The organism is Paraburkholderia eburnea (genome assembly GCF_002917095.1).
GTDB lineage: Bacteria > Pseudomonadota > Gammaproteobacteria > Burkholderiales > Burkholderiaceae > Paraburkholderia > Paraburkholderia eburnea.
Genome location: NZ_PQGA01000009.1, coordinates 1 through 57,671 on the forward strand (window position 1 = coordinate 1; position 57,671 = coordinate 57,671).

Sequence of the window (57,671 nt, forward strand, 5' to 3'; positions counted from 1 at the left end):
TTGTAGGCGCCGCGCAGCTTGAACGAGAACACGGGCTGGTTGTCCTCGCGCTTGAGCAGGACCGTGTTGCGCAGGCGGGCGGAGAGATTCGGTGCGCGCTCGAGTTCGGTCTCGCGGGCGGCGTCGTAGACGCGGGCGGTGAGAGTCAGGCGGAGATAGTCGGTCTGCTGCGCTTTTTTTGTTTCAGCGCGCGTTTCGGCTCCTGCGGTACGGCTCGTTTGGACCTGCATGACGGCTCCTGTGCTGTCTCTTTTTTGAGCCCAGGAAGCGGAGACAAAAAACCCGCCTCGTGGGGCGGGTTGTTGTCGTTTCTACCAGACGTACGCTAACCCACCATTCGATGAATGGTGATAATAATCAGCGTAATCGGGCAGTAACGGGTGTTCATTCCTACAAGGATGGCGTAGCTGACGGGAATTGTCAATTCGCTGTATTTCAACCTAATTGTTCTTATAACTACAAATTACATTTTGAATAGTACGATTTTGGTGGCTTTAGTGATCACTGCGTCGCACACTCGCCTGAACACCGTGGAAACCTGCTCGCAAACGAGTGCATGCGTGAAACATTCTAGGTTAGAGCACTCAAACCATTGATTAATATAGATTTTTGCTGAATACCTTTCAGATTATCTATGTTTCACGGTTTCGACCCCAGCGCCCCCTCTGCACACTGTTTCGCGCAGTTTGACACCAAAAACTAAGGGCAGGCGCTCCTAAAAGCCCTGCCCTCTTCGCTTCTAAAAACTGTCCTGCGCTTTAGTTGGCCACCGTCGTTTCCATTTCGGCCGCCCACTCGTCGATCACGGCTTTCATTCGCTCGGCCAGACGCTGCTGATCCGCCGCCGCAATGCCCTTGAGGTTCAATTCGGCACGGCCATCACCGAATAGCTTGAGTTCACCCAGTGCAATGCCATCCGGACGATTGAACTGCACGCGCGACTGATAGTGCGTGCGGCGCGGGCCGATACGACGGGCACCCGCCTCAGCCGACGCAGCGGCCTCGAGCTTGCGCACGCTCGCCTTCCCTTCGATCACCTGTTCGAGCCAATGCTCGGCGACGGTCGCGCCAGCTCGATCGAAGATCAGCTTGATGTTATAGGCGTGACCGAGACCGACTTCCTTGCGATTCTGCGCCATGCGCTGCAAAAGATAGGGCGGCAGCGACGTCAGAGAAATCACCTTGCTGATGTGCTTCGGATCTTCGCTGACTGCCACGCCCAACTCGACCTGATCGACGTACACGCCATCGTCCAGGAGCTTCTTCCACGCGAGCGCGTCATCGAAAACGGTCTGCTCCTCGCGTTCCTTGTTCGCGTGATACGCGCGCAGATAGAGGTTCTGATTATCGAGACCGTCGCGGACATCGGCGTCAATGTATTTGTCGCCGCGCGAGCGCGCCGCACGAATACGGCGCTCGCCGTCGACAATCACCAGTTTGCCGGGAAACTCCGCAAGCCGCGTCACGAGAATCGGCGTGATCTGGCCTTGTTTGTCGAAGCTGTCGGCGAGTTCGTCGATCGTTTCCGCGCTGTAGAACGCGCGCGGGTTGTACGGATTCGAGACAACGTCTTCAACGGGAATCCGCGCGACGGTATGCGTCGTTGCGTTGACCGGCGCATCGGACGCGATTGCAGCGGCGGCCGTCTGGGCTATTGATGCAACTGGCGCAACGTCAGCAAGCGTCACCACCGCTGCATCGCGCTGCGCGATGCCGACAATATCGCCATCGGCCAGACGCTCCTCTGCCGACGCGCGTTCGACGGCCATCCCCGCGCGAACCTTGCTGGTGAAATTCAGCTTAGTTGCCATCAACGACCTCTTCTTCCTGAACGAGCGCAATGATTTCGTTATAAACCGCGGCGATTTCGTCCTTGGCCACCTTCACGCCACGCACACCTTTCACGTCGAAAACAGTCCGGCCAAGCGCCGCTGCCTGACGATAAAGCTCGCGTTGCTTGACCGTTGACGCGAGCACGCGGACATTGCTTTCCGCCAGGATCGCACTCATTTGCGAGTGCAGGAGCGTCTTCGAATTCGATTTATTCAGCAAAATTGCGAATTTACCGGCAGGATTCGCGACACGCGTACGCTCGACTAACTCCATCATCCCTTCGCTACTCCAGATATCGATGGGCGAAGCGTCGGTTGGGATGACGGTTGCATCGGCAACGGCGAGAACGCGAGCAGTCGTCAGGTCATTGATGTTCGGCGGGCAATCAACGATCACGACGTCGTAGTCGTTCGCCAATGCGGCAATTTCAGGGCCGATCATTTTTTCGAGCTTGTTGATGCTGCCTACGCGAAACGGAAGGGGGGTTTCCGGCCCAGCCGCCGCACACCAGCTCATGCACGATTGCTGGCCGTCCGCATCAGCAACATAGACTTTGTAGCCTTCAGACTGAAACGCACCAGCCAGATTCATGCTGGTGGTCGTCTTGCCTACCCCGCCCTTTTGGTTCGCTACCGCGATGACCAGTCCCATTCGTTTCTCCATGCAATATTCAACGGTGGAGACATCTTCACGCGCACTCTCCACGTGGAGACTCTCCAATGAGTCAACTGGCAGTCTAGCGACAACTTAAAGTAAATTCTAGCTTTAGCTCTGAAATCGTTGCTGGTTGACCACCAAATAGCCATCTGGACGAGGCGGGGCTATGGCGTGAAGGTCACGAAACCGATGTTTTTGCGAGCTACGCGGACTCTTCACGTGGAAAGTTGGTTCACGTCCTTGCTAGCTAGACCTGCGCGTCATTCCCCACTCGATGATACCGATCGCATCAATGAAGATCGTGGTGGTGAAAATTTCGCTTTAGATGCGAATACCTGCTGCTTCAGCCATCTCTGATGACGGTAGAAGCTCACACTCAGCACTTCCAGTCTCCACGTGGAGAAAGCGTCATGTGGCAGCGCATCGTGACTTATGGTCGTTGGTGGTCACTGTCCAGTGGCAGGCAAGAAATATTTCAGCAAAAAAATCGACGGAGAATGTGGGTCAACCATTCTCCACGTGGAGACTGCGAGACATTAATTGCGCGGGGCAGCGTGGCTAAACGGCAGGGCAACGAAACTCGAACTACCGCTCAAAGATCATGCAGCGCAGGACAATTGACGAAACCCTACGCGAGATGCCGCGCCTGATCCTCAACTGCCCAAACACTGGCCGCAAAGCACACATCCAATTAGCTCAAAGCCAGACCCTGCCAATCTCCACGTGGAGATCCGCATCTGGCATCAAAAAACAAGAGGGAAACCCTAGCGCCGTGACTCACATTCAGTCGAGCCAGGAAATCGAAATCGGGAATGCTGCCAGATCTCACCAGTCTGGCAGTATCCCGAAGTATGCAGAAGATATATGACGCGAAATTTACCTATGTTTTTATAATCGGCAAATTTCAACAGAAGGGCGACTCGCGCGTTATTCCTCGCGAGACTTGAACGCCAGTTCGACGTCGCCGCCGACTCCGAGCGCATCGCCTGCCGGCGCCTGTTGACCGCTCAGCAGGAATTCGAGCAGATCGGCGGCCGTCGGCTGACCCCAGGTGTCCAGTACGACCCAACGGAAAAAGTTCGTCGAGGCCATCTTGCTCGGCACCTTCGAGGTCGACACCTTGAGCTTGTCCATCCCGACCGTCTCGTTGTAACGCTTGATAAGCGCCGTCTGGTCGTCGTATTCGAGTTCGTTGAAGTACGAACGCGCCTCGGCGATCTTTGCCGCAATGTAGCGGTCCTGCACCTGGTCCTGACTTTCGCGCGCCTTGCCCGCGTCGGCGTTCGCACTGGCCGCCGCATTGGCGCCGGGGAGTTGATAGCCCTGCATGAGTGCCTTGCGGAAATACGCGGCCACGTTGGCTAGCGGCGCGGCATTCTTCTGCGCGACGCGCGCGGCTGTGTAGGCCACCGCCGTGCGGATTTTCTCGTCCCCGTATTGCTTGAGCAGACGGCGTGCTTCCGACACCGGAATGCTGAACTTCGCCATCTCGCCGATCAACAGGGTGTCATTGGCGCGCAGTTCCTGCGACGGGTCGGTCTCCGGCTTGCGTGTCACGCGAAACTGCAGCGCGACCACCGAGCGGCCGACCTTGTGCTCGATGAGTTCGAAGTTGTGATCCGAGATCTCGTTGACTTCCTTGATGCACGGCACGAGCACGCGACTCTTGAATTGCTTGTACAGCTTGTACGATTGCGCCGAAGTGTCCTGACCCAGAATCAGATCGCGCAGCGTCGCCAGCGGGAAGCGCGCCGTCACGCCCACCGCTTCGTAGCGCACGACGTTCTCCCATAGCGCGAGCGAGTGCGCCTTGCGGAATTGACGCGTGATCCGCATGTCGATCATCGCGTAGATTTCCGGATTCAGAAGCTCGCCGCGAATCTGTTCGGAGAACGTATAACGCAGCACGGATCGTTCGAGCTCCGCCCCCGCGAGCAGACCCGAGGCCTTCCAGATGCTGCGCTTATCCTGCGTGAGATAGTCCCAGTTGACGACCGTGCTGATGAGCGAGTTGATCGTTTCCTTGACGTATTCAGTGTTGTTGCTGTTCAGATCGACGTCCTGCGAAAGGGCGGAGATCGTGATCTCGAACGACGAGCGGCCCTGCTCGAGGGAATCCTGGCGGATTGCGTTCTTGATCAGCGAACTGAACATCTTGCGCTGCTGAAGGCTGATCGATCCGGATTTCGGCGCGATGTGAATCGCGGGAACCGCCTTTCGGAATAGATCGGGGGGCTGGCCTTGCTGAAATACGAGTGCACCTTGCTTGTCGGCGTCGCCGGCGTCGGCCTTTTTTCTTGCCATATGACCCACGTAAAAGGGAACCTGGTCGGTTGGTAACTGTATACCAAGCGAACAGGTGACTCAAGCGCGCCGAGATGTCAGTGCGCAGGCACGACACCAACAGCGGGAAAAGTTGACAGTCGGAGGCCTCGCAGCGCGTGTGAGCCACCGAAGCAGGGCGCTCATGTTTCAGCGAGGCGCTTCCACGCCAGCCCATAACCCGTGACCTTTACTCGAATCAGCTGAAAAAATCTCCCATATTGAGTGACCTTTTGGCAAAAATGTGAGCACTCACTCTCATCTTAGTTACCCACAGGTACCCAGTGATGGGATTTATCGCCAATAGGAGCGTGTGGCGAGCACGAGGGCCAATCACCCCGAAAACATCCCATGGGCAGTGACCTTCATCTGATCCCATAAGCGGGAACCTCCGAACACCTTGATTCCAAGGGTCTTTAGCGAGCGCGCCAAAAAAATCCACCATAAAGCGTGACCTTTCTGGTCCCCCATAACTCGTTACCCTGCCAACAGCGGATGTCCGTCCGATAAGTCTTTGCTTGAAGTCTCTGTGCCCAGGCTGCGCGGTTACCTCCCGAACGTATCAAGCGGATGCACCACAACCGGTTACCCACGCTATCTCCCATAAGCGGAGACCTCAAGAAGAAGAAATCGTCTCGTTTGAGCAGCAGAGAGCCCTCCAGCAACCCATATTCGGGTACCTACAAAGTTTCCCATAGACGGGAACCTCAGCCCCTTTCGGCAATTTTTCCCATACCGGGCGACCTTTTTCCCATATCCACAGTCCTGAATCCCCATCCTCGGATACCGAAATCCCATATCCACAACCCCGCGCTCCCATACCCGGTACCCAAGGCCCCATAACATGCCACCAAATCGACCGCAAACCCTTGTCCAGCAAGGCTTCCAGCCGGCTAAAGGTTTACTAAAGGTTCTAAAGCGTATTTGGTAAACACTCAAACTACGTGTCCGATGAGAGAGACCGCTCCCAAAACCGGGACCCTTTGCGTATGTAAGTGGTCACCAACATTCATGATCCCACTTCTGGTGACCTATCCGAGCTTGCTTATCCCGAAGGTTCCCACTAACGGAGACCTATCCCGAGATATTTGATAAGCCACATCAAGATTAAGCACTAACTGTATGATTTTTATAGTGTACGTGCTAGTAGGTGACGAAATATGGGACAAAGTCATGTGACTCAGGTACCCGTTTATGGGACAGCTTTCCTTGATGCGAAACCTGCTGGACGTTTCAGATACCTGGCGCCAGGTAACCTCAATTCCGTCTGAACAGCATCTATGAATGCCGGGCAGAGGGTTGTAGGTCCGTTTCCGGGTAAGCCCAGGATAGGTCACCGGCTCCCATAACGCGTTACCCAAGAAAGGTCACCGGAAATGGGAAGCCGTCACATCGCGCTTCACAAGGTACACCGCAAAGGCCCAATACGGTGACCTTGCATGGCTTCGAACCCTGGCTTCAGTTCGCCTGAACCTGAACCTGAGCCTGTACGCCGGGCTGCGCCGTCGCCGTTTGATGCGCCAGGCAATCATGCTGATAGAGCGCACCTAAACGCTGCTGGGCGGCTTCCAGGTCGGACGGATAATCGTTGTCCACCTCGTGCTCCCGGTAGCCCACCAGCGAGAGATCCTTGAGTTCCTGCATAAGCTCGCCATGCGTGACCTCATGGGCGGGCCTGACAAACGGATAGCGATGACATGCGCGCTGCGACAGATGAGGCGCAGCAAATGCGCTGATGCTCACGGCGCCGAGAAGAGGAATCAATGCGAACCTGGCCCAACGCTTCATGGTGACCTCCGATTTGTTCTGGACCGACCGGATCGGCCCGTGGATGAAATGCCGGCGTGGTTGCCGACGGAGATCGAGAATAAGCAGCCGGTCGATGCGCGAAACGCTCACCAGCATGAAAGAACTGTCATCGACGATGCCGATCGTTGCGCCCGCACTCATCTGCGCCCATCGCCTCCCCTCGCTTCGCATCAACCCAAATTGACAAACTGTCAGCGTGGCGTCAACGGACGGTAAGAACATGACCCCCTCTTCATCGCCGTGATGCCGTTTGGGCAAGTGCCGCGCTCTATCATGGCCAGGCACGCGCGCAATCATGGCGCGCCTGCGCCCAACGAGGAAAGGTCACCGAGGAAGGTCATGTCAGTCAGCGAAATCCCGACGCAACTGCGCGAGCATCCGGCGCGAGGCACGCCATGAACCTGCCCGGTTGGGTCGCGGGGCGTCTCGGGGCCTTCGTGCCGGAGGCGGCAGAGGTGGCCGAGCCACCCGCGTCGCGGGACACTGATGCGGCACGCGCGACAGCGGCCGGGCTTGGCCACGAGCGCTGGAAGACCACGACCTTCCGCTGGTTCGCGGCCTACGCGGCGGTGTTCTCGGTGTCCTTCATGGTGCTGCTCGGCTTTATCGAATATTCGGTGACCCACGCGATGCTGCGCGAGACCGACAGCGGCCTGCGCTGGCAACTGCGCTATTTCGATTCACGCGATGACGCGACGCTGGGCGCCGCCATTGCCGCACGCCTGCACCGGGAAAACCGTCAGCAGAACTTCTACGGCCTGTTCAGCGCCGATGGCCGCTGGCTGGCCGGCGACATCCACGCCTTGCCCGCGCGCCTCGCCCTGGACCCCTGGGGCCGCTCGCACAAGCACGCGAGCGGTCAAACCCTGATGCTCGACACCATCGCCGTACCCGCGCCCCGGACGGCGCTGCGCGCGATGGGCGAAATCCGCGCCGACGGCTCGCGCCTCGTCGTCGCGCGCACGCTTTCCGACGTGCGCCATGTCCACGGCGAACTGCTCAAGGCGCTGTTCGGCGGCGGTCTGCTGTGCCTGTGCGGCAGTCTCTGCGCCGGGCTGCTGCTGAGCATGCGACAGATCCGGCGCGTCGCCCAGATTCGCCGCGTAACCGCACGCATCGCCGACGGCGAACTCGGCGAACGGCTGCCCGTGGTGGGCCGCGACGAACTCGACATGCTGGCCGATCTCGTGAACCGCATGCTCGATGAAGTCGAGCACCTGATCGGCGAAGTCAAGAGCGCCTGCGACGGCATCGCGCACGATCTGCGCACACCGCTCACGCGGCTGCGCTTGCGCCTCTCGCACGCCGCCGACACCCTGCAGCGCCGCGGCGAGCCCGCCGTAGCCGGCCTGATCGAGAGCGCGCGCGATGAAGCCGACACGGTCCTCGAACGCTTTGCGGCGCTGCTGCGTATTTCGGAGATCGGCGCGATCAAGCGGCGCAGCGCGTTTGCGCAGGTGGTGCTGCCCGAAGTCGTGACCGAGCTTTGCGACCTCTACGCGCCGCTGGCGGAGGACAAGGCGATCGAGTTGCGAGTCGACCACAGCGCCGATTCAACCGGATGCCCGCCGATCCACGCCGACCGCGCGTTGCTTTTTGAAGCCTTCAGCAATCTGCTCGACAACGCCATCAAGTTCGCGCCGCCCGGCGGCGTGGTGCGCGTCGCGCTCCACGCGACACCCGCGGGCGCGCGGTTCAGCGTTACGGACAACGGCCCCGGCATCGCGCCCGCCGAGCGCCGCGCCGTGCTGGGCCGCTATTACCGCAGCGACGCGGCGCGGCACGTCCCGGGCACGGGCCTGGGGCTTGGCATCGTCGCGGCGGTGCTGCGACTGCACGACTTTCGCCTCGCAATCGGCGACGCCGCCGATATCGACAAGACCGGGGACGAAACCGGCGACGAAAGCACCAAAAAAACAATCACCACGGGCACCACCGTCACCATCGACTGCTGGCCTTCACACGCCCGGCCTACCACGCGCTATCAATGAGAGTTCTGCTGTGCTCCTCCTCCGACGCGGAGCGGAGCTATCTATACAAGGCGCTGAGCGAGAGCCTCAACAGCGTCGAGGTTGTCGACAACCTCTCCTATGCGGTCTATCTCGCCTCGCATGAGCCGTTCGACACGGTGATCCTGTGCGCAGGCGGCGCGCACGCGCACGACGGTCTCGCCGAGGCGCTCGCCTCGTTCACGCGCCTGCCCGACGCCCCCGCCGTGGTGATCGCGCTCACGCGCGCCACGCCCGCCGACTGCGCGCGCCTGCTGCGTGCGGGTGCCGATGCCTGCTTCGTGCAGCCCTGGTCGGTGCTCGAAATCCAGGAGCGCATGCTCGCGCTGCGCCGCACCGCGCTTGCCCAGGCGCGGCCCGCACTCGCACGGCTCGACCCGCTCACGCGCGACCTCGTCGAGCAGGACCGCCGCATCTCGTTGACCACACGCGAATATCTGCTGGTCGAATGTCTGCTGCGTCACGCCAATGCGCCCGTCGCGCGCGAGCAGTTGATCCGCTACGCGTGGCCCGAGAAAGGCGATGTCGAACCGTCGAGCGTCAACCTCGTGGTCTCGCGCCTGCGCCGCAAGTTCATCACGCACGGCGCGCGCACCCGGATCGAGACGATCAACCGCTATGGCTACCAGCTCGATTTGCGCGCCGACCCATCAGGACCGCTTCCGTAAGCCCTTTGCAAGTGTGTGAAGCATTTGTAAACCTAAATTTAATTTCATGACAGCTAGAGCGGCACAGCGGCCTTACGACGGTAAACTTGCTTTCCTGGTGAGGCGGCGCAAGTGACGCGCGGCGGAGTGCGAGGAAATGAGTCAGGTGCGCGTATTGACGGTGGAAGACGATGCCGTCACAGCCAATGAAATTGTCAATGAATTAACGCAGCGCGGTTTCGTCGTCGACTGGGTCGACAACGGCCGCGACGGCATGGCGCGCGCGATGAGCGACGAGTACGACGCCATCACGCTCGACCGTATGCTGCCGGGCGTCGACGGTTTGTCGATCCTGACCGCCATGCGCACGGTCGGCATCCAGACGCCGGTGCTGATGCTAAGCGCACTGGGCGACGTCGACGAGCGCGTGCGCGGCCTGCGCGCGGGCGGCGACGACTATCTCACCAAGCCCTTCGATCCGGAGGAACTGACCGCGCGCCTCGAAGTGCTGCTGCGCCGCCGTCAGGCCGCCACGGTGGCGCGCGAAACGGCGCTGCGCGTGGGGCCGCTCGAACTCGACCTCATCTCGCGCAAGGTGCGCCGCGACGGCGAGGAAGTGGCGCTCCTGCCCACCGAATACCGCGTGCTCGAATTCATGATGCGCCACGCGGGCAAGACCATCACGCGCACCATGCTGTTCGAAGCCGTGTGGGGCTACCACTTCGATCCGGGCACCAACCTGATCGACGTGCATATGGGCCGCCTGCGCAAGAAGATCGATCCGCCGGGCGTGCCGCCGCTGATCCAGACGGTGCGCGGCTCCGGCTACATTCTCGGATAAACCGCGTGTCGAGCCGTCCGCATCCGCCTTCCGCGCCCTCCGCATCCAGCGCGCCCGCGCTGCCGCGCCGCCGCTGGCACACCACCACGTTCCGCTGGCTGTGCGCCTACACCGCGCTGTTCGGCGTGGTCCTCACCCTGCTCGTGGGCTTCATCGCCTGGAGCGCCACCCGTTCGATCGAGCGCGACACCGATACGATCATGGGCTGGCAGCTCATCTACTTCGATTCGATTCCCGATGCGCAACTGCCCGACGCGATCTATCAGCGCCTCGAGCACGAACGCATGCACGTGAACTACTACGGTGTCTTTACGGCCGATGGCCGCTACGTGGCCGGCGACCTGCTCGAAGCCCCGTCGAGCATCACCTACGACCGCGTGGGCTGCACGCTCGAACACACGCTCACGCTGCGCGACCGTGTGCAGTCGCCGATCGTGCGCGCGATGGGCGAAGTGCGGCCCAATGGTATGCATCTCGTGGTCGCGCGCGACATGACCAACGTGCTGCAGATCCGCGAGTTCATGGTCCGCACGCTCGTGGTCGGCGCGGTGCTCGCCCTGCTGGCGGCGGCAGGCGGCGGTCTCGCGCTCGGCTTGCGGCAGATTCGCCGTGTGCGCGAATTCCGCCGCGTGACCCAATGCATCGCACGCGGCGACCTCGACCAGCGCCTGCCCGTGGGCGGCGACGACGAACTCGACATGCTTGCGCATCTCGTGAACCACATGCTCGACGAAGTCGAGCGCCTGATGGGCGAGGTCAAGGGCGCCTGCGACGGCATCGCGCATGACCTGCGCACGCCGCTCGTGCATCTGCACACGCTGCTCGCGCGCATCGCCGAGCGCGAGAGCCTGCGCGCCGACGCCGAAGGCGCGGACATGATGGAGCGCGCGCGCACCGAAACCGGCCAGTTGCTCGAACGCTTTCGCGCGATGCTGCGCATCTCCGAGATCGGCACCTTGCATCGGCGCGGCGGCTTCGCGACGGTCGATCTGCGCGAACTGGTCGATGAACTGGCCGAGCTTTACGAACCGCTCGCGGAAAGCCGCGAAATCGACTGGCGCGTGAAAACCGAAGCCGTGAGCGAAATTCACGGTGATCGCGCGCTGCTCTTCGAAGCCTTCAGCAACCTCATCGACAACGCGATCAAATTCGCGCCGCACGGCGGCATCGTCAGCGTGACCTTGAGCGCGACGCCGCTCGGGCCTTTGCTCGCGGTCGCCGATAACGGCCTGGGCATCGCGCCCGCCGAGCGCGCCGCCGTGCTCCAGCGCTTCTATCGCGGCGACGCCGTGCGCCATATCGTTGGCTCGGGCCTGGGATTGAGCGTCGTCGCGGCGGTGATGCGCGTGCATGACTTCACGCTGCGGATCGACGATGCCGTCGATCTCGCCTCTACCCATGCTGCAAATGCAGGCCCCGGCGCGCGCATGAGCGTGCAATGCTGGCCGCGCGCGCTCACCTGAAACAGACAAGTCACTTCATGGCGGGCACGTCGCCACACAAGAATACCGATCCCATGCGCATTCTCCTCATCTCGCCCTGCCACGCCGAAGGCGCCTGGCTGCAAAAGGCCCTGCAGGAAAGCGCCCACAGCCTGCAACGCGCGGAAGAACTGCGCGACGGCCTGTATATCGCGGGCGAAGAGTCGTTCGATGCAGTGATTGCCGTGGCGCTCGACGGCGCCATGCTGCCCGAACTGCTCACGCTCCTGCCCCGCTTCGCTCAGGCGACCAACGGTGCGACCATCATCGCGGTACTCGGCATCGAAGCGAGCGCCCAGGCGCGCTCGCAACTGCTGCGCGCTGGCGCCGACGCGTGTTTCCGCTACCCGTTCTCGTTCATCGAAATGCACGAGCGCATGCTCGCGCTGCTACGCACCGGCCCCACACCGCTCACGCTGGCGGCGCTGACTGCATCGGGTGCGCAAGGCGATGCGTGCGCGCCGCTGCTGGACGCCAGCACGCGCGAGATCGTCGAAGGCGCGCGCCGCGCGGAACTCACGCGCCGCGAATATCTACTGGTCGAATGCCTGCTGCGTCAGCCGAACATGCCCGTGCCGCGCGATCAGATGATCCGCTACGCGTGGCCCGAAAAAGACGATATCGATCCTTCGACCGTGAACCTCGTGGTGTCGCGCCTGCGCCGCAAGCTCGAACGCGAGGCGATCGAAATGCGTATCGAAACCATCAGCCGCTACGGCTATCAACTCACGCTGCCGAAGCACGCGTAACAACCTCAAACGCATCGTCCCCGCATCACCTGAACCAAAGGTAACCGCTTATGGGATTTCAGGTCACATGCGTTTCACGCTTCGTGTACCTGTCGCGAAAAAAAAGCGGCACGCATCGAGCGTGCCGCTTTCGCATGGACCACAACCGTGCGGCTTGCGCCGCGCAAGCGGCGCGACGAGCCTGCAAAACAAGGCCTTAATGCGCGTACAGCGTGGAATTCAGGTACGCGAGCTGGCCATCCTGTTCCGCCTGCACGAGTTCGTGATAGACCTCGGCACGCGTCTTTTGATGCACCGGTTGACCATAAGGCGCTACCCAATTGCCGTTGTCGAACGAGGTGGCCGTATTGTTCATGGCGACCTGGGTGGTGGTGGCCGGCAGGTTGTTCTGCGACGGCGCCGTGTTGGCGTTCTGGGCGAAAGCGGACGTGGTGACAATGGCACCTGCGAAAGCAGCGACGAGCATGAGCGACTTCATGGGAACTATCCTCCAGAGAACGTAATCGTTGGCCGCGTAGGCCAGTTGGCGAATGCGACAGATCGCATCCCGGTATTGAGAGAATAGTTAGGTCAGCCTATCGAACCCGATGCAGGACCATGAAGAAATGTTTAGACAAACGCGAGGAATCGTTGAACAAGCGCTCGCGCCAGGCTGCGCTCCGCTTAGTCCTCACGCTGATTTGAATCGGAAAACTCCATGGTTCGGCTTTGGCGGCGCGCTTCGTAGAATCGGTCGAACCCGATACCTGATACCCGATACCGATTAAAGAACCGATCCCATGAGCACACGCCGCGACTTCCTCAAACTCTCGCTGGGCGCTGCTGCCGCGGCGCTCCCCGCTCTACGTGTTTCCGGCGCGCTGGCGGCCCCCGCGCCGCGTGTGCTGCGCATCGGCAACCAGAAGGGCGCGCTGAGCCTGCTGAAGGGCCGTGGATCGCTCGAAAAGCGCCTGGCGCCGCTAGGTGTCGGCGTCACCTGGACCGAGTTCAACGCGGGCCCCGTGCAACTGGAAGCGCTCAACGTCGGCTCGATCGATTTCGGCGACGTGGGCGACGCGCCGCCCATCTTCGCACAGGCCGCCGGCGCGCCGCTCGCTTACGTGGCGGCGACGCTGCCGCGTCCGCAATCGGAAGCCGTGATCGTGCCGCGCAATTCTGCCTTGCGCGATGTGGCGGATCTCAAGGGCAAACGCGTCGCTTTCAATAAGGGCAGCAACGTGCACTTCTTTCTTGTGCAATTGCTGCGCAAACATGGTCTCGACTACGGCGATATCCATCCCGTGTTCCTGGCCCCGGCCGATGCGCGCGCGGCCTTCGAAAACGGTTCGATCGACGCGTGGGTGATCTGGGACCCGTTCTTTGCGGCGGCGCAGGCGACCCTGGGCGCGCGCGTGCTCGCCGACGCGAGCGGCGTGGACGGCAACCGTGGGTTCTACTTTTCGTCGCAGAACTACGTGCGCCAGAATCCGGATGTGATCCGCATAGTCATCGACGAAATCGTGAAGACCGATGCATGGGGCAAGGCCCATCGCGCGGACTATGCCGCAGAACTTGCGAAGCTCTGGGGCTTGCCCGCGCCGATCGTGCAGCGGGCGGTCGATCGCAACGAGTTCGGCACCGTGACGGTCACGAAGCCGATCCTCGGCGAACAGCAGAAGATCGCCGATACCTTCCTCGAACTGGGTCTCGTGCCCAAACGCGTGGACGTTCTGCAAGCGGCGGCGCCCGGTCTGGCCTGAGCGCCCCTGAGCGTTAGCCGCGCGACTTCGTCAGCGTCACCGTTTCGAAAAGCTCGTAGTTCGGCGTGGGCGTCTGGTCGGCGCCCGGCGCGTGATAGTAGTTCATCGTGATGGTGGTCTTGCCACCGTGCTCGCCCGGGTCCACGTCGAACACGGCAATCCCATAACCGGTACCCGTATCGCGCTGCGCGGACCAGATCGCATCCTCCAGCGCATCCGCGCCGGGCCGCACATAGGACCCCGCTGCAGCGTTGGGCGCCGTGTTCGGAACCGGCCGGTTGGGCTTCGTGAAGATCTGCGCCTGCGGATTGCCGTTGCCGGTATCCACGCCATAGACGTCCAGCGGCGCGCTGGTGCCTCCGCCGCCAAGAATCAGGTGGATGGTGCCGTGGCTCGTGTCGAAGGTGTTGGCGCCCGCCTGGGCGTGCGGCACGGGCTTCGGCTGCAGCGTATCGACCGGCTCGCCCGTTTTCGCATCCACGCCCGCATGATGATTGCAGCCGCGCACCGGATAGCTGCGCTCGTAATCGTGATCGTGGCCGCACACCACCAGATCCACGCCATAGCGGTCGAAGAGCGGCAGCCATGCCTCGCGGATGCCCTTGTCCGAGCCGTTGCCCGTCTTCGATGAACTGAGCGCGTCCTGATGCATCTGCACGACGATCCAGTCGATGTCGTCGTCATGCGACGCATGGTGGAGCGTCTTTTCGAGCCAGCGCGTCTGTTCGCCGTTGCTGTAGCCGCGCACGTAGAACGACGAGCCGGCAGCGACCGGCGCGTTGCCGGTGCTCGCGGCGGGCACGAGCGGCGCGGGGCCGGCGACGAAGGCGGCGGCGTCCTGATAGACCACATCGTCGGCGTCGAGCGAGACAAACAGCACATTGCTCACGCGGAAGCTGTACCAGCGGCCCGCGTAGGGCGTGCCGTTGTCGGGCAGCGTATAGCGCGCGAGATACGAGTTGAGCCCCTGCGGGCCGTTATCGAACTCGATCTCATGATTGCCGGGGCACGGCATCCACGGACGGTTCGACGCCGAGGTCTGGCTGTTGTTCGCGAAGTCGCGCCACACCTCGGTCTGATGCGCGGGGTTCAGGTTCGCGTAGCAGAGGTCGCCGTTGAGCAGGTGAAAAAGCGGCTGGAACCGCTCGACGGCTTCCACGGCGAAGCGGCTTTGCGGCGACGACAGCACCCATCCCGTGTTAGGCGTCGCGAGGTCGCCGTAGCTCGTGAAGCGGAACGCCTTGCGTGAGCGCGGCGCGGTCCTGAAGCCCGCGCTGAACGGGTTGCCAGCGTGGCTGTCGTTGTCGGCGGTGACTTCGTAGCGATAGGACGTGTCCGCGTGCAGGCCGGTGAGGCGCGCGTGATAGGTGAACACGACCACGCCCGTGAGGCCGTCCGTATAGGTGCGCTGGATCGCGTCGACGCGCTCGCGGCGGCCACGTTCCGGGCTGTAGGTCACGCGCGGATGCGTGGCGGCGGCGAGCGACGCCCACGAGACCACGACTTCGCTCGTCGGGTCCGCGCCCCAGGTGAGGTGGATCTGCTCGGGCGTGCCGTCGGGCGTCGCCGTGTCGGCTCTCGCGACGCCGCTGAGGGCCGCGGCGGCGCCTGCCGCACCCGCGAAGCCGGACGCGCCCGCGAGCTTCAGAAAGCCACGGCGGGAAACGCCGCTGGCGGTGCCGGCAAACGGTGCCTCGGGAATATTCTTCTTCGTCATGTCGAATCGCCTCGTGACTGGACAGCGCGATCGCGTGTAGGTGTGAATACGTGCCGCGCTGCAAGTATTGCAGGGTGAGTGTCGGCGAAACGATGGCTTTCCTGCATGACCTCGCGATGACATCGCGTAGTGGCCCATGCGTGTCACGGACACCAGACACGACAAGTCGTCTAGTTAACTCAAGACGATTTCGGGCGTCTGAATAGCGTTCGAATGCAGTCAATTCGAAGAAATGATTCCTTAGTCGTCGATGGAATGCACCGCGGCGGCGCATCCCTCTGATATTCCCAGGGCATTCCCTGGATCGCCCCGTTTTTATTGAAAAGCGCTTGCGTCCTGCATTTTGTTCCCGCAATCTTGTCTAGACAACACGGACGGGCCACACGGTACGCCCGCCTCATCACGGTTAGCTCGACTACAAGGAGTGGCGACATGCAGGTGAAGTGCACCAGACTGGTCAAGGCTTTGATCGGAGCCGCCTTCGGCGCGGCGCTGCTGGCGGGCGGCAACGCCAGCGCGAAGGAATGGAAAACGGTGACGATCGCGCTCGACGGCAGCTACGCGCCGTGGAACCTGACCTTGCCGGGCGGCAAGCTCGGCGGTTTCGAGCCGGAACTCGTCGCCAATCTCTGCGCCCGCGCGCAGCTCCAGTGCAATCTGGTCACGCAGGACTGGGACGGCATGATTCCGGGCCTTCAGGCCGGTAAGTTCGATGTCCTGATGGATGCGATCTCGATCACGCCCGATCGCGAGAAAATCCTCTCGTTCTCGAAGCCCTACGCGGCCACGCCCGCCACCTTCGCCGTGGCCGACACCAAAGTCCTGCCGAAGACCGCGCCGGGCGCCAGCCAGGTGAAGCTCGACAACGACGCGCGCAGCAACCTGCCCGCCATCGACGGCCTGCGCAAGGCGCTCAAGGGCAAGACCATCGGCCTGCAATCGGGCACGATCTATACGCGTTTCGTGAACGACAACTTCAAGGATGTCGCGTCGATCCGCGTCTACAAGACTTCGCCCGAGCGCGATCTCGATCTGGCCAATGGCCGCATCGACGCCTCGTTCGACGATGTCACCTACTACGCCGCCAACGCCGGCAAGCCCGATTCGAGCAGCATCGTCATGGCCGGCCCGCAGATCGCCGGTCCGGTCTGGGGCCCGGGTGAAGGCCTCGCCTTCCGCAAGCAGGACACCGACCTCAAGGCGAAGTTCGACACCGCCATCGCCGCCGCGCAGGCGGACGGCACGGTCAAGAAGCTCGCGCTCAAGTGGTTCAAGACCGACGTCACGCCTTGATGGCCGTGCATGGGAGGCCCACGCGGCTTCCCATGCAATCACGCCTTAATTCGCCTGTTTGCTTGAGGTAGTCATCATGTCAGTGATCGAAATGCTCGGCTTCGGCGCCGAGGGCTGGGGCGGCGTGCTGCTGCTCGGCGCACTCATGACGGTCGTGCTCACCATCGCGGCGCTCGCGCTGGGCGCTGTGTTCGGCGGCCTCGTCGCGGCGGCCAAGCTTTCGCGCTTTCGCGTGCTGCGCGTGCTCGGCGACTGCTACACCACGGTGTTTCGTGGCGTGCCCGAGCTGCTCGTCATCTATCTGTTCTACTTCGGCGGGTCGGCGCTCGTGACCAGCATCGGCCAGTGGTTCGGCGCGGACGGCTTCGTCGGCGTGCCGCCGTTCGCGATCGGCGCGGTCGCGGTGGGCATGATCTCCGGCGCCTATCAGGCCGAGGTCTATCGCGCGGCGGTGCTGGCCGTCTCGCGCGGCGAACTCGAAGCCGCGCGCGCGATCGGCATGCCGACGCTCACGATGGCGCGGCGCATCCTGATTCCACAGGTGCTCCGCTTCGCGTTGCCCGGCATCGGCAACGTGTGGCAGCTCAGTCTTAAGGACTCCGCACTGATTTCCGTGACGGGTCTCGCCGAGTTGCTGCGCGCAAGCCAGGTGGCTGCCGGTTCCACACATCAATATTTCCTGTTCTTCGTCGCGGGCGGTGCGCTGTATCTGGCGATGACGGGTGTGTCGAACCGCATCTTCGGCCGCGCGGAAGCGTATGTGGGCCGGTCCTTCAAGCGCAATTTCGCGCGCAATTGATTCAACCCCTACGCGAATACGCACCTAAGCGGCGGACTCCGACATGCATATCGATATCGACTTCCTGCTCGACACGCTGCGCCAGTTGATCGCAGCCGTGCCGACCACGCTCGAACTGTTCTTCGCCTCGCTCGTACTGGGCGGCCTGCTCTCGCTCGTGATCGTGGCCATGCGCGTCTCGCCGCGCTGGCTGCCCAATCGCTTCGCGCGCGCCTATATCCTGGTGTTTCGCGGCTCGCCGCTGCTGATCCAGATGTTTCTCGTCTATTACGGCCTGGGCCAGTTCGGCGTGATCCGCGAGAGCTTTTTGTGGCCCGTGCTGCGCGAACCCTACGTGTGCGCCGTGCTTTCGCTGGCGCTGTGCACGGCTGGCTACACGGCGGAAATCATTCGCGGCGGCCTGATGGCGGTGCCGGTGGGCCAGATCGAGGCAGGCTATTCGATCGGTCTTTCGGGATTTTCGCTGCTGCGTCGCGTGATCGGCCCGATTGCGCTGCGCCAATGCCTGCCCGCCTATTCGACCGAAGCCGTTTTGCTCGTGAAGTCCACGGCGCTCGCGAGTCTCGTGACGGTTTGGGAAGTCACGGGCGTGGCCCAGCAGATCATTCAGCAGACCTATCGCACTACTGAGGTTTTTGCCTGCGCCGCGCTGATCTATCTTGCGCTCAACTTCTTCATCGTTCGACTGATCGGCCTGCTGGAAAAGCGTCTGTCGCGCCACCTGGGCGCAGCGCCCAGCGCACCCGCGCGCAAGCTGACGTCGCTCGAAACCCCTCGCGCCGCATCCTGACCGGCTGTACTGATCGTCTATTTACGGAGTCACTCATGAACGCAGCCGCACCGGTCGCCTTGTCCGTCAAGAATATTCACAAGTCCTTCGGCGAGCATCACGTCCTGAAGGGCATTTCGCTCGACGCTCACAAGGGCGACGTTATTTCGATTCTCGGCGCGAGCGGCTCGGGCAAGAGCACGTTCCTGCGCTGTCTGAACCTGCTGGAAATGCCGGACGACGGCACTGTTGCGCTCGAAGGCGAAGCGCTGAAAATGAAGCGCCGCCGCGACGGCAAGCTGCAGCCCGAAGACCGCCGCCAGGTGGACCGCGTGCGCTCGCAGCTTGGCATGGTGTTTCAGAACTTCAATCTCTGGTCGCACATGACCGTGATGGAAAACCTCATCGAAGGGCCGATGCGCGTGCTCAAGCGCAGCCGCGCCGAAGCGCTGGAAGAGGGCGAAGCGCTGCTCGCCAAAGTGGGTCTCGCCGACAAGCGCGGCCACTATCCCGCGCATCTCTCGGGCGGCCAGCAGCAGCGTGTGGCGATCGCCCGCGCACTGGCGATGCATCCGAAAGTCATGCTGTTCGACGAGCCGACTTCCGCGCTCGATCCCGAACTTGTGGGCGAAGTGCTGCGCGTGATGCGCGCGCTCGCGGAAGAGGGCCGCACGATGCTGGTGGTCACGCATGAAATGGGTTTTGCGAAGCATGTATCGAATCGCGTGATGTTCCTGCATCAGGGGCTTGTCGACGCGGACGGCACGCCGCAGGAGGTGTTCGGCGAACTGAAGTCGGAGCGCTTCCGCCAGTTCGTGTCGAGCCACCAGGATCGCAACGCGCACTGAGTGAATTTCGAACGGGTCGATGAGGCCCTTCATAAAATAATCAGGTATCCAGATCATGCCCGTCATCCGTTCCGAACGCCCGCTCGCATGGCGCGATATCGCCGCCGTCGCCGCAGGCGAGCCGTTGCAACTCGCCGATGAAGCCCGCGCGCGCATCCGCGCCGCGCGCGAACTGGTTGATCAGATCGTCGTGCGCGGCATTCGCGCGTATGGCGTGAACACGGGCGTGGGCGCGCTTTGCGACGTGGTGGTTTCGCCGGCCGAACAACACGACCTCTCGCACAACATCCTCATGAGCCACGCCGTGGGCGTGGGCACGCCGCTGGGTGCGCAGGAGACGCGCGCGATCATGGCCGCCGCGATCAACAACTACGCGCACGGTCATTCTGGCGTGCGGGTGGAACTCGTCGAGCAACTGGAAGCCCTGCTCGCAGCCGATTGCCTGCCCGAAGTGCCGGCGTTCGGTTCGGTGGGCTATCTGAGCCATATGGCGCATATCGCGCTGGTCTGCGTGGGCGCGGGGCAGGTGCGCTGGCAGGGCGAACACCTGAGCGGCGCAGAAGCGCTCGAACGCCTCGGCCTGCAGCCGCTCGCGCTCCAGGCGAAGGAAGGCTTGAGCCTCGTGAACGGCACGCCCTGCGTGACAGGGCTGGCGGCGCTGGCGCTGGAGCGCGCGCAGCGTCTGCTCGACTGGGCCGACGCCGTCGCGGCGATGAGCTTCGAAAACCTCGGCGGTCAGATGGCCGCGTTCGACGCGCAATCGCTCGCGTATCGCGTCTCGCCAGGCCTCGCGCAGGTTGGGGAGCGCATGCGCGCGGCGCTCGCCGAAAGCGGGCTGCTGGCCGCCGCGCTCGGCCGCCGCACGCAGGACCCGTTGAGCATGCGCACGATCCCGCACGTGCATGGCGCGGCGCGCGACGTGCTCGCGGCTACTGCCGAAGTCGTGAACCGCGAGCTAGCCTCGGTCACTGATAACCCCATCGTCGACGGCACGCCCGACGCGCCGCAGGTGTTCTCGCAGGCGCACGCGGTGGGCGCGTCCATCGCGCTCGCCATGGACAGCCTCGCCGCCGCCGTCGCCCAGGTCGCGGCGATGGCCGAGCGCCGGCTCGACCGCCTCGTCAACCCGCTCGTGAGCGGCCTGCCTGCCTTCCTCGCGCACGCGAGCGGCACGCGCTCGGGCTTCATGATCGCGCAGTACACGGCGGCCTCGCTGGTCGCGCAGAACCGCCGCGACGCCGCGCCCGCGAGCCTCGATGGCGGCGTGACCTCGGGCCTGCAGGAAGATCACCTGTGCCACGCCACGCCCGCTGCGCTCAAGGCGCTGGCCGTGATCGAGAACAGCAGCCGCATCCTGGGCATCGAATTGCTGGCCGCCGCGCAGGCTTACGACCTGCAACCCGTCGATGCCGCGCGCGCGCCTTATACGGAGGCGCTCTATGGCCGCATCCGCGCGGTCTTGCCGACCTATCGCGATGACCGGCCGCTGGCGGGCGACATGTCGGTGGCGTTCCGCATGATCGCCGATGGCGGGCCGCCGCCGCTGCCCGGCGAACAGGCGGCGCACTCGTCCGCGGAGCGCCTTGCGTGCATGCCGCAGCCAGCGTTGCACGAGGTCGCGCCAGGCGCGGCGACTTCGGCGAACGATGCCCTGGCCGACGCGATCGGCCACTGATCCGCGCCGATCTGTTCGAAGAAGGAGCCGCAACGACGATGAACTTCGATGCTTTCACGCTTGCAACCGACGATACGCGGCAAGTGCTGGACAAACGTGCCCAGCCGCGCCGCACGGCACCGCCTTACGAGCAGATCAAACGCTACGTGCTAGCGCGTGTCGAGAACGGTACCTGGAAGCCGGGCGATGCGATTCCGTCCGAGACGGTGCTGGTGAAAGAGTTTGGCGTAGCGCGCATGACGGTGTCGCGCGCGCTGCGCGAACTCACGAACGAGGGTGTGCTTACGCGCGTGCAGGGTTCGGGCACTTTCGTCGCGCCGCGCGACTATGAATCGACCGTGCTGGAGATCCGCAATATCGCCGATGAAATCGCGGCGCGCGGCCATCGGCACACGGCGCGCGTGCTGGCGCTGCAAACGAGCGACGACGCGGCAGCGCTCGCATCGCTGGGTGTTGCCCACGGGCCGGTGTTCCACTCGCGCATCGTGCATTGCGAAGAGGGTGAGGCGATTCAGTTTGAGGACCGCTTCGTCAATCCCGCGCTGTTTCCACTTTATTTGCAGCAGGATTTCACGGTCGAGACGCCCAATCACTATATGGTGCGGCTCGCGCCGATCCAGCGCGCGGAGTTTCGCATCTACGCGCGTAAGCCCGACGCCTATGTGCGTCATCACCTGGATATCGAAATCGGCGAGCCGTGTTTGATGGTCGAGCGCCGCACGTGGGTGGGTGAAGCGGTGGCGACGTCGGTGCAGCTATGGCACGCGGCGTCGCGGTTTCATCTGGCGGGGAAGGTTTGATGTTGACCTGGTCGCTACGGCTCGAGGGCGTATGACAACAAAAAGAATGCAGACGTAGAGCCAAATAACGCTAACAATAAAATGACCGTTTTAACCCAAGGCGTGCCAGCACGGCCGACGTGCCATCCAGCAAGGGCGAAGGCGATTGATGGGCCGAGCAAATATGCGAGCAGGCCAGCGATAGCCCACCAAGGGGCAGCACAGTGGTCGATTTCATGGCAACCGGTTCTGGCAGCGAATCTCTCGCTTATGTGCAATCTAAACGTCATATGACTGCCCATCCAGCACGACGCCCACGTTGTGAATATTCCACAAAGAAAGAAGAAAAATGCGGATGCGATGCGCCTCACTTAATCTCCCAAAAGAGGATTTCCCTGGCTTTGCCTAAATTGGAATATCCCCATGCTGTTCCGGGGACATGGGCGCTTCGAACTCGGATAGCCCGACCAATGACTCCGATTAAGCCTCTGCCGCTGGAAACGGTCAGCCGGCTACCATTCCACAGATCAATGTGGCCTCCTGTTGGATTTTTCTCTGCCAGGCTTCGTGCCCAATAGTCTCTAAACATGATGATGCCCGTTCGCCCTTTGACCCTCGATTCCCAGTCCTCTCCGGTAACGTTCTGAGGCTTTGGCAGACCAGCGATTGGCCGCAGTTGCAACCACTCGCCAAATTCGTCTGCTCGTGTCGCGGTTGGCAAGCCATCGAGGTAAATCCGGCCGATACTCTTTTGACCTGCGAGAGGGTGTACCAGTTTTTCAGAGAAGGATTGCATTTTGACGCCGAGGCGGTGAAGCATTACGCTCATGCGAATCGCGCACTGATCCTCATACTCGGGATTGTCATAGGGGTTGCCAGTTGGGTAGGCATCCCATAGCTCCTGAAATGTGAGAACCTTTAGCGATACGTCCTTTACCGAATCTTTGGTTGTGTTTGTTTGAACGAATATTTTCTTGTTCGGCATTATGGCCACTCCCCGTGCGCCAAGGCTTCGTCACCCCAATAAATTGTGTAAGTTTCGGCAGTTTCGGTATGAATTCTCGGCAACTGGCCAGAAATATCTACGCGCCCGCTATATGCGTCGCTTGACGCTGCTTTGATGTGATAGGGATACCCTTCGAGCGAAGCCCAACTTGTTACGGCCCGCACCTGCTCGTCATAGGCACGATGTCCGTTTACCAGTTCTCGTCCGAACGCGTCGTAACCCATTGCGGCGAGTTCGTGAGTACCGAATTCGTGCCAGGCACTGTCCTGTGACGCACGCAATACCGGCGATGGAGCGCATTTACAGATGCAGATATCGCCGTCCAACGCTTGTTGTTTGCCCATCATAGTTGCAATTCGATGCGGTCCCTTAGAGCCGATTACGCCTTCGGACTTGCACCCGTTGCACCATACCTTCGCGCCGATGAACGTCATCGGCGTTCCGTGGTGCGTACAATTTTCGACACCTTCGATAACGACGCCACCGTTCGTGGATTTGTCTCCAACTTTGAGAATCGCGCGCCTCATGCAATTTCTCCTGTATCGGAATTTCGCTTTCCAGACATTTCACTATCTTTATGAATCGCTGAAAAAAAACCGGCTTGGCAATGCAACCGGTGACGTGCGGCGAAAATGTACCGCTAGCCTCTCAGTAAACTTTTCCTGGAACGAAGGTGGTATCAGATTTGTCTGAATTTCAGTATTCGATAAAATAGAAGTCAGAATTATTTTGAATAATAAGTTTTGAGTTATTTTATTTAAGAAGATAAACGGTATTTTTATTTATAAAAAAGAACCGGAAAAAATGGACGTTTACGTCGCCCGGGTGAACAAATGACATCACATGCCTAATGTGAAGCGACCCGGTCGCTCACGCGACCGGGTCGTCAAATCACGCCATGCCTGTTATGCCGTTCGCCACCTTCGAAAAGGGTCCTGACTGAACGGCAACAAGGCATCATGCCCGCGTTGCCTCATCAAGACGCCGTCTTCGCGTCCGGTTTTACATCGGCTTTTTCAGCAGCTTTCGCGTCGGCGTTCTCATCGAGCTGCTTCGTGCTCCAGCCTCCGCCAATCGCCTGAATCAACCCGACCGTCGCATCCAGACGTCGCGTATCCAGTTCGAGCGAAGTGATCTGCGTGGATAGTTCCGTCGTCTGCGCCGTCACCACATCCAGATAGCTCACCACGCCGTCACGGTAACGCGACATCGACAACGTCAGCGTGCGCTGAGCCGCGGTGAGCGCCTCGTCTTCACGCTGAGCCTCATCGCCCAGATGATGCAGCAGCGCCAGATTGTCCTCGACCTGTTGGAACGCGTTGAGCACGGTGGCCTTGTAATCGGCGCCGTTCTCGGCGAGCTTCGCGCGCGCGCCGTGCACCAGTGCCTCGCGGCGGCCACCGTCGAAGATCGTTTCCACGAGCGTCGGGCCGATCGACCACATTTCGTTGGGCGCGGCCAGCCACGGGCCGAACGTGTCGCTCTGGTAGCCGCCGTCGAGGCTCAGCGACAGATCCGGATAGAACGCGGCCTTCGCCACGCCGATTTCCGCGTTGGCGGCCGCGACGCGCCGCTCGGCGGCGGCGATGTCGGGACGCCGTTGCAGCAGTGTCGAAGGCAGCCCGGCGGGCAGGTTCGGCAGATGCGGGCGCAGCGTGTCGGGCGCGACGTTGAAGTCGGACGCCGGCACGCCGATCAAGGTGGCGATCGCGTGCTCGTAGAGGGCACGGCGGCCGCTCACGTCGTCGGCAGCGGCCTGCGCGGCGGCGAGCTGGTTCTGCGCGCGCGACACATCCAGATCGGAGGCGATGCCGCCGCGATGGCGGCTCTCGGTCAGCTCCAGCGCGTGACGGTAGGCTGCGATCGTATCGCCAAGCAGTTTGGACTGCTGATCGAGGCCGAGCAGGTTGAACCAGGTCGTCGCCAGCTTCGCTTGCAGGCTCAATTGCAGCGTGGCGAGATCGGCGTCGCTGGCCTCGCTCGTCGCCTGGCCGGCTTTCACCTCGTTGCGCACCTTGCCCCACAAATCGAGGTCGTAGCCGACACTCAAATCCAGCGTGTTCGAGTTGTACACGTTGGGTTGGCCCGAGCCACGCAGCGGACGCAGTGCCGATTGCCGGTCGCGCTGGACCTGCGCACCCACACCGATGGTCGGCATCAGCGCCGATTTCGCCTGCGCGGTCAGCGCGTCGGCTTCGTCGTGGCGCGCGAGTGCGGCCGCGATGTTGGGGTTGGCCTGCTGGACCTTCGGCTCAAGCTGGTCGAGCATCGGATCGTTGAAGACCTTCCACCAGCCGTCGCGCGGCAACTGGTCGGCGGGCTGTGCCATTTGCCAGCCGCCGGTCTCCTTGAAGTGCGTCGGCATGGCCGTGGCGGGCGCGTGGTAGACGGGTGCGAACGAGCACGCGCCAAGCAGCGCAGTGGTTGCGAGCGCAATCAAACGCAGACGCAAGCGCCCACATGCTAAGGAGGACAGAGGAAACCGCTTAACCATGCGCGTGCTCCGCATCGTGCGACGCGGTGGCGGCGCTGGCGGTGTTGGTCGCCTCGGTGGCCGCGAGGCGCACCACGTCGCCGTTTGCAAGCGAATCGGGCGGATTGTCGATCACGCGTTCGCCGGCTTGCAGGCCCTGGATGATCTGCACGCGCGTGCCAAGGTCGGTGCCGATCGTCACGTCACGCAGTTGTACCTTGTGATCGGCACCGGCCACCGCCACCTGCATGCCATGTGCGCGGAAGATCAGCGCGCTCGCGGGCACGAAGAGCGCGTGCGCGTCGCCGGGAATCGCGAGATGGACCTCGGTGTACTCGCCCGGGAACAGCGTGCCCTGCTTGTTGTCGACGGCGAGCTGCACCAGCATCGTGCCCGAATCGGCCGAGATCGACTGATCGGTATCGACGAGCTTCGCATCGAACGTCATGCCGGGGCGCTCCGGTACCGTGAGCGTGGCGTGCATGCCGGGCTTGATCGAGGCCGCGTCGCTCTGCGGCACGCTCACGTAGACGCGCAACTGGCTCGCGTCGGATACCGTGAAAAGCTCGGGGCCGCTGCCACTGCCCGCGTTGATGAGCGCGCCCACGTCGGTTTTGCGCGCCGTCACCACGCCGTCGAACGGCGCGGTCAGACGCTTGAACGATTCGAGCGCTTCGAGGCGGCGCACGTTCGCCCGATTCGCTTCCACCGTGGCCTGCTTGGCGATCAGGTCCGAGGTTTTTTCATCGGCGTCCTGCTGCGAGACCGAATCCTGCTTGAGCATTTCGGTCCAGCGCTTCGCCGTGGTGGCTGCGAGCTTTTCGTTGGCGACCGAGTTCTGCAAATCGGCGTTGGCCTGCTGCAATTGCTGATCGAGATCCGGCGTATCGATCAGGCCAAGCAACTGGCCGGCCTTCACATGCGTGCCGATATCGGCGTACCAGGCGTGCAGATAACCGGAAACGCGCGCATAGATCGGCGCGTCGATGTACGCGGCGAGATGGCCCGGCAGCACGAGGGTCTGCGAAGCCGGGCCCGGTTGAGGCAGCACGGTCGCGACGGTGGGCACGGCCTGGGCGTCGGTCCAGGATGTGAGTTGCTGATGCGCATGCACGCGGCTGAACAGCCCGCCGGAGACGATCCCGGCGGCGACCATCAACGCCACGGCGGCGACGGACTTCAGGTGGCGCAGCGATTGCGGCGGGGCGATGTCGACTTCAGTGGACATGGGATTCTCCCTCGAGGGCGGGTTGTTCCAGAGTGGGGATGGCGCGCGGGTCGTCATTGCCTTCGTCGTCATCGCCGTCATTGCGGTGGACGAGGCTGAACACCACGGGCACGAACAGCAGCGTCGCGAAGGTCGCGCAGATCAGGCCGCCGATCACGGCGCGGCCGAGCGGGGCGTTCTGTTCGCCGCCATCGCCCATGCCGAGCGCCATCGGCGCCATGCCGATAATCATTGCGAGTGCGGTCATGAGCACCGGACGGAAGCGCGTGAAGCCCGCTTCGAGCGCGGCGCGCAGCGCGTCGCCGGTGACGGCCAGACGCTCGCGGGCGAACGACACGACCAGAATCGCGTTGGCGGTCGCCACGCCCATGCAGAGAATCGCGCCGGTGAGCGCCGGCACGGACAGCGGCGTGTGCGTGGTGAACAGCATCCAGACGATGCCCGCGAGTGCGGCCGGCAACGCGCAGACGATCACGAAGGCGTCCGCCCACGAATGAAAGTTCACGACGATCAGCAGATAGATCAACAGCACCGCGCCTGCGAGACCGAGCAGCAGCCCCGTGAATGCGCTGTTCATGGTCTGTACCTGGCCGCGCATCGTGACGGTCGAGCCCTTCGGCACGTCCCTGGCGGTGGCGTGGATCGCCTGCTGGATCTGCGAGGCCACGGTGCCCAGATCGGCGCCTTGCGTGGTCGCGTAGATGTCGAACAGCGGCATGATGTTGTAGTGCGAGACCACGGCGTCAGCGGTGCCGCGCGTGATCGTGGCGATGCCGCCGAGAATCTGCGAGCCACCCGTCTTGCTCGTGACCGGCAGGTTCTGCAGATCGGAGAGCGTGGTCATGCGGTACTGCGGCGTCTGCGCGACGATCGGATACGACACGCCGTTCTTCGGATTGAGCCAGTAAGTGGGCGACACCTGGCTCGTGCCCGAAAGGCTCGCCACCACGGAGTTGGTCACGTCCTGTTCGGTTATGCCGAGTTCGTCCGCGCGCGAACGGTCCACGGCCACGGTCAACTGCGGATACGTCGAGGCCTGCTGGATACGCGGATCGGCTACGCCCGGCACCTTGGCGACTAGACGCAGCAGTTCGTTGGCGTACTGCTTGTTCGCTTCCATGTTCGGGCCGCTGACCTGCACGTCGATCGGCGCGGGCGCACCGAAGTTCAGGATCTGGCTGACGATGTCGGCGGGCAGGAACGAGAACGTCGTGCCGGGGAACAGACGCGGAAGTTGCGTGCGCAACTGTTTGACGTAGTCGGCGGTGGGCGCATGATTGTCGCCGAGCGAAATCATGATGTCGCCATCCTGCGGTCCGATCGTGCCGCTATTGTTGTACGTCAGGTTGATACCGCTGTTCGGCAGGCCGATGTTATCGATGATGCTCGTGAGCTGATCGGCGGGAATCGCGTGGCGCACCGTATCCTCGATATGGTCGAAGAGGTCGGCGGTTTCTTCCACACGCGTGCCGATAGGCGCGCGCACGTGAATTTCGATTTCGCCCGAATCGATGTTCGGGAAGAAGTTGCGGCCGAGGAACGGCACCAGCGCGAACGACAGCATCACGATGGCGAGAAAGCCCACGATAAAGCCCTTGCGATGCGTGAGCGCGAGGCCTAGCACGCCGCGATAGCCCGCACGGATGCGCTCGAAACGACGCTCGAAACCGCGCTGAAAGAGCACCAGCGGATTGCGCACGGGCGCGACGTGATCGTGCGCGCCGTGCGGCGCCATGACCGCGGCGAGTTCGCCCGACGCATGGCCTTGCGAAGCGTGCGGCTTGAGCAGATAGCGCGCCATCATCGGCACGAAGGTGCGCGAGAGAATGAACGAGGCGATCATCGCGAAGATCACCGATTCCGCCATCGGCACGAACAGATAGCGCGCGATGCCGTCGAGCAGCAGCATCGGCACGAACACGATACAGATACAGAGCAGCGATACCAGCGCGGGCATGACGATCTGCGCGGCGCCGTCGAGGATCGCGCTTCTCACGTCCTTGCCCTGTTCCAGATGCCAGTTGATGTTCTCGATCGTCACGGTGGCATCGTCGACGAGAATACCCACTGCCAGCGCGAGTCCCCCTAATGTCATCACGTTGAGCGTTTCGCCGCAGGCCGCGAGACCCGCGATGGCTGCGAGCACGGCGAGCGGAATCGACGCCGCAATGATGAGCGTCGAGCGCCAGCTACCGAGGAACAGCAGGATCATGGCGGAGGTCAGCGCCGCCGCGATGATGCCTTCGCGCGCCACGCCGCTCACGGCGCCCTTCACGAACACCGATTGATCGGACAGCGGCACGAGCTTGAGGCTTGGCGGCAACGATTGTTCGATCAGCGGCAGCTTGGCCTTCACGCCCGCAATGATGTCGAGCGTGGACGCCGAGCCGTTCTTGAGGATCGACATCAGCACCGCGCGGTGGCCGTCCACGCGCACGATATTGCCCTGCGGCGGATAACCGTCGCGCACGTGCGCGACGTCGCGCATGTAGATCACCGTGCCGTCCACCGTCTTGATCGGCAGATTGTTGAGCGCGTCGATCGTGAGCGGGCTGTTGTTCAGGCGCACGTTGTATTCGAATTCGCCGATCTTTTGTGTGCCTGCCGGAATGATCTGGTTCTGCTGCGCGAGCGCATCCGCCACGTCCTGCGCGGACAGCTTGCGCGCCTGCAATGCCTGCGGATTCAGGTCGATCTGCACTTCGCGGGTCTTGCCGCCGTACGGCGTGGGAATCGCCACGCCTGGCACCGACAGCAATTGCGGCCGGATGAAATTGGTTGCGTAGTCACCGAGTTTCTGCTCGTCGAGCTTGTCGCTCGTGAGCGCGAGCTGCAGCACCGGCACCGTGGATGCGTTGTAGTTGAGGATCTGCGGCGGCGTGGTGCCAGGCGGCATCTGCTTGAGCACGGTCTGCGAAACCGAGGTCACCTGCGCCGTAGCCGTGCGCACATCCACGGTCGGCTGGAAGAAGATCTTCACGATGCCGTAGCCGCGGAACGACTGCGATTCGATGTGCGCCACGTCGTTGACGGTCGTGCCGAGCGTGCGCTCGTAATAGGTGACGATACGGCCCGACATGTCGTCGGGTTGCAGACCGGCGTAATTCCACACCACGCTGATCACGGGAATGCGGATATCCGGAAAGATATCGGTTGGCGTACGTAACGCAGCGAGCGGGCCAGCGATCAGGATCAAGAGGGCCAGCACGATGAACGTGTACGGTCGGTTCAAGGCCAGCCGGACGATTTTCAGCATCAGAAGGGGCTCCGTTCAGAACATCGGCGCCGGTTCCCGTCACGTACTGGTGCGCCAAAACGGCGCGAATAAAGCGAGGAAAGTACGGGAAACTACGGAGGAACCGACGCCGGTATTGTGGCGGGCGGGGTGTAACGGCCAGCAACCAGACAGATGAAAGAAGTTTTATTTATCGACTGGTTTTTTTAACAAAAAGGACAACGAAACGCTAAATTAAAACTTTTATTCGCTATTACATTCCATTATTCAACCAAGCAGATAGCCGGAGCCGCGTATCGTGCGGATCAGTGACGGCTCGCCAGGCGTATCCACGCGATTGCGCAGCCGGCCAACATGCACGTCTACCAGGTTAGTGCCGGGATCGAATCGGCCACCCCATACACCTTCGAAAATCATCGTGCGGGTGAGCACCTGGCCCGCGTGGCGCATCATGAATTCGAGCACGCGCAATTCGGTAGGACGCAGGCGTAGCAGTTTGTCGCGGCAGGTGAGCTTGCGCTTGACCAGATCGAGTTCGATTGGGCCGACACGCAGCACCGTTTCTGCCGCAACCGGACGCGTGCGGCGGCGCACGAGCGCTTCCACGCGCGCGGACATTTCATCGATCGAGAAGGGCCGCGTGAGGTAATCGTCGCAACCGGCGCGCAGGCCTTGAATGCGTTCTTCGACGCCCGTGGTGGAACTCATGACGATCACGGGCGTTTCGATGCCCACGCCGCGCATGGTGGTGACGATGGTGAGGCCGTCGAGATCGGGCAGGCGGCGCTCAAGTGCGACCACGTCGTAGTCGCCCGCCATTACCATGGCGATGCCTTCGCGGCCGGAGCGTGCGACATCGACAGTAAAACCCGTCGAGGCGAGCATGGGGACGACGCTTTGCTCGGTTACGGCGTCGTCTTCGATGGTCAATATTCTGGGCATGGCTTTCCAGGTATCGTGACTAGATGATCACACGGCCAATCAGGCGGCAAACTGCGCTACCGCGCGTAGCGTGTGCGGCATGGCGTGCGCAGCAGGAATAGGGTGACTCTGCGAGGGATGCGAGCGGAACTGTTCGACCGCGAAGTCGATAAAGCTGCGCACTTTCATCGTGAGGTAGTTGCGGCCCGAGTACACGATCGAAACATGCTGCATGCCGCCGTTCACGTCATACGCGTTGAGCACGGGCAATAGCACGCCGCGCGCGATATCGTCGGCGACGAGCGGCAAGGGCAGCAGTGCGATGCCCATATCCGCAAGCGCCGCCGCGCGCACGGTGGCGCAGCTGCTTGCCGTGAGCGGGCCGTTGACGTTCACGCGCTGCACGCCTTCGGCATGGGCGAATTCCCAGCTGCGCGGCGCATCCGATACGGCGAGCAGATCGTGCTGGGCGAGGTCGGCGGGTGTGCGCGGCATGCCCTTGCGCGAGAGATAGGCGGGCGTGGCGACGACCAGTTCTTTCACTGACGTGAGCTTGCGGCTCACGAGCGAGGCGTTGACCTGCTGACGGTCGGTGGCGAAGCACACGTCGAAGCCGCCTTCGATCATGTCGATGTGGCTGTCGTAAGCGGTCACGTCGAAATCCACGCGCGGATTCACGCCGCGATAGGCGCCCAGCAGCGTGCTCAGCGCGCCGCTTGCAAACACCGAAGGCGCGGCGATGCGCAGCACGCCGCTCGGGTCGCGCGTGGCGCGGACGAGTTCGGACTCCACTTCGTCGAGCTTGTCGATCACGGCGCGGCAGCCGTCCAGATAGAGACGGCCCGCTTCGGTCAGTGACAGACTGCGCGTGGAGCGATTCAACAGGCGCATGTTCAGATGCGCTTCGAGCATGCCGACGCTGCGCGTGACCGCCGCAGCGGACATGCCGAGTTGCTTGCCCGCGAGGCTGAAACTGCTCAGATCGACAACGCGCGTGAAAACGCGCATGGCTTGTAGCTGGTTCATGTGGCGAGTCCGTGCCGGTAAAGGCGAGAATGCTCAGGGCGGCGCGCAGCATGCCCTGAATGGAAGGGACGAACGGGTTCAGCGCACGCGTGATAGATCACGCATGACGGCGCTTGCCCGCTCGTGCTGCGCGCGGGTCCGAATTCACGAGTTGAACAGTTGGCGCGGCGGATTATTCCGCTGCGCCGCGCGATGCCTAGTTCGGCAATGCGTGCATGGGAATGCGCGCCTCGCGCTGCGCGGCGGCTTCGTGCGCGCTCAGTGCGTCTTTCAGGCGCTGCATGCTTTCGGTGGGAATGGCGAAGCCGGCCCAGCCCAGGCCGGTATGGCGCAGAAACACCACGGCGCCGTCAAACAGCGGATTGCGTTCGGTGTACCAGCACGGATCGATTTCGAGCACGTATTGATGCGAGCGCAAAGGCTGCTCGGGCACGGCGGGGCGCATCTGCGCGCGCAGTTTGCTCAACTCTTCGATGAGGCCGTCCACGTTGGCCGTATCGAGCAGCGCGGCGTGGCCGTCGATTTTCACGCTGACCGCGTGTTCGCCATATTCATTGATGAGTTCGACCGACATCGGCTTTTGCATGGTGCATTCCTCGCAGTCCAGAAACTGGAAGGAATTATCGGTTCCGGCCCGGCGTCGGTGTTTTAAGTTGCCGCTCACTCAACATGAAAACTAATTTAAAAAACGGCGAGCGGCGGAGAGATTTTCGCCTGTGCAGAAGGTGGGATGGCGCGGTGCGCAGGCCTTAACAGCGGGGATATTCGCGCGTTAAATGACAGCCGTGTCATGTAACGCGCGGGCATGAAAATAATCCGCAATGGACTATTGCATTTACCAGCGATAATTCAACCCTGCGAATACCTGACGGCCGTAACCATACGCACAGTAATTACCGTAATAACACGACGCCACGTAAGTCTTGTTCAACAGATTCTGCGCGTTGACATAAACCTCGGCGCCTTTCAGACGCGGAATGGCGTAACCCAGGTCGTAGCGCAGCGCCGCATCGACCAGAAAGAAACTGCGCACCTGGAAGCTGTTGTCGGTGCTATAGGTCGCGCCCGTATAGCGTCCGCCGCCGCCGAACGACAGTCCCGCGAGCGGGCCGCCATGAATCGTGTAATACGCCCAGAGCGACGCCTGGTTCGACGGAATCGCGGCAAGGTGCTTGCCTTGCAGGCCGCTGTTGTCCTTCGTGTAAATCGTGTCGAGGTACGTATAGCTGGCGGAAACGTCGAGCGAACGGGTGAGACTCACCTTCGCTTCGAGTTCGACGCCGCGCGAGCGCGCTTCGCCGGCTTGCGACTGATAGTTCGGATTGTTGGCGTCGGTGGTCAGCAGGTTCTTGCGCGTGAGATCGAAGATCGCCGCTGTGAACAGTGCGTTGTAATGCTTCGGCTGATACTTGATGCCCAGTTCGTACTGGCGACCGCGCTCGGGGTCGAAGGCCTTGCCGTTGATGTCGGTGCCCGACTGCGGAACAAAGGACTCCGAATAACTGAAATACGGCACGATGCCGTTATCGAACAGATAGCTGATGCCGCCGCGCCACGTGAAGGCGTGATCGTTCTGCCATTGACGCGTGTTGTCGGTGATGCCGTTGGTGACCGTGTTGGCCCAGTCCTGGCGCACGCCCAGCGTCACGAGCATCTTCTTGTAGCGCAACTGGTCCTGCGCGTAGACGCCGTATTGATTACTGCTCGACTGGGTTCTCGTGAGCGCGGGCGCATCGACGCTCGCGCCGTACACGGGGTCGAACACGTCGATCGAGGGCGCGCTGCCGTAACCCAGCGCGTAGTGGGTGGCCATGTGCTGGTAATCGAAACCGGCGAGCACCGTATGATCGACGGGGCCGGTGGAGAAGTTGCCTTCCACCTGATTGTCGATGGCGAACGAATTCGTCTGGTCGTTCGAGACGATCGAGGCGCGGTCCAGCGTGCGGTCATCGTCTTCGAGACCGCTGCCGTAGACGCTCGCGTAGTCCTGGCTGATGTGATAGTAGCGGGCGTTCGAACGCACCTTCCACGTATTGTCCAGCGCGTGCTCGAACTGATAACCCACCGCTTCCTGGGTGCGGCTGAAGCGCTCGAAGCTGGCCTCGCCGTCGTAGAAGCTGCGGCCAATCGTGCCGAGCGGGTTAAACAGCACGCTGCCGACCGCGGGCACGCTGCCATAGGACGTGCTGGCCGGATCACGCTGATAGAGCGCGTAGAGCGTGAGCGTGGTCTTGTCGTCGGGGCGCCACGTGAACGAGGGCGCCACGGCGACGCGCTCGTTGCGCGTGCTCTCGACCTGGCCGTCTTCCTGTCGGCCGATCGCCGTGAAGCGATAGAGATAGTGCTGGTCGCCGGCGATCGGGCCGGAGAAGTCCATCGTCGCCTGTTGATGGCGATCGTTGCCGAACTCGACGCCCACTTCGTGATACGGCTGCACGGTCGGCAGCTTGCTTTCCTGATTGATGAGGCCGCCCGCGTTAGCCTGACCGTAGAGTACGGAAACCGGGCCGCGCAGCACGTCGATGCGGTCCATCAGATATGGATCGACCTGCGGCACCGAATACATGCCGTTCTGGATCTGCTTGAGGCCGTTCCAGTAGGTGTCGGCGCTGAAGCCGCGAATGTTGAGCATGTCGTAACGCGTGGCGATGCCGCCGCGCGTTTCGGTGGTGACGCCCGCTTCGTAGCGCACGGCCGCGTTGAGCGTTTGCGCGTTCTGCTCGTTCATCTGGTCGCGCGTGACCACGGAGATCGACTGCTGCGCCTCGACGATGGGCGTGCCGGTCTTGGTCCCCGTCGAGCTCCATTTGGCGACCACGCCTTCGGTCGGGCCATAAGGGCTGTCGTTCTGCGCGGCGACTTTCACGGTGGGCAGCGTGGCATCGGCGGCGGGAGTGGGGGTATCGGCAACGGCGGCGCGCGGGCGCACGAGCCAGATGCCGGTGCTGCTTTGCGCGATTTCCAGCTTCGTGCCGGCGAGCAGTTTGCCGAAGCCGTCGGCCACCGAATAGCTGCCTTGCAGACCCGCGCTCCGGAGTCCATCGACGAGGCGCGCATCGAGCTGCACCGTCACGCCGGCCTGCACCGCGAAGTCGGAGAGCGCGGTGCCGAGCGGCCCGGCTGCCACGTTATATGGCTGGCTTGCCGCGGCGGTGGCGGCGGAAGCCGATGCCTGGGCGGCAAACGCGACCGGAGCGGCGCAAAGCCCGCCTAGCGCGAGGCTGGCCGGAATGGCGCGCAACGCCAGCGCGACGGCGGCGCTGCGCGTCGTAAGCATGACAAAGCGCTGGCGGCGCTGGCGGGCGGCGGGGCGCGCAACGGGCTGAATGGCGCGGCGGGGCCGGCGTGCAGACATGGAAACTCCTGATCAGGCGGTGTGTGTTGAATCGGTTGATACGTGCTTGACACGCGAAATCAGGAAAGGGGACACGGGCGCGCGAATTTTTTTAAGTCGCGCCGTGGAGAGGGGAAATTCAGGCTGCGCTGCCCGGTTGTTCCGGTTGCGGACCCGGCACGACCGTCACCCAGTAGCGTGTGCGCCAGATCACCTGCACGGGCAGCGTCTCGGGCAGCGCGGCGAGGATGTTGTCGGTATCGGCGAGCTGGAAGGCGCCGGAGATCGGCAGATTCGCCACTGCCGGGTCGCAGCGCACGAGGCCTGGCCGGTAGCGGCTCAATTCGTCGAGGAAATCGGCCAGCCGCACGCGCTGCGCGAACAGCACGCCATGCGTCCAGTCCGCGCCGTGCGGATCGGCGCTCGCGAGCGGCGCAATGCTGTTGGCCGTGAAGCGCGTCTGCTCGCCGGCGCTGACGATGCGCGCGAGATGCGGCGCGTCGGCGGGCGTGACTTCCACCGCGCCGTGGAACACGGCCACATGCGTGCCGTTGTCATCGCCCGCGTCATGCACGTCACGCACCACGAAGCGCGTGCCGAGCGCGCGGATGCGCCCGTCGCCAGTCTGCACGATGAAGGGCCGCGCGCTCGCTTGCGGGTCGGGCGCGGTTTCCACGAGGATCTCGCCCGCGTCCAGGCGCACGCGCCGCTCGTGCGCGTCGAACGCCACATCGATCGCGCTGGCCGTGTTCAGCTCCACGCGCGTGCCATCGGCGAGGACCAGCGTGCGGCGCTCGCCTGTGCCCGTGCGCGCGTCGGCGCACCAGATGCGCCAAGGCGTCGTGCGCCACGCGAGCCAGCCGGTCGGCCCCGCGACCAGCAGCAGGCTCAGGGTCTTGAGCGCGGCGCGTCGGCGCGCCTGATCGACTGCCGCACGCGGTTTGCCGCGCTCGGCGCGCGCGAGCGCGGACATGCCCACCTTCGCGGGCAATAAGTCGAACTTCGCATTGAGCCGTTCGGCGCGCCGCCACGCGCGCGCGTGTTCCGGATTCGCCGCGCGCCAGCGCGTGCAGGCGTCGATGTCCTCGGGCGTGGGATTGTCGGCGAGCCGCACGAGCCACTCGGCCGCCGCGCGCGCCACGGCGCGCTCCAGCGGACGCGGATCGTCGTCGGCGTCCCCGGCGGGGCTATCGAGGCGCGCGTTCACAGCGCCATCATCAGGCAGGCTTCGAACGCGTCCGCCATATAGCGTTTGACCGTGCGCACGCTCACCTGGAGCCGCTCGGCGATCTCCGCATAGGTCAGGCCTTCGAGCTGCGCGAGCAGGAAGGCCGTGCGCGCCTTCGGTGCGAGGCTGTCTAGCATGGCATCGACTTCATGGAGCGTTTCGAGGATCACGAGGCGCTCCTCGGTGGACGGCGTCTGCGGTTCGGGCAGTTGCGCGAGCGCGGCCAGAAAGGCTTGTTCCAGCGACAGACGCCGGTAGTGATTGAGCAGCACGCTGCGCGCGACCGTCGTGAGATACGCGCGCGGCTCACGCAGCTCGGGCGCGCCCAGGCGTTCGTGCGCGCTCAGGATGCGCAGGAAGGTGTCGTGGGCGAGATCGGCGGCCTCGAAGGCATCGCCGAGCTTGCGGCGCAGCCAGCCATGCAGCCAGCCGTGATGGTCGCGATAGAGCGCGTGCACCTGCTGTTGCGCGTCGATCAGGACGGCGGACATCGAGCAAACCCCTTTTTTCCCCACGCCGCTGACCGTTGAAGTCGATCGATCTATGCGACATAAATAAGAATGATTTGCATTTATATCGCGATGTTACGGTTTGTGCAACAAAAACCGTGAAGGATTCTGTTTTGCGGTGCGCCGCGTCCACAAACAGCTGTTCTGTTTGGATTCAATGACTTACCTGCACGTCGAGCGCGCTGGCGACGCGGTTGGCCAGCGGCAAACAGAGCTGGCAGCCCGTCAGCAGGAGCAGGCGGGGCAGTGGGTGGCACTACGGGATAAGAGGGCAGACTCCATCGCCCCATGCCTCCAGCGTTCTTTACACCGCTTTTCCCTGCGGGCCGTGCGCTGGTTATCGGCGGGCCTGTTCCCGAGGGTGCGGAGTTACCGGCGACATTGACAGTAGAGGCCGTGCCCGCATTGCCGCAGAAACTAAAAAACCCAGCCGATAAAGGCTGGGCCAATGACGAAATTCAAAGCAGCAACAAACAGAATCAGAAGTCCGTCGTCATCGAGAACAGCACCGTGCGCGGTGCGCCCATCGTCAGATAGCCGCCGATCGCCGAACTCCAGTAAGCCTTGTTGGTCAGGTTCAACACGTCGGCGCGGAACGTCGTGTCGCGGCCAAGGATATTCGTCTTGTACCGCGCGCCCAGATCGACCGTGTCCCAGGCCTTGATCGACAGCGTGTTGGCCGCGTCCAGGTACTGCGGCCCGGTGTGCGTGTAGCGCGCCGAGAACGTCAGACCCTGGACCCACGGCAGGTCGTATTCGGCGCCGAGGTTGAACATGAAGCTCGGCACGCCGATCGGATGATTGCCGTCCGTCGAGCCGGTATCCAGTTGCACCGCGTTGATGTAGGTCGCGCCCGCGATCAGGCGCACGCCCTTGTACACCTCGCCGAACACCGATGCTTCCACGCCGCGATGGCGCTCGTTGCCGTCCGCCACGAAGTAACCCGCGCTATTGGTGTAGCTCTGCGGCTTTTCGAGCTGATACAGCGCCAGTTGCGCGCCGTACTTGCCGGTGTCGTACTTCGCGCCTACTTCGTACTGTTTGGTGCGCTCGGGCGCGAGCAGCGCGCCATAGTTCTTCGCGCTCGTCGGCGCCTGGTCGCCTGCCGAGAGCGATTCGCTGCGGTTCGCGTAGAACGACAGGTTCTCGGTCGGCTTGAAGACGAGGCCGAATAGCGGCGTCGTGATCGAATCGTTGTACGCCTCGGTCTGCTGGAGCGTCGACGACGAATACGCGTTCGACAGGATTTCCTGGTGACGCACGCCGACGGTGAACAGCACGCGGTCATGGAAGAAGCCCAGCGTGTCCGACGCCGCCACGCTGCGCATCAGGTTCAGCGCCGTGATGGGAGGATTGCCATCGAGTCCCTGCGAGTAGTACGCCGAAGCCGGCGAGGCCACTTGCGGCGTGTTGTAGAGATCGGTGTTGAAGCTGCCCGACATGTTCCACGCCGACTGCGTGTTGACGCGCACGATCGATGCGCCCGCCGTCACGAAGTGGCTGACGGGGCCGGTGTTGAAGTGGCCGCGCACGCCCACTTCCGCCGAGGTCGCGTCTTCCTTGCGCGGCACGTACATGCGCGTGGCCGTGGAGAGATCGGGGTTCGTGTAGTACGGCGACGAGTACTGGCCGGACTCGTTGCTGTGCCGCACGCCGCCTGCCACATAGGCCGTCCAGCCCGGCTGGAAGTCGTATTCGGCGCGCAGGATGCCGACCGTGTCCTCGGTCTGGCTGGACGACCAGGTCTGGCCGTAGTTGTAAGTGGCCGACGGCACCGTGGGGATTTCCGTGCCCGAAACGTACACCACGGGTCGGCCGTCGCCGACGTGCTGACGTTGATAGAGCAAATCGCCTTCGAGGCGCAGCTTGTCGCCGCGCCAGTCGAGCGCCACGGCGGTCTGGTTGTTGCGGCGGTGCTCGCCGTCGATGCTCGTTTCGCCGTCGCGGTTCGCCTGGTTCACGCGAATGCCGAACTGGTCCTGGTCGCCGAAACGGCGGCCCACGTCGATATGCGTGCCGAACTCGCCCGAGCCGCTGCCTTCGAGGGTGACTTCGGTGAGCGGCTTGTCGTCGGCGCGTTTGAGCTGCAGATTCACGCTGCCGCCGATCGAACTGCCGCCCGGCGCCGCGCCGTTCAGAAATGCGCTCGCGCCCTTGAACACGTCCACGCGCTCGATAGCGGGCGTTTCCACCATCTGGCGCGGCGTGATGCCGTAAAGACCGTTGAGGGAGACGTCGTCGCTGTCGAGCTGGAAGCCGCGGATGACGTACACCTCCTGGAAGTTGCCGTAGCCGTAGGCGGTGCGCACCGCGGGGTCGTTCTGCAGCACGTCGGCGATCGTGCGGGCCTGCTTGTCCGCGATGGCTTTCGCGGTGTAGGTCGTCATCGAGAACGGCACATCGATGTTCTTCTGCTGGCCGAGCATGCCGAAGTTGCCGCCGCGCGCCACCTGGCCGCCGCCGAAGGTCGGCGCGAGGTCGCCGGGCAGCACGTCTTTCGCGGCCTGCACCTTCACGGTGGGCAGCGTGGCGTTGGTGCCGGTCGCGGCCTCCGTCGCGCCGCTTGCCTGCGCGAAGGCGGCGGCGGGCAGCGCGAACGCTACGGCGACCGCGGCGAGCATCGCGCGGCGGCTGGCGGGCAGAACGGGGTGGGCGGGGTGAGCGGTTCGGGCGGAAAAAGCAGACAGCGCGGCCGCATCGAGGCGCGGCGCAGGACGGCGGGTTACGGACATAAATAAGTTCGAAGCTTAGGGTCATGCAGCCGCCTCGCGAGACCAGCGGTTCGTGGGCGGACGTATCGTTTTGGGTTGCTCGGGCATCTTGTCGATGCACGGCAGGCGTATTCTCAAAAGTATGCGGATTGTATCTATGAATGAGAACGATTGTCATTCGCAAAAATGCTGTCAATAGATCTATTCGGTGTTTACGCAACACTTTCAGGACCGCACGGGCCGATGCGCGCCTTCTCCATAGTGCGACGACGTCCTCTTCGTTCGTTGCATCAGCAACGTTCCGGCATCGAAAACGCGTGCCAGAGCAACGTTCGGAGGCCGGTTTGGACGGGCCGGAACAACCTGCGGCAAACCCCGGCGATAAACAGTTTCGATGGCTTTGAGCGGCAGTTTCGGTACACCGCCCGCGAGGCCCAAACCTACAATGGGGCATCGTGACGATGACGCTGGGTGAACCGGAAATGACTGAAAAATCGATGCTCGTGGTGAGCGCGCATAGCGCGGATTTCGTATGGCGTGCGGGTGGCGCAATTGCGCTGCACAAGAAGAACGGCTATCGCGTGAAGGTGGTGTGCCTTTCGTTTGGCGAGCGCGGTGAATCCGCGAAACTGTGGCGCAAGGGCGGCGAGATGACGCTCGATAAGGTGAAGGCCGCGCGTCGCGAAGAGGCGCTGGCCGCAGCCGAAATCCTCGGCGCGGAAGTGGACTTCTTCGATCTGGGCGACTATCCGCTGCGCGTGTCCGACGAAGCGCTGCTGCGTCTCGTGGACGTCTATCGCGATGTGCAGCCCGCTTTCGTGTTGAGCCATTCGCAGAAAGACCCGTACAACTTCGATCACCCGCTCGCGATGCACGTGGCGCAGGAAGCGCGCATCATCGCCCAGGCCGAAGGCCACAATCCGGGCCAGAAGATCGTCGGCGCGCCGCCCGTCTATGCGTTCGAGCCGCACCAGACCGAGCAGTGCGAATGGGTGCCGAACACCTTTCTCGACATCACCGAAGTGTGGGACGTCAAGCGCCGCGCGATCGAATGTATGGCCGGTCAGGAACATCTTTGGGAGTACTACACGCGCGTCGCGCTGCAACGCGGCGTGCAGGCCAAGCGCAATATCGGCATCACGGCAAAGCGCGACATTCAATACGGCGAAGGCTATATGCGCCTGACGCCCGCTGTCGTGGGAGATCTGGCATGAAGCGCGGCGTCGTCGTAACCGATATCCCGCGCGCGGACGCGCGCGACCTGGCGATCCTGCAGGCCGCAGGATCGGCTACTGTGCACGAGGCCCAGGCGCGTCTGGGCCTGCTGGCCACGTATATGCGGCCGATCTGGTCCGGCGCGGCGATTGCCGGTTCGGCGGTGACGGTGCTGATGCCGCCGTCCGACAACTGGATGCTGCACGTGGCCGTCGAGCAATGCCGCCCCGGCGATGTGGTCGTGGCCGCGCCCACCTCGCCCTGCGAGGATGGTTACTTCGGCGACCTGCTGGCGACCTCGATGAAGGCGCGCGGCGTGCTCGGCCTCGTCATCGACGCGGGTGTGCGCGACGTGCGCACGCTCAAGGAAATGAACTTCCCGGTATGGTCGAAGGCGGTTTCGGCACAAGGCACCGTCAAGGAGACGCTCGGCTCGGTCAATGTGCCGGTGGTGTGCGCGCAGCAGATCGTGTATCCGGGCGATGCGATCGTCGCCGACGATGACGGCGTGGTGGTCGTGCCGCTCGCAAGCGTGCCGAAGGTGGTGGAAGCCACGCAGGCGCGCATCGCCAGGGAAGAGAAGACGCGCGCCGTGCTGGCGGGCGGCACGCTCGGCCTCGACTACTACGCGATGCGCGAGCGTCTGGCCGAAAAGGGCCTGCGTTATGTGCAGTCCGCAGCGGATCTCTGATCGGGAGGGCCGGCCGGTGGTATCGACACAAACAGCGACACAAACCCCGCCTCGAAGCCAAACGCGTATCCGCTGCATGCTGATGCGCGGCGGCACGTCCAAAGGCGCGTATTTTCTGGCCTCAGATTTGCCGGCCGATCCGGTCCTGCGCGACCGCGTGCTGCTCGCGGTGATGGGCTCGCCCGATCCGCGCCAGATCGACGGCATCGGCGGCGCGGACCCGCTCACGAGCAAGGTGGCGATCGTCGCGCCCTCGACGCGTGCAGACGCCGAAATCGACTATCTGTTCGCGCAGGTCGTGGTGAACGAGGCGCGCGTGGATTACGGCCAGAATTGCGGCAATCTGCTGGCCGGCGTGGGCCCGTTCGCCATCGAGCGCGGTCTGGTCGATGCGCGCGATGGCGTCACGCCTGTGGCGATCCACATGGTCAACACCGGACAGATCGCGGTAGCCAAGGTGCCGACGCCGGGGCGCGTCGTGCAGTACGAAGGCGACGCACGTATCGATGGCGTGCCGGGCACGGCGGCGGCGATTGCGCTGGCGTTTCGCGATACCGCCGGCTCGACTTGCGGCGCGCTGCTGCCGACCGGCAATCTGAAGGACACGGTGGAAGGCATCGACGTCACCTGCATCGACAACGGCATGCCGCTCGTGCTGATGCGCGCCCAGGATCTTGGCCGCACGGGCTACGAGACACGCGAGCAACTGGACGCCGATGAAGACCTGAAGGCGCGTATCGAGGCGATTCGTCTGGCCATCGGTCCGCGCATGAATCTGGGCGACGTGCGCGAGCGCACCGTGCCGAAGATGTGTCTGGTGGCGGCGCCGCGCGACGGTGGCACGATCAGCACGCGCAGCTTTATTCCGCACCGCTGTCATGCGTCGATTGGCGTGTTGGGCGCAGTGAGCGTGGCGAGTGCGGCGGCCTTGCCGGGCACGGTCTGCGATGGCCTGGCTGTGCTCGAAGAGGGCGCGGAGAGTCGCGAAACCGGGCGTGTCGTCGTCGAGCACCCGACCGGTGAATTCACCGTGGAGCTGACGCTCGCGCGCCGCGATGGGAATGTCGAGATCACTGGCGCGGCGCTGTTGCGCACCGCGCGCTGGTTGTTCGACGGCGTGGTGGCGATCCCGCAGTCAGTTTGGACTCCATAGCGTATTTATCGCCTGAAAACCGTCGCGCCGATTGTCGATTCGATCAGCGCGCCAATCATCCGTTCAGCCGCCCAGGCGGCCTTCCACCACCCGCACCGCAGGCGCGACTTCCGCGACCGCAAGCCGTATCGCGTCGATCAACGCGCGTGCGCCCGGCGAAGGTACGCTATCGGCGCGCATCGTCAGCCCGATCTCGCGCCGCGTGTTGTGCAACGGCACATCGAGCACCACCAGATCCCCTGCCGCGATTTCATAGTGCAATTGCTGCGCCGACAGCGCGGCGATCATGTCCGTGCCCATCAGCAGGCCGCGTATCACCGCGAGATCGGCGGTCTCGACGGTCGGCATCGGCGGCTTGAGTTTCAGGCGCTTGAATTGCGCCTCGAACAGCCCGCGCGCGGGCGAATACAGCCGCGAGACGATCCATTGCGCGTTGCGCAGATCGCCCACGCTGAGGCCGGTCTTTTGCGCGAGCGGATGGCCGCGCCGCGCGAGCACGACCATGTCTTCGGCCATCAGGCGCTCGTTGGCGAGGCCGCTGGCCGCATCGTTTTCGCGCAGCGCGCCCAGCACGAAATCGACATCGCCCGCCCGCAAGCCCGCTACCAGCAATTCATAGGCGCTTTCGTCCGTGACCACGCGCACGCCGGGATGCTGCGCGCTCAGGCGCGCGATGGCGGCGGGCAGGATCAGCGTGCGGCCAAGCGGCAGCGCGCCGACCGTCACGGCGCCCTGGATATTGCCGTGCAGCGCGGCGATGTCGTCGGGCACGTGGCGCAGTTCGTTGAGCGCGCGCCGCACGTGCAGCAGGAAGGTCTCGCCTTCGGCGCTCAATTGCACGCCGCGCGGGCTGCGGTGGAACAGCGTGACGCCCGAGCCGCTTTCGAGCACGCGCATCGCGCTGCTCACGGCGGGCTGACTGATGCCGAACGCGCTCGCGGTGCTGGGCATATGCCGATGGCGCGCCAGCGCGACAAACAACTGAAGCCGCCGTGTGTTGAGCATCCACGCGGGCAGCGCGCCCTCGGCAAGCGCGCGGCGGCGGGTCTGACGCGCCGCGCACCATTGCGCGAGTACTTCGAGTTCGCCAAAGATGCGCGCGCAACGATCCAGCACGACGCGGCCCACGGCGGTTGGCAGCATCCCCGACGGTTTGCGCTCGAAGAGCGGCTCGCCCAGCGCGGTTTCGAGTTCCTGCACCGAGCGCGTGACGGCCGATTGCGCGCGATAGAGCGCGGCGGCAGCGCGCGTGGCGCTGCCCGTATCGGCGACGAGGCGAAACGCGCGCAAATGCGCGAGATTGAGCAGATCGGCGGGATTCACGCGGCCCCCGCGATCAGATGCAGATGCTCGACCGAGAGATTCAGACTCTCCTTCGAGATGTGCGTGTGCTCCTTCATGAGCGCCTCCACGCGCGCGCCTTCGCCCTTGAGTAGCGCGCCGACGATGGCATGGTGCTGGCGGTGCGCGTAGGCGAGCATCATGTATTGCTGCTGGCGCGCCGCATCGTCGAACACGACCGTGGCCGGCGACACGAAGGGAATCTTGTCGTTGAGTCCCAGCGCGGCGCTGACCGCATGATTCTGCGCGGCTTCGACGATCAGCGCGTGAAAGCGGCCGTTCATGTCGGCGTAGCGTGCTTCCGCGTCGCCGCCGAGTGCGCCCGCGCCCGCCTGGAAAATCGCGTCGCCTTCGCGCAGACAGTCCTGTAAAGCACGCGCGAGCGTGGGGCTTGCGCCGCGTTCGGCCACGCTGCGCGCGGCAAGGCCCTCGAGCACGCCGCGCACGTCGATGGCATTGAGCACGTCGGTCACGCTGAAACGGCGCACGATATAACCGCGCGCGCCGGAGCGTTCGACCAGCCCTTCGGTCGCCAGTACGCTCAGGGCATAACGCAGCGGCGTGCGCGAGATGCCAAGGCTCCCGGCGAGATGGGCTTCGACGAGCCGCTGGCCCGGCGCGAGTTCGCCCGAAAGGATGCGCGTGCGCAGTGCCTGGACGATGGTTTGCTGAGTGGTCTCGTTCATGTCGATGTCCCGCCAGGCGGTGCGTGGGCAGCCTTGCGAGTTCGTTCTTTTGCTATCTGTTCCGTTTATGAGGCGGTTGCGGCGCACTTATGGGATAGATGGCGCGCGACCCGATTCAGGATACCAAAAACCGTTGCGGCGCGCGGGTTTCGCGGCGGACCGGAAGACCTGAAGCGTCGGATGGGCCGCTTATTGCGGGCTAAAGCGCGAAATCCAGTGGTTAACCCTTACTTCCGGCGTAAACCGCCATTCTGTAACTTCGTATCCCAAGAGGTCGGCTGGCGTTATAGCGCGGTGCGACCCCAAAGTAATCGGACGAGGGCAACAAGCATGGCAAGGATTGTGGGCGGCATCGGTACTTCGCACGTACCGACGATCGGCATGGCGTACGACAAGGGCAAGCAAAACGAACCCGCATGGGCGCCGCTTTTTCAAGGGTACGAACCGGTGGTGAAGTGGCTTGCCGAACGCAAGCCGGACGTGCTCGTGATGTTCTACAACGACCACGCCAACAGTTTCTTTTTCGACTGCTATCCGACGTTCGCGCTGGGCGTCTCGCCGCAGCACGAATTCGCCGATGAAGGCGCGGGCAAGCGTCCGCTGCCTGATATCGCCGGTCATCCCGAACTCGCGATCCATATCGCCGAACAACTCGTCAATGACGAGTTCGATCTGACGATCTTTCAGGACAAGCCGCTCGATCACGGTTGCAACTCGCCGCTTTCGCTGATGCTGCCGCATGACGGAGGCTGGCCCACGGCGCTCGTGCCGTTCGAGGTCAACGTGCTGCAATATCCGCTGCCCACCGCCAACCGCTGCTACCGGCTAGGTCAGGCGCTGCGCCGCGCGATCGAATCGTTCGAGGAGGATCTGGACGTGGTCGTGGTAGGCACGGGCGGCCTATCGCATCAGGTGCACGGCGAGCGCAGCGGCTTTAACAACACCGACTGGGACATGGCGTTCCTCGACCTCATCGTGAACGACCCCGAGCGGCTCGCGAAGATGAAGCACGTGGACTACGTGCGCCTGGGCGGCGCGGAAAGCGTGGAAACGATCATGTGGCTCGCGATGCGCGGCGCGCTGGCGCCGAAGATCAAAGAGGTGCATCGCAATTACTACCTCGCGACCAGCACGGCGATGGCCGTGACGATCTACGAAAACGATATGGCTACCGGGGAGGGCGCGTGATGAATCCGCAACTGGAAGGCATTGAAGCGCTCACGGGCACCTATCCGTTCGACATCCGCCAGAGCATCAAGGCGATGCGCCTGAACCGCTTCTTCTGGATGATGCGCACGCCCGCCGCGCGCGAATTGTGGTTGAACGACCGTCAAGCCGCTTACGACGCCGCTGCGCTCACCGCAGGGGAACGTGCGCTCGTGGACAACACCGACTGGCTCGGTCTCGTGCAGTACGGCGTGTGCTTCTTCGTGCTGGAGAAGTTCGCGCGCGTCGTGAAGATCACCAATCTGGGCATGTACGCCTGCATGCGCGGCGAAACGCTCGAAGCGTTCCTGAAGACGCGCCAGGTGCCCGACGCGGTTTGATGGCCGTTTCAATCGACTGAGTCGCAGCGGGCGCGAGCAATCCCGGCGCACAGCGCCCGCCATTTCACACGCAGTCTGTAACACAACACTCCTGAGCCGACGAAGCACAGGAGCGGGGAAAAACTAACTTCGGAGACACGCATGAACTCTGCTGATGCAGTGGATATCAAGGGCTTTATCGACGCCCGAAAAATGTCGGGCTTCCAGTGGCTCGTCCTCGCCCTCTGTTTTCTGATCGTGACGCTCGACGGCCTCGACACGGCCGTGATGGGCTTTGTCGCGCCCGTCGTCATGAAGGAGTGGGGCATCGCGCGCGCCGCGTTCGGCCCGGTGATGAGTGCGGCGATGGTGGGTCTCGCGATAGGCGCGCTGGTCGCGGGACCGTCGGCGGACCGCATCGGCCGCAAGAAAGTGCTGCTCGGCTCGGTCGCGTGCTTTGGCGTCTTCAGTCTGCTGTGCGCGTTCGCGAACACCCCGGGTCAACTGGTCGCGTTGCGCTTTCTCACCGGTCTCGGCCTGGGCGCGGCAATGCCCAACTCGACGACGCTGCTCTCCGAATACGTGCCGTCGAAGAGCCGTTCGCTGCTGCTCACCATCATGTTCACGGGCTTTAACTTCGGCTCGGGCGCGGGCGGCTTTGTCGCGGCGGTGCTGATTCCGCACTTCGGCTGGCGCGGCGTGTTCGTCTGCGGCGGCGTACTGCCGATCCTGTTCGTGCCCGTGCTGCTGGGTCTGCTGCCGGAATCCGCGCGCTTCCTGCTGGTGCGCCGCTTCTCCGCCGAACGCATCGCCGCCACGCTCTCGCGCGTGAGTGGCCATCGCTTCGCCGCGGACACGCGATTCACTTCGCCGGAACCCGCCGTCGCGGCCAAGGCGCCCGTACGGATGCTGTTCGCGGACGGTTATGCCATGAGCACGTTGATGCTGTGGGTCACCTACTTCATGGGACTCCTGATTATCTATCTGCTCACCGGCTGGCTGCCGACACTCATCAAGGACGCTGGCCTGCCCGTCGAACGCGCGGCGGCGATCACCGGCATGTTCCAGCTGGGCGGCACGGTGGGTGCGATTGTCGTGGGCTTCGCGATGGACCGGCTCGACCGTAACGCCGTGATCGGCGCGGCTTATCTGCTGGGCGGCGTGTTCATCTTCGCGCTGGGCATGGGCACGCTCAAATCCGGCATGCTGACCGTGCTGGTGGCTTGCGCAGGCTTCTTCATGAGCGGCGCGCAAACAGGCCTCAACGCACTGGCGCCGACCTGCTACCCGACCCGCGCCCGCGCGACCGGCGTGAGCTGGATGCTGGGCTTCGGCCGGCTTGGCGGCATTCTCGGCTCGTTTGTGGGTGGCGTGCTGCTGTCGTTGGGCTTCAGCTTTTCGACGGTGTTCTCCGTGCTGGCCGTGCCTGCTCTTGTGGCTGCTGCGGCGATCCTGCTCAACCGTCTCGCGCTGCGCTTCATTACCGTGCCGGTCGCGGACGCCTGAAGCGCGTCGCCGCCACACAATCGGCCAATACCAACAAATACCAACGATACGATTGCTATCCAAGACAGGAGACCTGGACCGTGACGAAAAATAAGCAGTACATAAAGAATATGGCCGTGCTGGCGGGGATGATCTGCGCAGGCCCGGTGTTCGCGCAGAGCAGCGTGACGCTTTTCGGGATGATGGACACGGGCATTACGTACGTGAGCAATCAGGGCGGCCACAGCAATGTGAAGATGGACGATGGCGTGAACGGCCCGAACCTCTGGGGCTTGACCGGCACGGAAGATCTGGGCGGCGGCAGCAAGGCATTCTTCCAACTCGTCAACCAGTTTCAGATCGACAACGGCAGCTTCATGCCGAACAAGAGCCTCTTTAGCCGCACGTCGATCGTCGGTCTGAGCAACCCTGTGTACGGCAAGCTGTCGCTGGGTAACCAGTACGACTTCATGACGGACTCGCTCTACTTCGCGGGCGACGATCCGGCCGAACTCTCCGGCCACTTCTACGACTTCCGCGCGGGTCCGTTCGACAAGCTCGCGCTGCCCAGCAACGCCACGGGCGCGTTCGACTGGGACCGCATGGCGGGCGAGACCGTCAACAACGCGGTGAAGTATGTGTCGCCGACCTTCGGCGGCTTCAGCGCGGGGGCGATGTATAGCTTCGGCAACGTGGCGGGATCGATCGGCACGGGTAACGGATCGAGCTTCGCGTTGAACTACGCGCATGAGAATTTCAGCGTGAATGCGGCGTACACGAACCTTAAGTACGTGGTGACCGGCGAAGGCGACGTGAGCGTGCGCAACTGGGGCATCGGCGCGCATTATCGCTTTGGCGGCTGGACGACCAACGCGCTCTTCACCACCGTGCATAACTCGTATAACGGCGGCTCCGTGTACGAAGGATCGGTGGGCGCGCACTATTACTTCACCCCGGCCCTGAGCGCAGGCGCGTCGTATATGTACATGAAGGGCAACGACGTGGTCGATAATAATCACGCGCATCAAGTCGCGGCTATCGTCGATTACGCGCTGTCCAGGCGCACCAGTGTCTATGTGCTCGGCGTGTACCAGCGTGCGAGTGCGGGTGGCTATGCGCAGATTAACGGCATGAACAGTTCGGATGGCGCATCGAGCGGGCAGACCCAGACCGTCGCGCGCGTGGGCCTGCATACGAAGTTCTGATTGTTCTCTCCCGGATGGCGGCGCGGGCGGGCGCTCGCCTGCGTCGCCACAAGCAATCGGAAAGGCGGGCAGACGCCGATGCGTGATAACGTGGCGTGCGCGTCAGCTTTCGGCGAAGGCGCACTATTCCGACGAATCAACGAGAAAGCAAGGAGCAGAACGTGGTCTACGAAATGGCACATATCACGGTGTTGGCGGGCAAGAACGCCGAATTCGAAGCGGGCGTGACGCAGGCGCTGCCGCTTTTCCACCGCGCGCGCGGCTGCCGCGGCGTCGAACTGCAACGCGGCGTGGAAGAGCCGAACCAGTACGTGCTGGTCGTGCAGTGGGAGACCATCGAGGACCATATGGTCCACTTCCGCGAATCCGACGACTTCCAGGAATGGCGTCGCCTCGTCGGCCCGTATTTTGAAAAGCCGCCGGTGGTGGGGCACACGGAAGTGGTGGTGAAGTAAGCGGCGCGGGCGGCGTTGGGGTTCAAGCCTTGAGCGGAAACCCTTCGACATACGCCGCCGCGTTTTCTCCATCCCAAGCCCGTCCGTCGATAAAAACCGGCTTCGGCGAAACCATCGGCACCTTTACCCCGATCGCCGCAGCGGCCTGCCGATAAAGCGTCGTCTGATTCAACGCTTGCGCAATCGCCTGGTAGTCTTCGCGCCGCGCCATCATCCCCCAGCGCTCGAACTGCGTGAGAAACCAGATTCCTTCGGACTCCAACGGATAATTCACCGCGCCGTCCTCGAAAAACTTCATATCGGGCGTGCCCAAACCCGTTTCCCCTTCGAGCACGGAAGCGATCAAATCCGCATCCGCACCCAGCATTTCAGGGCGCGCCAGCCATTGGGCGATCTCGGCGCGATGCCCTGCGCCGTCGAGCCAGCGGCACGCTTCCAGCATGGTCTGGACCAGCGCGCGCGCCGTGTTCGGATAGCGTTCGACGAAATCGCGACGGCAGGCCAGCACTTTCTCGGGATGATCCGGCCAGATCTCGCCGCTGCGCACCACGGTGCGCCCCATGCCGCGCCGCTGCGCGAGCGTGGGCCAGGGTTCGCCCACGCACAGGCCGTCAAGGCGCTCTTCGGCGAGCGCGGCCACCATCTGCGGAGGCGGAATCACCACGCTCTCGATATCGCGCAGCGGATGCACGCCCTGCGCGGCGAGCCAGTAATACAGCCACATCGCATGTGTGCCGGTCGGGAAAGTCTGCGCGAATACAGGTTTGCGCCCGAGCGCGCGCGGCAGCGTGCCGTGCTGCGCGAGCGCATCGGCGAGCCGGTTGGACAGCGAGATCGCCTGGCCGTTGCGGTTGAGCACCATCAGCACGGCCATGTCCGTCTGGGGGCCGCCGATGCCGAGCTGCACGCCGTACACCAGCCCGTAGAGCGAATGCGCGGCGTCCAGTTCGCCGGCCAGCAGCTTGTCGCGCAGCGCCGCCCACGAGGGCTGGCGCGAGAGTTCGAGCGTGAGGCCGTGCGCGTGGCCGAACTCCAGCAGCTTCGCGGCGACGACAGGCGCGGCGTCGGCGAGCGGCACGAAGCCGATCTTCAGATGGGTCTTTTCGGGCGGCGCGGCCGCGTGCCTGGATTCGTTCATGAGAGTCAACGCTTCAATTCGGGGCAAGCCTGGTCAATGTTCGGACTGCGCCGCCGCGACGATCTGGCGGGCGGCTTCGGCAAGCTTGAGGCTCTGGTTCATCGCGCGCTTGCGCAGCATCGCGTAGGCAGCGGGCTCGGTCATCTTCTGCTGGTCCATCAGGATGCGCTTGGCGCGATCGATCAGTTTGCGCTCGGCGAGTTCGTTTTCGGCTTGCGTGAGGCGTTCGCGCAACTGCGCTTCCTGGGCGAAACGCGCGAGCGCGACTTCGAGGATGGGCGCGATGCGCTCGCCCGCCAGTCCTTCGACCAGATAGGCGGTCACGCCCGCGTTCACGGCCGAGCGGATCAACTGCTGGTTGGCGTCGTTGCTGAACATCAGCACGGGGCGCGGCGCGGTGGCGTTCATCACGGCGAGCTGTTCGAGCGTGTCGCGCGAGGGCGATTCGGTGTCGATGATGATGACGTCGGGCCGCTCGCGCTCGACGACGCGGTGCAGCGCCTGCGGCGTCGCGGGCTCGGCGAGCATGTCGTAGCCGAGCCGCGCGAGCGCGTCGCGCAGATCGCCGATGGGCTTGTCGGTGTCGGTTACGAGCAGGACGCGCAGCATGGTGTTTCGTGGGTCGATGGCATCTGGGGTTCGACGTGGCGGAGCGTGCGTCGCGTGTCGAACTGCATTGCCCGACGGAATGGGATTTCGGCGCGTTTGGAGCGTCGTACTGGACGCGCCGCGTCTTTGCGGCGCACAGCATTCGTCAGCAAGGTGCGTGCCAGTTTGTGCGGCGCACGAGATGAGGGCGCAAGAGGTGCAATCGAGAGGCGCGGCCTGGCGCTGCGTCAGATGTGGCGCACCGCAGCAGTGCGTGCGGCGCGGTCCGGCACTCAAGTGGCGCAGATTACGTCGCTATTATCGCAACTAACAGCCAAATCCGCGCGGCGCAGTCAGACAGAAAAGTGGGATGGTTGAAATGCCCATTGCGAGCAGACAGGTCGGCAATCAGCGAGTCGAGGATGTTCAGGCCCGCCGATCCGATACATGCGCAATCCAGCGACGCTCCAGAAGACGCCCGCTCAACCCGCCCGACGTACCGGCGGATATCGCCGCTTCGCATTGCCGCCGATACCAATGCGCCGGAAGCGTTCGCGCTTGGTCTCTTCCTCGAAGTGCGCGAGCGACAGCTTCACCAGATCGCTGCGCGAGACGATCCCCACGAGCCGCATCGTCTCGCGGCTGTTCACCACCGGCAGCCGTTCGAGTCCATGCACGGCGAGACGCGCGGCGATCTGGCGGCAGGTTTCCTCGGGCAAGGCCACATCGGCGGAACGACCCGCGAACAGCGCGCCGATCGGCTGATCGAGCGCATCGTCCGCGCGCACCGCTTCGAGCATCGCGCGATCCGCCACGCCCAGCACTCGCCCGTCGCGCACCACCGGCCACGCGCGGCGCTGCTGCGACGCGCCGAAGTAACGCGCCCTCGCTTCGCGCACGCTCACGCCGGCATCGATCGTATCGACCTGGCGCGTCATCACTTCATCGACGTAATGGCGCTCCAGCGGATCGACGCCGTATTCGCGGTAAATGTGATAACCGCGCCGCGCGATCTTTTCGGTCATGATCGAGCGCTTCATGACGACCGTGGCGAAACCATGCGCGACCAGCGTTGCCGCGAGCAGCGGCAACAGCGCGTTGCTGTCGTGCGTGAGGCCGAAGGCGAACACAATGGCCGTGAGCGGCGCGCCCAGCGTGGCGCCGAGCGTCGCGGCCATGCACACGAGCGGCCACAGCGCGGGATCGCCGCCGGGCAGCACGTGGCCGAGCACGCTGCCCAGACCCGCGCCCAGCATCAGCAACGGCGCGAGCACGCCGCCCGAGGTGCCCGAACCCAGCGCGATCACCCAGATCACGGATTTCACGGCGAGAATCGCAATGGCGGCTTGCAGCAGGATATGTTGATGCAGCAGATCGCCGATCACGTCGTAACCGACGCCTAGCGCGCGCGGTTCGATGAAGCCGCCGATGCCCACGGCCAGACCGCCGATCGCGGGCCACCAGGACCAGTGCAGCGGCAGGCGCTTGAACAGATCTTCGACCTTGTAGAGCGAGGCAGACAGCCCCGACGCCAGCGCACCCGACAGCAGCCCCGCGATCACGCACGAACCCAGCGCAAGCGCATGGGGCGGCGGCGTCTGCATCGCGAAGAGCGGGTCGGTGCCGAACACAAGTGCGCGCGCGAAGCCCGCCACCGCGCAGGCGAGCGCGACCGGCAGGAAGCTGCGCGGACGCCACTCGAACAGCAGCAGTTCGACCGCGAGCAGCACGGCGGCGACCGGCGTGCCGAACACCGCGGTCATGCCCGCGGCGGCGCCCGCCACCAGCAGCGTCTTGCGCTCGGCGGCGGTGAGGCGCACGCATTGCGCGAGCAGCGAGCCTAACGCGCCGCCCGTCATGATGATCGGGCCTTCCGCGCCGAACGGGCCGCCGCTGCCGATCACGATGCCCGACGACAGCGGCTTGAGCACGGCCACCTTCGGCGACATGCGGCTCTTGCCGAACAGGATCGCTTCGATTGCTTCAGGAATGCCGTGGCCGCGAATCTTTTCCGAACCGTAGCGCGCCATCATGCCGACGATCAGCCCGCCCGCCACGGGCACGACGATCACCCAGGCGCCCAGCGTGTTGAGCGCGGGCGAATGGTCGGCGAACGAGAAACGGCCATAGAAAAACAGGTTCGTGAACCAATGGATCAGGTTCAGGAGCACGTACGCGGCGAGCGTCGCCAGGCCGCCAATCACGGCGGCGAGCGCGCCGATGCCGGGCAGGCGCGCGTTGGCCGAAAAGTCGCGCTTGTGGGAATCGTCGGAATGCATGGTCGTCAGAGGTCGATGTGCGGAATGGTGAAGGCGCCTTCGAGCGAGCGCAGCTCCGCGCGATGCAGTTCGGCAAGGCGCGCGAGCAGTTTTTCGCCGGCGGCGAGCAGATGCACTTCCACCTGGCGGCGGTCGCGCTCGCTCACGCGCCGCGCCACGAGTTCGAGCGCCTCGCAGCGCGAAACCAGCGCGACCACGCCGTGATGCTGCGCCTGCAGACGCTCGGCCAGCTCGCCGATGGTCGCCCACTCGCGGCCCGGATAGCCCTTCACGTGCAGTAGCAGCAGATATTGCAACGGCGTGATGCCTTCGTTCTGGGCCGCCTGCTCCGAGAAGCGCTCGAAGCGGCGCATCTGATAGCGGAATTCGGACAGTTGCTCGAAATCGGCCTTTTTCAGGCCGCCTGGCGTTTGCTTCATCGGGGATCCATGGTGGAACGATTCGATCTGCGAATATATCACGACATGATATTTATAGTCGCAATGGCTCGTTGTACAGGGCGCGTCGTGTACGTCAGGCGCGCTGTTTCTGCAGCGGCTGCGTCTGCCGATAAAGTCCCGAAATCAGATCGGCCTGCGTGACGATGCCGGCGAGGCGCCGCTCGCTATCCACCACCGGGACGTGATGGTGGCCCCGGCCCGCGAAGAGCGCGAGCAATTCGACGATGGGCGTCGCGGCGGCGATGGTGCGCACGTGCGTGCTCATGAGCGTGCTCACGCGCGCGCTGTCGCCTGCGCTCGCTCGGGCACCGAAGCCCAGCGAACCCAGCAGCGCGCGCAGCGGATGGGGGTTTGCGCCGTCGTCGGCGAGGTCGGCGCGCGTGACGATGCCCTTCACGTACCGCTGCGCGTCCACTACCGGCAGCGCCTTTACGTCATGCTGCCGCAGCAGCGCGCGTGCTTCGCCCACCGTGGTCGCGGGCGAGATGCTCACCACGTTGCGCGACATGACATCGGCGCAATTGAGCACGCCAAAGCTGCGCGCATAGGCGTGGATTTCGGTTTCGCGCAGCAGCGCTTCGAGATCGTCGGGATCGACGTCGAGCAGTTCGTCGCGCTCGCGCAAGGCGGCTTCGAGATCCGCGCGCGCGAAGCCGCTCGCGGCGGGCGCGGGCGATGCATGCGTCGCCGTGTGTGCGGTATGCGGATAGCGATGGCCCGTCGCCTTGTGGTAGACGAGCGCGCTGGCGAACAGCACGAACGATTGCAGCAGCACCGGTTCCAGCACGAACTCATAGCCGAGCGCGCGTACGGCGGGGCCGCCCAGCACGGCGGTCAGGGCGACCGCGCCCGAAGGCGGGTGCACGCAGCGCAGCGTGAACATCGCGCAGATCGCCAGACCTACGGCGACGGCGGCGGCCACGACCGGATCGTCGATGAAAAGCGCGCAGGTCACGCCCACGATAGCCGACACCAGATTGCCGCCGATGAGCGACCACGGCTGCGCCAGCGGGCTGGCGGGCACGCCGAACAGCAGCACGGCGGAAGCGCCCATCGGTGCGATCAGCCAGGGAATCGTCGAGGCATTGCCGAGCAGACTGTGCGAGACGGCGCCCGTAAGCGCGATGCCCAGCAAGGCGCCGACGCCCGAGCGCAGCCGTTCGCGCCAGCGCAGGGCAACGGGCGGCGGCGCAAAGCGCGCGAGCCAATGGAAGAGGGTGTGGCGTGACACGGTGGAAATAGCGACAAAAGAAGCCGGGCCGGGGTCGGCTCGAATGTCGCGAATTATATCGTAACGTGATATAAAAGGTTGCGTGCCGCCCTATTGCCCATATTAGGGGTGGGCATTCGACTGTGCGATGAGCGTCGTAATGAATGATCAGGATGTCGAATCAATTGGCGTAAAAAACCGCCAGGGCGCAGCGCGCACGGCGGTTTTTGAATCACCTTACGGCGAGCGCTTACACCGTATGACGCGGCACGCCGGCCATTGGACGGGCATCGCCGGGATGCGCATTCGGCAGGCGGCGGCCATGGTCGGCGGCGTTGTGAGTGGGGGCGGCCATCTGATGCTGCGCCTGGCGCGGCTCGGGATGCGGATGAGGGCGGTCGCCCGGGTGCGCCATCGAATGCGGTATGCCACTGGGGCGCGCGACCATCTCCACGTGCACGCGCGAGTGAGGCGTCGCGGCACGCATCGACGGCGGCGCGACGTAGGCGCTCTGCATCGGCAGGTGGCCTTCGTGGTGTGCCATCACGTTGTGCAATTCGGCGCGGCGGTGAAACACCTCGGCACGAAGATCGCCGCGACCGTAATAGTGCCGATGACGCTGACCGTCCGGTCCGACAAACCAGATGTACGTCATGCCGCCGATCACGACCACGTCGCGATCGAGCGCGACAGAAACGTAGGCATCATGCGGCTCGGGCACGTAAGCCGGCGCGGCCATCACGACAGGCGGCGGTGCGGCCACGACCACGGGGCGCGCGGGCGTGGCGACTACTCGCGTATGGGTCACGCAGCCCGACAGCAACAGGGCGAACGAAAGAGGGACGACGGCCGCGAGCGCGGCGAAGGCGCCGGTTTTGGGTCTGGAAATAATAGCGCGCGTGTTCCCGTTCAAGCGTGGCTCCGTGAGAAGGTTGAAAGCTCAACCCGTTAACGGCACGGATGAACGGCGGCTTGAGAAAAAGGGTGGGCTTACAGCGTCTTGGCCATTTCGGTCGTCGCGCCCCAACCCAGTTGGCGATAGAGATCGCGGCCCTGCTCGGTCGCATGCAGGATCGCATGGCGGATGCCGCGCCGCGCGAATTCCTCGTCGGCGAGTTGCATGAGCTGGCGGGCGAGGCCTCGCCGCCGCGCGTGCGGCTCGACGTAGACGTTGAGCACATAGCCGCGCCGGTCCTGCGCGGGGTGGGCAGGATGGGGCGGCCAGTCGATTTCCATCAGGCCGATGCCGGCGATGGGCGCACCGTCCTTGACATCGACATTGACATCGTTGAGCGCGAAGCCGAAGTAGCGCCCGTCGGCGAGACGTGGCGCCAGCCAGACACGAAAGTGCTCCGTCATCGTTGCGAGCGTGGCGGCGTCGCGGCCCGCTTCGCTGAACATCGCCTCGCGATGGCGGCAGACGAGTTCGAGATCGCCAATGCCGATGGCGCGTACTTTTACCTTCATCCGCAATCCCCTTTTTACCGACGAAAGCCAACGCGTGCCGTTAGTCCGCCTTGGTTCCTTCGATTTCGCGCAGGATTTCGTCGAACGGCGCGGGCTTCACGAGATGCCGGTCAAAGCCGGCTTCGGCGGTGGCCTGGCGGTCGCGCTCCTGACCATAGCCGGTGAGGGCGATCAACTGCGTGCGGGCCGTGGCGGGCCGCGCCCGCAGGGCCTTGGCGAGCGCATGGCCATCCATGCCGGGCAGGCCGATATCGAGAATCGCCACATGCGGCTCGAAGCTCTGGGCGAGCGCGAGCGCGCTGGGGCCGTCATGGGCCACGCGTACCTCGTGGCCTTCGAGTTCGAGCAGCATCCGGAGCGAGGTCGCCGAATCCACGTTGTCGTCGGCGATCAGGACGCGGCGTTTGCGCGGGATTGTTTCGTTATCCATATTGTTGTTGTTTGTGGGTGCGTCGTCGGCTTGCGGCGCGCGTGCGATGGGCAGACGCACGACGAATTCCGAACCTTTGCCGAGCCCTTCCGAATAAGCGTTTACCGAGCCGCCGTGCAGTTCCGCGAGTTCTCGCACCAGCGCGAGGCCGATGCCAAGGCCCCCATCGGCACGCTTGACCGCGTCGCGCGACTGCATGAAAAGCTCGAAGACGTAGGGCAGCTCGTCGGGCGCGATGCCGATGCCATTGTCGCGCACGCCGATCGCCACTTCATCGCTGTCGGCTTCGAGGCGCAGCGTCACCGCGCCGCCGGCAGCCGTGTATTTTGCCGAATTCGACAGCAGATTGCTGATGATCTGCGCGACGCGGATGCCGTCGCCGACGATGTGGCAAGGCCCCGGCGTGTTGCTCACGGTGAGTTGCTGCTGCTTGGCGTCGAGTACCGGACGGCTCGTTTCCACGGCCATTTCGACAATCTGCCGCAAGTCGAGCGTCGTCATCTGCAAGGCGATCTTGCCGTGCGAGATGCGCGAAACGTCGAGTAAATCGTCGACGAGGCGGCCGAGATGTTCGACCTGGCGGCTCGCGATCTGCCGCGCGTCGGCGCGTCCGGCATCGCTCGCGCCGTGGCGCGGATCGAGCAGTTCGATGGCGTTGCGGATCGGCGCGAGCGGGTTGCGCAACTCGTGCGCGAGCGTCGCCAGAAAGCGGTCCTTGCGGCGG

The 57,671-nt window shown here is 63.6% G+C and carries 48 protein-coding genes and 1 pseudogene (1 of these 49 running past the window's edge); 20 read left to right on the forward strand and 29 right to left on the reverse strand.

Going from position 1 to position 57,671, the window contains the following annotated elements; all coding sequences use genetic code 11:
- From B0G62_RS32255 to B0G62_RS31945, 5 genes and pseudogenes are all read right to left on the reverse strand, one after another.
- A pseudogene (locus B0G62_RS32255) lies at positions 1-230 on the reverse strand (hypothetical protein); the annotation flags it as partial.
- A gap of 528 nt (positions 231-758) precedes the next feature.
- A complete protein-coding gene (locus tag B0G62_RS17280; RefSeq protein ID WP_103705445.1) occupies positions 759-1,811 on the reverse strand; it encodes a ParB/RepB/Spo0J family partition protein in 1,053 nt (350 codons plus the stop codon).
- Positions 1,801-2,484 carry a ParA family partition ATPase gene (gene parA / locus B0G62_RS17285; RefSeq protein ID WP_103705446.1) on the reverse strand — a complete coding sequence of 228 codons (684 nt, stop codon included), beginning with the start codon at positions 2,482-2,484 and terminating at the stop codon, positions 1,801-1,803. Before parA ends, B0G62_RS17280 begins: the two co-directional genes overlap by 11 nt.
- Before the next feature lie 933 nt (positions 2,485-3,417).
- A complete protein-coding gene (locus B0G62_RS17290; RefSeq protein ID WP_103705447.1) occupies positions 3,418-4,794 on the reverse strand; it encodes a replication initiation protein in 1,377 nt (458 codons plus the stop codon).
- A 1,476-nt stretch (positions 4,795-6,270) separates the two neighbouring features.
- Positions 6,271-6,843 (reverse strand): hypothetical protein, encoded by a 573-nt coding sequence (locus tag B0G62_RS31945; protein WP_181315607.1) that lies wholly within the window; start codon positions 6,841-6,843, stop codon positions 6,271-6,273.
- Positions 6,844-7,016: 173 nt separating this feature from the next.
- Between B0G62_RS31945 and B0G62_RS17300 the strand changes: the two genes are divergently transcribed.
- From B0G62_RS17300 to B0G62_RS17320, 5 genes are all read left to right on the forward strand, one after another.
- Entirely contained in the window at positions 7,017-8,612 is a 1,596-nt protein-coding gene (locus B0G62_RS17300) for a sensor histidine kinase (protein ID WP_103705448.1), read from the forward strand.
- A complete protein-coding gene (locus tag B0G62_RS17305; RefSeq protein WP_103705449.1) occupies positions 8,609-9,298 on the forward strand; it encodes a response regulator transcription factor in 690 nt (229 codons plus the stop codon). Before B0G62_RS17300 ends, B0G62_RS17305 begins: the two co-directional genes overlap by 4 nt.
- 145 nt (positions 9,299-9,443) lie before the next feature.
- On the forward strand, positions 9,444-10,118 hold the full coding sequence (locus B0G62_RS17310; RefSeq protein WP_181315608.1) for a response regulator transcription factor: 675 nt from the start codon (positions 9,444-9,446) through the stop codon (positions 10,116-10,118).
- Positions 10,119-10,177: 59 nt separating this feature from the next.
- On the forward strand, positions 10,178-11,581 hold the full coding sequence (locus tag B0G62_RS17315; RefSeq protein ID WP_103705626.1) for a sensor histidine kinase: 1,404 nt from the start codon (positions 10,178-10,180) through the stop codon (positions 11,579-11,581).
- A gap of 53 nt (positions 11,582-11,634) precedes the next feature.
- Positions 11,635-12,348, forward strand: a complete 714-nt coding sequence (locus B0G62_RS17320) for a response regulator transcription factor (RefSeq protein ID WP_103705627.1) — start codon at positions 11,635-11,637, stop codon at positions 12,346-12,348.
- A gap of 196 nt (positions 12,349-12,544) precedes the next feature.
- Here B0G62_RS17320 and B0G62_RS17325 read toward each other — a convergent pair whose 3' ends face one another.
- Positions 12,545-12,826, reverse strand: coding sequence for a DUF4148 domain-containing protein (locus tag B0G62_RS17325; RefSeq protein WP_181315606.1), 282 nt, complete (start codon positions 12,824-12,826; stop codon positions 12,545-12,547).
- A 301-nt stretch (positions 12,827-13,127) separates the two neighbouring features.
- On the opposite strand from B0G62_RS17325, the gene B0G62_RS17330 reads away from it, so the two are divergent.
- Positions 13,128-14,087, forward strand: a complete 960-nt coding sequence (locus tag B0G62_RS17330) for a sulfonate ABC transporter substrate-binding protein (protein ID WP_103705451.1) — start codon at positions 13,128-13,130, stop codon at positions 14,085-14,087.
- Between the two features lie 13 nt (positions 14,088-14,100).
- Here B0G62_RS17330 and B0G62_RS17335 read toward each other — a convergent pair whose 3' ends face one another.
- The gene (locus B0G62_RS17335; RefSeq protein WP_103705452.1) at positions 14,101-15,804 is read right to left on the reverse strand and encodes a purple acid phosphatase family protein; all 1,704 of its coding nucleotides are present in this window, start codon (positions 15,802-15,804) and stop codon (positions 14,101-14,103) included.
- A gap of 432 nt (positions 15,805-16,236) precedes the next feature.
- Here B0G62_RS17335 and B0G62_RS17340 point away from each other — a divergent pair, with 432 nt between their 5' ends.
- From B0G62_RS17340 to hutC, 6 genes are all read left to right on the forward strand, one after another.
- A complete protein-coding gene (locus B0G62_RS17340) occupies positions 16,237-17,097 on the forward strand; it encodes a transporter substrate-binding domain-containing protein (protein WP_103705453.1) in 861 nt (286 codons plus the stop codon).
- Positions 17,098-17,173: 76 nt separating this feature from the next.
- Complete coding sequence (locus tag B0G62_RS17345; RefSeq protein ID WP_103705454.1) at positions 17,174-17,896, forward strand: ABC transporter permease; 723 nt, start codon at positions 17,174-17,176, stop codon at positions 17,894-17,896.
- A 43-nt stretch (positions 17,897-17,939) separates the two neighbouring features.
- Positions 17,940-18,686, forward strand: coding sequence for an ABC transporter permease (locus B0G62_RS17350; RefSeq protein ID WP_103705455.1), 747 nt, complete (start codon positions 17,940-17,942; stop codon positions 18,684-18,686).
- A gap of 35 nt (positions 18,687-18,721) precedes the next feature.
- On the forward strand, positions 18,722-19,513 hold the full coding sequence (locus B0G62_RS17355) for an ABC transporter ATP-binding protein (protein WP_103705456.1): 792 nt from the start codon (positions 18,722-18,724) through the stop codon (positions 19,511-19,513).
- Positions 19,514-19,568: 55 nt separating this feature from the next.
- Positions 19,569-21,188: an HAL/PAL/TAL family ammonia-lyase gene (locus B0G62_RS17360; RefSeq protein ID WP_103705457.1), complete on the forward strand. Its 1,620-nt coding sequence runs from the start codon at positions 19,569-19,571 to the stop codon at positions 21,186-21,188.
- Positions 21,189-21,226: 38 nt separating this feature from the next.
- Positions 21,227-21,988 (forward strand): histidine utilization repressor, encoded by a 762-nt coding sequence (hutC, locus tag B0G62_RS17365; RefSeq protein ID WP_103705458.1) that lies wholly within the window; start codon positions 21,227-21,229, stop codon positions 21,986-21,988.
- A gap of 346 nt (positions 21,989-22,334) precedes the next feature.
- On the opposite strand, the gene B0G62_RS17370 is transcribed toward hutC, so the two are convergent.
- The 12 genes from B0G62_RS17370 to B0G62_RS17430 form a co-directional block, all read right to left on the reverse strand.
- Positions 22,335-22,952, reverse strand: coding sequence for a type VI secretion system amidase effector protein Tae4 (locus B0G62_RS17370; RefSeq protein ID WP_103705459.1), 618 nt, complete (start codon positions 22,950-22,952; stop codon positions 22,335-22,337).
- Positions 22,952-23,500 carry a PAAR domain-containing protein gene (locus B0G62_RS17375; RefSeq protein WP_103705460.1) on the reverse strand — a complete coding sequence of 183 codons (549 nt, stop codon included), beginning with the start codon at positions 23,498-23,500 and terminating at the stop codon, positions 22,952-22,954. Before B0G62_RS17375 ends, B0G62_RS17370 begins: the two co-directional genes overlap by 1 nt.
- Positions 23,501-23,949: 449 nt before the next feature.
- On the reverse strand, positions 23,950-25,467 hold the full coding sequence (locus B0G62_RS17380) for an efflux transporter outer membrane subunit (protein ID WP_103705461.1): 1,518 nt from the start codon (positions 25,465-25,467) through the stop codon (positions 23,950-23,952).
- Positions 25,460-26,674: an efflux RND transporter periplasmic adaptor subunit gene (locus B0G62_RS17385; RefSeq protein ID WP_103705462.1), complete on the reverse strand. Its 1,215-nt coding sequence runs from the start codon at positions 26,672-26,674 to the stop codon at positions 25,460-25,462. Before B0G62_RS17385 ends, B0G62_RS17380 begins: the two co-directional genes overlap by 8 nt.
- A complete protein-coding gene (locus tag B0G62_RS17390) occupies positions 26,664-29,930 on the reverse strand; it encodes an efflux RND transporter permease subunit (RefSeq protein WP_103705463.1) in 3,267 nt (1,088 codons plus the stop codon). Before B0G62_RS17390 ends, B0G62_RS17385 begins: the two co-directional genes overlap by 11 nt.
- Before the next feature lie 246 nt (positions 29,931-30,176).
- Entirely contained in the window at positions 30,177-30,851 is a 675-nt protein-coding gene (locus B0G62_RS17395) for a response regulator transcription factor (RefSeq protein ID WP_103705464.1), read from the reverse strand.
- Between the two features lie 39 nt (positions 30,852-30,890).
- Entirely contained in the window at positions 30,891-31,856 is a 966-nt protein-coding gene (locus B0G62_RS17400) for a LysR family transcriptional regulator (protein ID WP_103705465.1), read from the reverse strand.
- A 196-nt stretch (positions 31,857-32,052) separates the two neighbouring features.
- Positions 32,053-32,442, reverse strand: a complete 390-nt coding sequence (locus B0G62_RS17405) for a hypothetical protein (protein ID WP_103705466.1) — start codon at positions 32,440-32,442, stop codon at positions 32,053-32,055.
- Between the two features lie 249 nt (positions 32,443-32,691).
- Complete coding sequence (locus B0G62_RS17410; protein ID WP_103705467.1) at positions 32,692-35,211, reverse strand: TonB-dependent siderophore receptor; 2,520 nt, start codon at positions 35,209-35,211, stop codon at positions 32,692-32,694.
- Between the two features lie 118 nt (positions 35,212-35,329).
- The gene (locus B0G62_RS17415) at positions 35,330-36,397 is read right to left on the reverse strand and encodes a FecR domain-containing protein (RefSeq protein ID WP_103705468.1); all 1,068 of its coding nucleotides are present in this window, start codon (positions 36,395-36,397) and stop codon (positions 35,330-35,332) included.
- A complete protein-coding gene (locus B0G62_RS17420; protein ID WP_103705469.1) occupies positions 36,394-36,909 on the reverse strand; it encodes a sigma-70 family RNA polymerase sigma factor in 516 nt (171 codons plus the stop codon). The genes B0G62_RS17415 and B0G62_RS17420 overlap by 4 nt, the downstream gene beginning before the upstream one ends.
- A gap of 497 nt (positions 36,910-37,406) precedes the next feature.
- Positions 37,407-39,548 carry a TonB-dependent receptor gene (locus B0G62_RS17430; RefSeq protein ID WP_103705471.1) on the reverse strand — a complete coding sequence of 714 codons (2,142 nt, stop codon included), beginning with the start codon at positions 39,546-39,548 and terminating at the stop codon, positions 37,407-37,409.
- 551 nt (positions 39,549-40,099) lie between these two features.
- Here B0G62_RS17430 and B0G62_RS17435 point away from each other — a divergent pair.
- The 3 genes from B0G62_RS17435 to B0G62_RS17445 are packed head-to-tail and all read left to right on the forward strand — an operon-like array spanning position 40,100 to position 42,697.
- Positions 40,100-40,852 carry a PIG-L deacetylase family protein gene (locus B0G62_RS17435; protein ID WP_103705472.1) on the forward strand — a complete coding sequence of 251 codons (753 nt, stop codon included), beginning with the start codon at positions 40,100-40,102 and terminating at the stop codon, positions 40,850-40,852.
- On the forward strand, positions 40,849-41,544 hold the full coding sequence (locus tag B0G62_RS17440) for a 4-carboxy-4-hydroxy-2-oxoadipate aldolase/oxaloacetate decarboxylase (RefSeq protein ID WP_103705473.1): 696 nt from the start codon (positions 40,849-40,851) through the stop codon (positions 41,542-41,544). Before B0G62_RS17435 ends, B0G62_RS17440 begins: the two co-directional genes overlap by 4 nt.
- The gene (locus B0G62_RS17445; RefSeq protein ID WP_103705474.1) at positions 41,519-42,697 is read left to right on the forward strand and encodes a 4-oxalomesaconate tautomerase; all 1,179 of its coding nucleotides are present in this window, start codon (positions 41,519-41,521) and stop codon (positions 42,695-42,697) included. Before B0G62_RS17440 ends, B0G62_RS17445 begins: the two co-directional genes overlap by 26 nt.
- Positions 42,698-42,760: 63 nt before the next feature.
- Here the strand turns inward: B0G62_RS17445 and B0G62_RS17450 are convergent, their stop codons facing one another.
- Both B0G62_RS17450 and B0G62_RS17455 read right to left on the reverse strand, forming a co-directional pair.
- On the reverse strand, positions 42,761-44,020 hold the full coding sequence (locus tag B0G62_RS17450) for a LysR family transcriptional regulator (RefSeq protein WP_103705475.1): 1,260 nt from the start codon (positions 44,018-44,020) through the stop codon (positions 42,761-42,763).
- The gene (locus tag B0G62_RS17455; RefSeq protein ID WP_103705476.1) at positions 44,017-44,724 is read right to left on the reverse strand and encodes a GntR family transcriptional regulator; all 708 of its coding nucleotides are present in this window, start codon (positions 44,722-44,724) and stop codon (positions 44,017-44,019) included. Before B0G62_RS17455 ends, B0G62_RS17450 begins: the two co-directional genes overlap by 4 nt.
- Before the next feature lie 330 nt (positions 44,725-45,054).
- On the opposite strand from B0G62_RS17455, the gene B0G62_RS17460 reads away from it, so the two are divergent.
- The 5 genes from B0G62_RS17460 (at position 45,055) to B0G62_RS17480 (ending at position 49,395) form a co-directional block, all read left to right on the forward strand.
- Complete coding sequence (locus B0G62_RS17460; RefSeq protein WP_103705477.1) at positions 45,055-45,912, forward strand: gallate dioxygenase; 858 nt, start codon at positions 45,055-45,057, stop codon at positions 45,910-45,912.
- A complete protein-coding gene (locus B0G62_RS17465; protein WP_103705478.1) occupies positions 45,912-46,271 on the forward strand; it encodes a protocatechuate 3,4-dioxygenase in 360 nt (119 codons plus the stop codon). The genes B0G62_RS17460 and B0G62_RS17465 overlap by 1 nt, the downstream gene beginning before the upstream one ends.
- A gap of 141 nt (positions 46,272-46,412) precedes the next feature.
- Entirely contained in the window at positions 46,413-47,756 is a 1,344-nt protein-coding gene (locus B0G62_RS17470) for an MFS transporter (RefSeq protein WP_103705479.1), read from the forward strand.
- Positions 47,757-47,866: 110 nt separating this feature from the next.
- Positions 47,867-48,940, forward strand: coding sequence for a porin (locus B0G62_RS17475; RefSeq protein ID WP_103705480.1), 1,074 nt, complete (start codon positions 47,867-47,869; stop codon positions 48,938-48,940).
- Positions 48,941-49,101: 161 nt separating this feature from the next.
- Positions 49,102-49,395, forward strand: coding sequence for an antibiotic biosynthesis monooxygenase family protein (locus tag B0G62_RS17480; protein ID WP_208624235.1), 294 nt, complete (start codon positions 49,102-49,104; stop codon positions 49,393-49,395).
- Between the two features lie 22 nt (positions 49,396-49,417).
- On the opposite strand, the gene B0G62_RS17485 is transcribed toward B0G62_RS17480, so the two are convergent.
- From B0G62_RS17485 to B0G62_RS17520, 8 genes are all read right to left on the reverse strand, one after another.
- The gene (locus B0G62_RS17485) at positions 49,418-50,533 is read right to left on the reverse strand and encodes a CmpA/NrtA family ABC transporter substrate-binding protein (RefSeq protein WP_103705481.1); all 1,116 of its coding nucleotides are present in this window, start codon (positions 50,531-50,533) and stop codon (positions 49,418-49,420) included.
- A 33-nt stretch (positions 50,534-50,566) separates the two neighbouring features.
- Positions 50,567-51,142: an ANTAR domain-containing response regulator gene (locus B0G62_RS17490; protein WP_103705482.1), complete on the reverse strand. Its 576-nt coding sequence runs from the start codon at positions 51,140-51,142 to the stop codon at positions 50,567-50,569.
- Between the two features lie 461 nt (positions 51,143-51,603).
- Entirely contained in the window at positions 51,604-53,400 is a 1,797-nt protein-coding gene (locus tag B0G62_RS17495; RefSeq protein ID WP_103705483.1) for a chloride channel protein, read from the reverse strand.
- Between the two features lie 5 nt (positions 53,401-53,405).
- The gene (locus tag B0G62_RS17500; protein WP_103705484.1) at positions 53,406-53,819 is read right to left on the reverse strand and encodes a MarR family winged helix-turn-helix transcriptional regulator; all 414 of its coding nucleotides are present in this window, start codon (positions 53,817-53,819) and stop codon (positions 53,406-53,408) included.
- Between the two features lie 94 nt (positions 53,820-53,913).
- The gene (locus B0G62_RS17505) at positions 53,914-55,071 is read right to left on the reverse strand and encodes an HPP family protein (protein ID WP_103705485.1); all 1,158 of its coding nucleotides are present in this window, start codon (positions 55,069-55,071) and stop codon (positions 53,914-53,916) included.
- Positions 55,072-55,300: 229 nt separating this feature from the next.
- Positions 55,301-55,963 (reverse strand): hypothetical protein, encoded by a 663-nt coding sequence (locus B0G62_RS17510; protein WP_103705486.1) that lies wholly within the window; start codon positions 55,961-55,963, stop codon positions 55,301-55,303.
- Between the two features lie 77 nt (positions 55,964-56,040).
- Entirely contained in the window at positions 56,041-56,517 is a 477-nt protein-coding gene (locus tag B0G62_RS17515; protein ID WP_103705487.1) for a GNAT family N-acetyltransferase, read from the reverse strand.
- Between the two features lie 40 nt (positions 56,518-56,557).
- Positions 56,558-57,671, reverse strand: partial view of an ATP-binding response regulator gene (locus B0G62_RS17520; RefSeq protein ID WP_103705488.1) — the 3' portion only. The gene runs 410 nt beyond the window's last position; 1,114 of the gene's 1,524 nt are visible here — the last part of the coding sequence; its start codon lies beyond the right edge, outside the window — the gene reads right to left on this strand; the stop codon is at positions 56,558-56,560.

What these genes read in the sequence shown, in the direction of transcription:
- B0G62_RS17280 (WP_103705445.1), bottom strand. Translation starts at nt 1,811, where the DNA reads ATGGCAACTAAGCTGAATTTCACCAGCAAGGTTCGCGCGGGGATGGCC.
- parA (WP_103705446.1), bottom strand. Translation starts at nt 2,484, where the DNA reads ATGGGACTGGTCATCGCGGTAGCGAACCAAAAGGGCGGGGTAGGCAAG.
- B0G62_RS17290 (WP_103705447.1), bottom strand. Translation starts at nt 4,794, where the DNA reads ATGGCAAGAAAAAAGGCCGACGCCGGCGACGCCGACAAGCAAGGTGCA.
- B0G62_RS31945 (WP_181315607.1), bottom strand. Translation starts at nt 6,843, where the DNA reads ATGTTCTTACCGTCCGTTGACGCCACGCTGACAGTTTGTCAATTTGGG.
- B0G62_RS17300 (WP_103705448.1), top strand. Translation starts at nt 7,017, where the DNA reads ATGAACCTGCCCGGTTGGGTCGCGGGGCGTCTCGGGGCCTTCGTGCCG.
- B0G62_RS17305 (WP_103705449.1), top strand. Translation starts at nt 8,609, where the DNA reads ATGAGAGTTCTGCTGTGCTCCTCCTCCGACGCGGAGCGGAGCTATCTA.
- B0G62_RS17320 (WP_103705627.1), top strand. Translation starts at nt 11,635, where the DNA reads ATGCGCATTCTCCTCATCTCGCCCTGCCACGCCGAAGGCGCCTGGCTG.
- B0G62_RS17325 (WP_181315606.1), bottom strand. Translation starts at nt 12,826, where the DNA reads ATGAAGTCGCTCATGCTCGTCGCTGCTTTCGCAGGTGCCATTGTCACC.
- B0G62_RS17330 (WP_103705451.1), top strand. Translation starts at nt 13,128, where the DNA reads ATGAGCACACGCCGCGACTTCCTCAAACTCTCGCTGGGCGCTGCTGCC.
- B0G62_RS17335 (WP_103705452.1), bottom strand. Translation starts at nt 15,804, where the DNA reads ATGACGAAGAAGAATATTCCCGAGGCACCGTTTGCCGGCACCGCCAGC.
- B0G62_RS17340 (WP_103705453.1), top strand. Translation starts at nt 16,237, where the DNA reads ATGCAGGTGAAGTGCACCAGACTGGTCAAGGCTTTGATCGGAGCCGCC.
- B0G62_RS17345 (WP_103705454.1), top strand. Translation starts at nt 17,174, where the DNA reads ATGTCAGTGATCGAAATGCTCGGCTTCGGCGCCGAGGGCTGGGGCGGC.
- B0G62_RS17350 (WP_103705455.1), top strand. Translation starts at nt 17,940, where the DNA reads ATGCATATCGATATCGACTTCCTGCTCGACACGCTGCGCCAGTTGATC.
- B0G62_RS17355 (WP_103705456.1), top strand. Translation starts at nt 18,722, where the DNA reads ATGAACGCAGCCGCACCGGTCGCCTTGTCCGTCAAGAATATTCACAAG.
- B0G62_RS17360 (WP_103705457.1), top strand. Translation starts at nt 19,569, where the DNA reads ATGCCCGTCATCCGTTCCGAACGCCCGCTCGCATGGCGCGATATCGCC.
- hutC (WP_103705458.1), top strand. Translation starts at nt 21,227, where the DNA reads ATGAACTTCGATGCTTTCACGCTTGCAACCGACGATACGCGGCAAGTG.
- B0G62_RS17370 (WP_103705459.1), bottom strand. Translation starts at nt 22,952, where the DNA reads ATGCCGAACAAGAAAATATTCGTTCAAACAAACACAACCAAAGATTCG.
- B0G62_RS17375 (WP_103705460.1), bottom strand. Translation starts at nt 23,500, where the DNA reads ATGAGGCGCGCGATTCTCAAAGTTGGAGACAAATCCACGAACGGTGGC.
- B0G62_RS17380 (WP_103705461.1), bottom strand. Translation starts at nt 25,467, where the DNA reads ATGGTTAAGCGGTTTCCTCTGTCCTCCTTAGCATGTGGGCGCTTGCGT.
- B0G62_RS17385 (WP_103705462.1), bottom strand. Translation starts at nt 26,674, where the DNA reads ATGTCCACTGAAGTCGACATCGCCCCGCCGCAATCGCTGCGCCACCTG.
- B0G62_RS17390 (WP_103705463.1), bottom strand. Translation starts at nt 29,930, where the DNA reads ATGCTGAAAATCGTCCGGCTGGCCTTGAACCGACCGTACACGTTCATC.
- B0G62_RS17395 (WP_103705464.1), bottom strand. Translation starts at nt 30,851, where the DNA reads ATGCCCAGAATATTGACCATCGAAGACGACGCCGTAACCGAGCAAAGC.
- B0G62_RS17400 (WP_103705465.1), bottom strand. Translation starts at nt 31,856, where the DNA reads ATGAACCAGCTACAAGCCATGCGCGTTTTCACGCGCGTTGTCGATCTG.
- B0G62_RS17405 (WP_103705466.1), bottom strand. Translation starts at nt 32,442, where the DNA reads ATGCAAAAGCCGATGTCGGTCGAACTCATCAATGAATATGGCGAACAC.
- B0G62_RS17410 (WP_103705467.1), bottom strand. Translation starts at nt 35,211, where the DNA reads ATGTCTGCACGCCGGCCCCGCCGCGCCATTCAGCCCGTTGCGCGCCCC.
- B0G62_RS17420 (WP_103705469.1), bottom strand. Translation starts at nt 36,909, where the DNA reads ATGTCCGCCGTCCTGATCGACGCGCAACAGCAGGTGCACGCGCTCTAT.
- B0G62_RS17430 (WP_103705471.1), bottom strand. Translation starts at nt 39,548, where the DNA reads ATGCTCGCCGCGGTCGCCGTAGCGTTCGCGCTGCCCGCCGCCGCCTTC.
- B0G62_RS17435 (WP_103705472.1), top strand. Translation starts at nt 40,100, where the DNA reads ATGACGCTGGGTGAACCGGAAATGACTGAAAAATCGATGCTCGTGGTG.
- B0G62_RS17440 (WP_103705473.1), top strand. Translation starts at nt 40,849, where the DNA reads ATGAAGCGCGGCGTCGTCGTAACCGATATCCCGCGCGCGGACGCGCGC.
- B0G62_RS17445 (WP_103705474.1), top strand. Translation starts at nt 41,519, where the DNA reads ATGTGCAGTCCGCAGCGGATCTCTGATCGGGAGGGCCGGCCGGTGGTA.
- B0G62_RS17455 (WP_103705476.1), bottom strand. Translation starts at nt 44,724, where the DNA reads ATGAACGAGACCACTCAGCAAACCATCGTCCAGGCACTGCGCACGCGC.
- B0G62_RS17460 (WP_103705477.1), top strand. Translation starts at nt 45,055, where the DNA reads ATGGCAAGGATTGTGGGCGGCATCGGTACTTCGCACGTACCGACGATC.
- B0G62_RS17465 (WP_103705478.1), top strand. Translation starts at nt 45,912, where the DNA reads ATGAATCCGCAACTGGAAGGCATTGAAGCGCTCACGGGCACCTATCCG.
- B0G62_RS17470 (WP_103705479.1), top strand. Translation starts at nt 46,413, where the DNA reads ATGAACTCTGCTGATGCAGTGGATATCAAGGGCTTTATCGACGCCCGA.
- B0G62_RS17475 (WP_103705480.1), top strand. Translation starts at nt 47,867, where the DNA reads ATGGCCGTGCTGGCGGGGATGATCTGCGCAGGCCCGGTGTTCGCGCAG.
- B0G62_RS17485 (WP_103705481.1), bottom strand. Translation starts at nt 50,533, where the DNA reads ATGAACGAATCCAGGCACGCGGCCGCGCCGCCCGAAAAGACCCATCTG.
- B0G62_RS17490 (WP_103705482.1), bottom strand. Translation starts at nt 51,142, where the DNA reads ATGCTGCGCGTCCTGCTCGTAACCGACACCGACAAGCCCATCGGCGAT.
- B0G62_RS17495 (WP_103705483.1), bottom strand. Translation starts at nt 53,400, where the DNA reads ATGCATTCCGACGATTCCCACAAGCGCGACTTTTCGGCCAACGCGCGC.
- B0G62_RS17500 (WP_103705484.1), bottom strand. Translation starts at nt 53,819, where the DNA reads ATGAAGCAAACGCCAGGCGGCCTGAAAAAGGCCGATTTCGAGCAACTG.
- B0G62_RS17515 (WP_103705487.1), bottom strand. Translation starts at nt 56,517, where the DNA reads ATGAAGGTAAAAGTACGCGCCATCGGCATTGGCGATCTCGAACTCGTC.